Raw genomic sequence first — 56169 nt, 5'->3', positions numbered from 1 at the left:
CGGCTCGCACCACTCGGCCCAGAAGTCGATGACGACCGGTACCTCGGTGGAGCGCTGGAGGACGTCCTGCTGAAAACCGGCCTCGTCGACATCGAAGACCAGACGCGTGGGGGCGGGCGCGCCCCCGGTGCGGGCCGCCTCGGCCCGCGCCTTCTCCGCTTTCTGCTTCGCTTCCCCGGCCGCCTTCACCGCGGCGAGGTCGACCACTCCACTCATGGACATGTTCCGTGGCTGCATGGTCCTATCCTCCCCTCTTCCCGCGGTGAATGGAAAAGCGCGTCGACCGGCCCCCGACCGGCCCGCCGGCTCCCCAACCGGCGCTCATGGTCATCGCTCTTACGCTACGACTCGTAGCGTAATCGGCGTGAGCCGCCGCGTCACCCCCGCCCCCCGTCATCCGGCCATAGATCCCTGGTGATCTCTCTCACCAGGTCTTCCTTCGTCACCAATGGGTAAGGTCGCCGACATGAGCACGCCCGCACGCCGTACCGGGCGCCCCCGCAGCGCCGAGGCCGATCGCGCGATCCTCGGGGCCACCCGGGCCGCGCTGGTCGAGCTCGGCTGGGGCAAGCTGACGATGGGCGATGTGGCGGCGCGCGCCGGGGTGGCCAAGACCACGCTCTACCGGCGCTGGGCGGGGAAGAACGAACTGGTCGTGGACGCGGTGGCGGCGGTCTTCGACGAACAGCTCGAAGTGGCCGACCACGGCAGTCTGCGGGCCGATATCGAGGACGTGGTGGTGCGGTTCGCCACCCTGCTGGAGCGCCCCGAGACCAAGACCGCGCTGATGGCCGTGGTCTCCGAGGCCACCCATGACGAGGCGCTGGGCGCACGGGTGCGGTCGGCCATCGTGGACCGGCAGAAGCGGCTGGTGCTGATCGGGCGGCAGCGGGCCCAGCTCCGCGGGGAACTGCCGGGCGAGGAGGATGCCGCCGCGGCCGCCCGCAACGCGGACCTGATCTTCGATGTGATCGCGGGCTCGGTGGTGCACCGGCTGCTGGTCAGCGCCGAACCGGTGGACCGGGAGTGGGCCTGTTCCTTCGCCACCCTGCTGCTGCACGGACTGGCGGCGGCGGGCTCCGGCGCGGGGATCGCCCCGGCGCCGGAACCCGCCCGCGGGCACGATCAGAAGCCGGCCGGCTCCGTGTAGACGCCCCACTCGTCGCGGAGCGCATCGCAGATCTCCCCGAGGGTGGCCTCGGCGCGCACCGCCTCCATCATGGGCGCGATCATGTTGCCGCCGTCCCGTGCGGCGGCCAGCATCGCCTTGAGTCCCGCGGCGACCTTGGCCTCGTCCCGCCCGGCCTTGCGGCCGCCGAGCACCCGCACCTGCTCGCGCTCGACCTCATGGCTGACCCGCAGGATCTCCAGGTCGCCGGTGACCGAGCCATGGGCGCAGTTGACGCCGACGACCTTCTTGTCGCCCTTCTCCAGCGCCCGCTGGTACTGGAAGGCGGACTCGGCGATCTCGCCGGTGAACCAGCCGTCCTCGATCCCGCGCAGAATGCCCGAGGTGATCGGCCCGATCGGATGCTGTCCGTCCGGCACCGCCCGGCGGCCGCGCTCCTTGATCTGCTCGAAGATCTTCTCGGCGTCGGCCTCGATCCGGTCGGTCAGCGCCTCGACGTACCAGGAACCGCCCAGCGGGTCGGCCACGTTGAGGACGCCGGTCTCCTCCATCAGCACCTGCTGGGTGCGCAGCGCGATCTCGGCCGCCTGCTCACTGGGGAGCGCGAGGGTCTCGTCCAGTGCGTTGGTGTGCAGCGAGTTGGTGCCGCCGAGCACCGCGGACAGCGCCTCCACGGCGGTGCGCACCACGTTGTTGTACGGCTGCTGCGCGGTGAGCGAGACCCCGGCGGTCTGGGTGTGGAACCGCAGCCACTGCGCCTTCTCCGAGGTCGCGCCGTAGACGTCGCGCATCCAGCGGGCCCAGATCCGGCGGGCGGCGCGGAACTTGGCGATCTCCTCGAAGAAGTCGACGTGGGCGTCGAAGAAGAAGGAGAGACCGGGTGCGAAGACATTCACATCGAGCCCGCGGGAGAGCCCCAGCTCCACGTAGCCGAAACCGTCGGCGAGGGTGTACGCCAGCTCCTGGGCGGCCGTGGCCCCGGCCTCGCGGATGTGGTAGCCGGAGACGGAGAGCGGCTTGTAGGCGGGGATGCCGTCGGAGCAGTACTCCATCAGGTCGCCGATCAGGCGCAGATGGGGCTCGGGCGGGAAGAGCCACTCCTTCTGGGCGATGTACTCCTTGAAGATGTCCGTCTGGAGCGTGCCGTTGAGCCGCGAGGTGTCCACACCCTGGCGCTCGGCGGCCACCAGATACATACAGAAGACCGGGACGGCCGGGCCGCTGATCGTCATCGAGGTGGTGACATCGCCGAGCGGGATGTCCTTGAAGAGGATCTCCATATCGGCCGCGGAGTCGATGGCGACCCCGCAGTGGCCGACCTCGCCGAGCGAGCGCGGGTCGTCGGAGTCCCGGCCCATCAGGGTGGGCATGTCGAAGGCGACCGACAGCCCGCCGCCGCCCGCCTCCAGGATCATCTTGTAGCGCTCATTGGTCTGCTCGGCGTTGCCGAACCCGGCGAACTGGCGGATGGTCCACGCCCGGCCGCGGTAGCCGGTGGGATACAGGCCGCGGGTGTACGGGAACTCCCCGGGCCATCCGATCCGCTCGAACCCCTCCACGGTGTCGCCCGGAGCGGGTCCGTAGACCGGCTCGACGGGGTCCCCGGAGAGCGTGGTGAAGTCGGCATCGCGCTTGCGTGCCGCGTCGTACCTGGCCTGCCAGCGACGGCGGCCTGCCTCAATGCCTTCGGCGTCCATGGCTCAAATTTACTAGGACGTCCAAGTAATTGTCGACGGCTGACCGGTCACAGCAGGCCGATCGAGTGGTCTGCCGGACCGTCCTCGCAGGTCAGCGGCCCGGCACAAACATCCCCACAGATGCCCCGGCGGACCGGGGCGTGCTCCCGCGCGCGGGGGCTCACACCTGGGCGGGCTCCGGGCGGCCGTCGACGACCAGCGGCGCGACCTCGCGGTACACCGAGCGCTCGACGAAGAAGACCGCGGTGGGCACGGTGCCCGCCAGCAGCACCCAGGCCAGCTTGCCGAACGGCCACTTCGCCTTGGAGCCCAGGTCGAAGGCGAAGACCAGGTACAGGACGTAGAGCCAGCCGTGGGCGAAACCGACCATGGTCACGAAGCTGTCGGCACCGTCGACGTCCAGCAGGTACTTGGCGACCATGCCGATCGTCAGCAGGATCAGCAGCACGCCGGTGACATAGGCCATCACCCGGTAGCGGGTCAGGACGCTCTTCTTCATGGCCCGAGCGTAGCCGTGCGTTCCGGGGCGATCTTCGCCGCCCCCGGCCGACTAGAGCTCGCCCTCGGTCGCGTCCGCGGCCTCGTCGTCGAAGTCGTCCGCCGCGACCCGCAGCGGACGCAGCAGCGCGAAGATCCGGCCGCACTCCTCGGCGTCGTAGACCCCGAGCCCGAAGTCCATCGCCATCAGGTCACGGGTGGCCGACTCGACCACCTCGCGCCCCCGGTCGGTGATCGAGGCCAGGGTGCCGCGGCCGTCGTTGGGGTTGGGGCGCTTGGCCACCAGACCGGACCTGACCAGCCGGTCCACCGTGTTGGTGACCGAGGTCGGGTGGACCATCAGCCGCTCACCGATCTTCGACATCGGCAGCTCACCGGCCTGGGAGAAGGTGAGCAGCACCAGGGCCTCATAGCGGGCGAAGGTCAGTCCGTACGGTTTGACGGCCGCGTCGACCTGGCCGAGCAGGATCTGCTGGGCGCGCATGATCGAGGTGATGGCGGCCATGGAGGGCACGGACCCCCATCGCTGCTTCCAGAGTTCGTCGGCGCGGGCGATCGGGTCGAACGGCAGGCTGAGCGGCTTCGGCACAACCCCGACAGTACCGGCCGGTCATATCGTGGTCAGCTCCATCTCACAGTTCGGTCCGCTTCGTCCCGGCCCCGCCGGCACTCGTTCCCCGGGCGCCGCGCCGCACCTCCAGCGCCACCAGTCCCGAGCAGAGCGCTCCCGCTCCGCCCGACACCGCGGCGACCGTGGGCACGGGCGCGAACTCGGCCACCGCCCCGGCGACCGCCATGCCCAGGCCCTGCGACGTCATCAGCCCGGCGGTCAGCACCGTCATCGCCCGGCCCCGCAGCTCCTCGGGTACGGCGGCGAAGAACCACTGGTCCAGGCCCAGGCTGTAGGCGATACCGAAGCCGGTCAGCACCTGGAGGGCCAGGGCCCAGCCGAACGAGGGGTGGGCCGCGTACCCGAGGGCGGGCAGCGACGCGGCCACCCCCACCGGCAGTGTCAGCCGGGCCCGTGCCCGCGGCCCCAGCAGCGAGCCCACCAGCACCTCGCTGACGATCGCGCCGACCGGCATCCCGCACATCAGCAGCCCCAGTCCCACCGGGCTCAGACCCAGCCCATCGGAGTACGGCGTCAGCAGGACTTCCGGCATCACCACGAACATCGGCGGCACCCAGGCGAGCAGCAGCAGCCAGCGGATCCGGCGGTCGGCGAACAGCCGCCGGACCCCGCGCAGCGAATCGCCCAGCAGCGCCCCGCCGTCCCCGTCCGCCCGCAGCCGGGCCGGGCGGCGGCGGGTGCCGAACCGGAGGATCAGCGCCGAGCAGACCAGGGCGGCGGCGGTGAGCACGAGGACGGCCCGCGGCGAGACCGCGGCCAGCAGCAGCCCGCCCACCGCGAACCCGGCGAGCTGGGCGCTCTGTGCGGTGATCCGGATCACCGAGCGGCCCAGGACGAAGGTGTCGCCCTCACCGAGGATGTCGCCGAGCGTGGCCGAGCGGGTCCCGCTGAAGACCGGCGAGACGGTGGCCGTCACACAGCGCAGGACCAGCAGCGCGGCCACCGGCATACCGGGGATGACCATCGCGGCCACGCACCCGGCGTTCACCAGGTCGCACACCACCAGCACCCGGCGGGGCGGCAGCCGGTCGGCGACGGAGGAGAGCAGGGTGCCGCCGATGACGTACGGCAGCATCGCCGTCGCGAAGGTCAGCGCGCTCAGCAGCGGGGAGTCGGTCAGCCGGTAGACCAGAACGGACAGCGCGATCCCGCAGACCACCTCGCCCAGCATGGAGATCAGATGGGCCGCGAACACCGCGCGGAACTCACCGACCGCGAAGACGGCGCGGTAGCCGACGCTCCCCGGACCCGGTCCGGACTCCTCGCCGCCGCCGGGCGCGAGCTCGGGTCGGGAGGCATGCGCCGCGGTGGGCGACGATTCGAGGGGGCCGGTGGTGCCGGGCCCGGGAGGCGTTGACATGGCGTCAGCGTGCCGCGGGCCGCGGGCAGCCTCTAGTGTTTCGTCCCGAGCCGAATCACGGGGGTGAAGCGTGCCGCTGCATATGCTTTTCGGACCGGAGGACCTGCTGCGCTGCCGGTTCGCCATCTCGCCGCTGGGCCAGACCCACGAGGCGGTGCGCACGCTGCGGCGGCGCGAACGGCACGGCTATCACCTGCCGTGGCTGCGGCGGATCGGCCGGGCGGCGGAGGGGCTGGACCTGACGGAGCTGTTGCTGCTGATGCCCCGGCACGGCGGCTACACCCCGGACTTCCTCGGGCCCCCGCCGGCGGTGCCGGACGCCTCGTTCGAGGACGAGCTGGCCCGGCTGCGGGCCACCGATCCGGCCATGGCCCGCCATGAGCTGACCCTGTCGCTGGCCTGTACCCCGGGCGCGGTCGACAGCCCGCTGGGGCGGGCCATGCTGGACGATCCGGCCGCCACGGTGCGGCGGCTGGCCGAGATCACCGAACGTGCCTGGCGGGCGCTGATCAAAGAGGACTGGCCCCGGCTGCGCACCCTGCTGGAGGCGGACATCGCCTACCGCTCGCGGCAACTGGCCGAGGGCGGTCTGGAGCGGCTCTTCGAGGATCTGCGCCCCCGGATGTCCTGGGCCGACCGCACCCTCACGGTCCAGGCCCCGCACGTCTCCGCCCGGACCCAACACCAGACCCTGGACGGCCGGGGCGTCCTGCTCATGCCCAGTGTCTTCGTCTGGCCGGATGTGGTGAGCGGATTCATCCCGCCCTGGCAGCCGACGGTGATCTACCCGGCGCGGGGGGTCGGCGGGCTGTGGCGCGAACCGGACGCCGCGGCACCGGACGCCCTGGTCCGGCTGCTCGGCGCCAACCGGGCGGCGATCCTGGCCGATCTGGAGGAACCCGCCTCGACGAGCGTGCTGGCCCGGCGCCACCGGCTGGCCCCGTCCACGGTCTCGGCCCACCTCGCGGTGTTGCGCGCGGCCGGGCTCCTGGTCTCGCGCCGCCGGGGCCATGAGGTGCGCTACGAACGCACCCCGCTGGCCCTCGCCCTGCTGGCGGGCGGCTGAGGCACGGAGCGCGGAACAGCGGAACCCCGCCCCGGGAGAGGGGCGGGGTTCCAGCGGGATCCGGTTCCGTCAGGCGGACAGATGGCGCTCGACCGTCTCCACCTTCGAGGTCAGTCCGTCGGTGACACCCGGCCGGATATCGGCCTTGAGGACCAGCGAGACCCGTGGGGCCCTGGCCTCCACCGCCGCGACCGCACGCCGCACCACATCCATGACCTGGTCCCACTCGCCCTCGATCGAGGTGAACATCGCGTCCGTGCGGTGCGGCAGCCCCGATTCCCGGACCACCCGCACGGCGTCGGCGACATACTCCCCGACGTCCTCCCCGACCCCGAGCGGGGTCACGGAAAAGGCGACGATCATACGTTGACCACGCCCTCACGGCGGGCACGGGCGGCGATCACACCGGCCTCGGCCTCCCGCTTCAGCTTGCGCTCGGCGAAGAAGCCGCCGGTGGGCAGGACGGCGAGGATGAAGTAGAGGGCGGCGGTCTGCCACGTCCACTTGGCGCGGTTCCAGGCGTCGGCCCAGAAGACCAGATAGAGGATGAAGAGCACGGCGTGCACCCAGCCCATCACCGGCACCGCGTTGAATTCCGTCGTCCGCTTGAGGACCGAGCAGATCATCAGCAGCAGGAAGGACACGGCCTCGGGCGCGGAGACCAGGCGGAGCCTGCGCAGCGCGGTGGCGGTCTTGAAGTCCACGGGAGCACCTTCGCGTGAGGAGGACACGACAGCGGCTTGTGAACCCATGCACAAGCCCGGCCCCCATTGTGGCAGCCGCGGCGGCGATCACCGTTCCCGGGGCACCGATCGCCCCGGTTGCTCCCTGTCCGCCGGTGCGGGGGACCGATAACGTCGGCTCGTGGCTCAGTTTCGGCTCCAGGGAAGCAAGGTGCTCGCCGTCGATATGACGGGCGACACCGTCAAGGCCAAGAACGGCGCGATGGTCGCGTACGAGGGGGAGATGACCTTCAAGAAGAAGTCAGGCGGCGGGGAGGGGCTGCGCGGGATGGTGACCCGGCGGCTCACCGGTGAGCAGATGGCCGTCATGGAGGTGAAGGGGCAGGGCACGTGCTACTTCGCCGACCGGGCGCGCGAGATCAACCTGGTCTCGCTGCACGGCGAGAAGCTCTGCGTCGAATCCGGGAACCTGCTGTGCACGGACGGCGGGCTGCGCACCGGGACGACCTTCACCGGACTGCGCGGCTCGGCCCAGGGCAACGGGCTGTTCACCACGACCGTGGAGGGCACCGGCCAGGCCGCGATCCTCTCCGACGGAACGGCGATCGTGCTGCGGGTCAACCCGCAGACCCCGCTCCAGGTCGACCCGGGCGCGTACATAGCCCACACCGGCAACCTCCAGCAGCACTTCCAGACGGGCGTGAACTTCCGCGCGCTGATAGGTGAGAGCGGGGGCGAGTCCTTCCAGATCCGCTTCGAGGGCGAGGGTCTGGTCTATGTGCAGCCGAGCGAGCGCACCACGGTCGGGGGTGATCTCTGATGCCGTTCACCACGCTCACCCCGCGGATGGTGCAGGCCGAGGTGGCGCCCGGCCGGACCCTGTTCAGCCAGCGCGGCGCGATGCTCGCCTACCGGGGGGACGTACGGTTCACGCCCAGCATCACCGGTGGCCAGGGCGGGGTGATGAGCATGATCGGCCGCCGGGTCGCGGGCGAGGCCACCCCGCTGATGACGGTCGAGGGCCAGGGCACCGTGATGTTCGGGCACGGCGGTCACCATGTGGAGGTGATCGACCTGGCCGGGGACACCCTCTATGTGGAGTCGGACCGGCTGCTGGCCTTCGACGGCTCACTGCGCCAGGGCACGATGTTCATGGGTTCCCAGGGCGGGGTGATGGGCATGGTGCGCGGCCAGGTCACCGGCCAGGGACTGTTCACCACGACCCTGGAGGGGCACGGCTCCGCGGCGGTCATGGCGCACGGCGGGGTGATCCAGCTCCCGATCACCGCCGGGCGGCCGGTCCACGTCGACCCACAGGCGTATGTCGCCCACCGGGGTGATGTCCGCAATAAGCTCTCGACGGCCCTCGGCTGGCGCGACATGGTGGGCCGCGGATCGGGCGAGGCGTTCCAGCTCGAACTGTCCGGCAACGGCACGGTCTACGTCCAGGCATCGGAGGAGAAGCTGTGAACGGCCCCGTCATCCATGACGCCCACACCCTCCCCGCCGACGACAACATCAACCCCTACGCCTTCAGCGTGGACCTCGACGGCCAGTGGTTCCTGCAGAAGGGGAAGATGGTCGCCTACTACGGGAAGATCGACTTCCAGGGCATCGGGCTGGGCCGCCTCGACCGGCTGATAGCGGGCAGCTTCCACTCCCCGCTGCACGCCGCGGACTGGGTGGTGGCCGAGGGCCGGGGGAAGATGGTGCTCGCGGACCGGGCGTTCGACGTCAACTCCTATGACCTGGACAACGGGAACCTCACCATCCGCTCCGGCAACCTCCTCGCCTTCCAGCCCTCGCTGGCGCTGAAGCAGTCGATCGTGCCGGGCTTCCTCACCCTCATCGGCACCGGGAAGTTCGTGGCCGCGTCCAACGGTCCGGTGGTCTTCATGGAACCGCCGCTGCGGGTGGATCCGGAGGCGCTGGTGGGCTGGGCCGACTGCCCCTCCCCCTGCCACCACTACGACCACGCCTATCTGCGGGGCGTGATGGGCGGCATCCGGGCCCACACCGGTCTGGGCGGAACCTCCGGCGAGGAGCACCAGTTCGAGTTCGTGGGAGCGGGGACGGTACTGCTCCAGTCCACCGAGCGGATGATGGAGGCGATAGCCACCGGAGAGACGGGGGGTACCGGTTCGTGAGCGCAAGCGTGCGGAGTGTAACGTCGAACAGGTGACCCCTAGCCCGATACATCCATTGGTTCGGAATTCAACTTCTATAGGTAGAATACATTCCATGGAGACCGAAAACGGCACGCGCTGGCTCAGCGATGACGAGCAGCGCGCCTGGCGCACCCACCTGGACGTCAGCCGGCTGCTGACCTACCAGCTCGAACGAGACCTCCAGCCGTTCGGCCTGACCATGAACGACTACGAGATCCTGGTCAACCTCTCGGAGTCGGAGGACCACCGGATGCGGATGAGCGATCTGGCGTCCGCGACCCTCCAGTCCAAGAGCCGTCTCTCCCACCAGATCACCCGGATGGAGAACGCCGGGCTGGTCCGCCGGGAGAACTGCGAGTCGGACCGCCGCGGGCTCTACGCGGTCCTGACCGAGCACGGCTGGGACACCATGCGCAAGGTCGCGCCCCACCACGTCGACTCCGTGCGCAAGCACTTCATCGACCTGCTCAGCGCCGATGACCTCGACGCGCTGTACGGCTCGCTGGTGCCCGTCGCCGAGCATCTGCGCGCCCAGCGCGGCCGGGTCTAGGTCGCGTCCGCCGCCCGGCCCGGATCCGCGACCCGGTCCCGGCCCAGCGGCAGCCGCAGTTCGAACAGGGCGCCACCGCCGGGCCCCGGACCCACGGTCAGCGTGCCGCCGTGGCGCTCCGCCACGTCCCGCGCGATGGCGAGGCCGAGCCCGGCCCCGCCATCGTCGCGGCTGCGGGCGTCGTCGAGCCGGACGAACCGCTCGAAGATCCGCTCCCGTTCGCCCTCCGGCACCCCGTCACCGTCGTCGGCGACCGCCAGGACGGCCCGGCCGCCCTCGGTACGCACCGACACCCGCACCTCGCCCCGCGCATGCCGCTGCGCGTTGTCGACCAGGTTCCCCAGCACCCGGGAGAGCTGACCGCGCGAACCGGCCACCTCCGCCGGGGACAGTTCGGTGACCACCGGCAGCCGGTCCCCGGTGCGCTGGGACAGTTCCTCGCGCACCATGCCGTCCAGCGCGACCCGTGCGGTCAGGGCGGGCCGCTCGCCGGCGTCCAGCCGGGCCAGCAGCAGCAGATCGGCGGCCAGCCGCTGGAGCCGCACCACGTCCTCCACCGCGCCGTCCAGATCCAGCAGTTCCGGATGGGCGGCGCCCACCTCGAGCTGGGTGCGGAGCGAGGCCACCGGGGAGCGCAGCTCGTGGGAGGCGTCCGCGACGAACGCCCGCTGCCGCTCGACCGACGCCTCCAGCGCCGCCAGCGTCTCGTTGGTGGTCCGGGCCAGCGCCGCCACCTCGTCGTGCGAGGAGGGTTCCGGCACCCGCCGGGACAGATCGGTGCTGGCGGTGATGGCGGCCATCTCCCGGCGGATGCCCTCCACCGGCCGCAGCGCGCGCCGGGTCACCAGCCAGGTCACCCCGGCCACGACCACCAGCAGCAGCGGCAGTCCGATGAGCATCGCGTCCCGGACGGTGCCCACCGCGCCCTGTTCGGTGGCCAGCGGGGCGCCCGCGTAGACGGTGACATCCTCGCCGCGGGCGTCGGTGACCTCCACGGCCGCCCAGCGGTACTCCGCGGTGCTGCCGTCGATCCGGGCCGTGCCGCCGCTGTACTCCGGGGTCGAGGAGACCTCCCCCGCGCCGCCGTCGTCATCGTCGTCATCGCCCTCGCCGGGCGGCGCCGGAACGGGCCGCACCGAGGGGCTGCCGGTGCCGGTGACCGCCTCGAGGTCGTCGCTGACCGCCCGGACCCGGTGGTCCTCGTCCACGATCTGCACCGGGGTGTCGTCCCCGAGGTCCAGCTCCCGGTACGCCACCCCGCCGGCCACCTTCGACGCGACCGCACGCGCGGCGGCCCCGGCGTCGACCTCGGCCCGGTCCGCCAGATTGCTCCGCAGCACCGCCAGGACCGCGATCCCCGCGGCCACCAGCGCCACCGCGACCACCACGGTCGCGCCCAGCGCCGCCCGCGACCGTACGGAGCCGAAGACCCTACCCACGGAGCCGGTACCCCGCTCCCCGTACGGTCTCGATCAGCCCGGCACCCAGCTTCCGGCGCAGGGCGCTGATGTAGACCTCGACGATGTTGGGGTCGCCGTCGTACGCGAAGTCCCAGACGTGTTCGAGGATCTCGGCCTTGGAGATCACATCCCCCGGCCGCAGCGCCAGGTGCTCCAGTACGGAGAACTCCTTGGCGGTCAGCGCGATCTCGCCCCCGTCCCGCTCCACCCGCCGGGCGCCGCGGTCCACCGACAGCTCGCCGATCCGCACCACCGGTGAGGCGGCGGGCCCGCGGCGGCGCAGCAGCGCGCGCACCCGGGCCACCAGCACCACGTACGAGAACGGCTTGGTCAGATAGTCGTCGGCGCCGGTGTCGAGCCCCTCGGCCTCGTCGTACTCGCCGTCCTTGGCGGTGAGCATCAGGATCGGCACATCGTTCCCGGCCGCGCGGAGCGCCCCGCACACGTGGTAGCCGTTCATCCCCGGCAGCATGATGTCGAGGACGATCAGGTCGTGGACACCCTCCTGCGCGCGGTGCAGCCCTTCGCGCCCGTCGTGCGCCACATCCACGGCGAAGCCCTCCGCTCGCAGCCCCTTGGCCAGCGAGACGGCGAGCCGCCGTTCATCCTCCACGATCAGCAAACGCATGCGACCAGCTTCCCAAAGCCAAGCTGAAGATCTCTTCAGGTGGCTTCAGCTCAGCTTCAGCATCCCTCGGTGATGGTGGTTGACGTCCGAACACGACCCGGGGAGGAACCCTCATGAAGCGCAACATCGTCATCGCCACCGTCGCCGCGGCCGCCCTCATCGGCGGCGGTACGGCCGTCGCCATGGCGGACGGCGGGACGGGCGGCGCGCAGTCCTCGTCCTCCGGCGCGGCCGGGACCACCGGGAAGGTGGCGGCGTACCACTCCGACGACACCGACCGCGACGACGCGGACGACAGGGACGACACCGACCGCGACGACACCGACGGCGCGGACCGCGAGGCCGGGTCGGTCAAGACCGCCCGGGTGACGCTCTCCGACGCCGCGAGCACGGCCCTGAAGGCCGCACCGGGCACACTGGCCTCCATCGATCTGGACGACGACGCCCGCAACGCCGTCTGGGACGCCGAGATCCTGGGCAAGGACGGGAAGTGGCACGAGGTCGGCGTGGACGCGTCCAGCGGCAAGGTGCTGGACCAGCGCGTGGACCGTGACGAGGACGACGACGCCGCCGAGCGCTCCGCCCTGAAGAAGGCCGATGTGAGCGCCGTCGAGGCGGCGCGGAAGGCCGCCGCGGGCGGTGGCACCGTGACCTCCGTCGGCATCGACGACGACCGCGCCGCGGCGTGGGAGGTCGAGGTCGTGAAGAACCACAAGGAGCGCGACCTGACCGTCGACGCGCAGAGCGGCAAGGTCACCCAGAACGTGTCCGACGACGACCGGAACGACGACGAGGCCGACGACCGCGACGACGACTGACCGGCTGACCGGCTGACCGGCCGACCTCTCGACAACCACGCGTACGGCGGGCCCCGGACACCGGGGCCCGCCCCGCGCGTTCCGGCCCACCCCCGCACGACGGCACCGACACCGGCCGTGCCGCGCGGCGGCGTGGCGGCCTCGCGGGTCCGCAAGGGTCCGCCGGGGCGGGCCTACGCCCCTTCGGTGACCCCGGCCACCAGTTCGTCGGCGGCCGTGTACGGGTCCAGCTCACCGGCCACGACCCGCTCCGCCAGCGCGCCCAGCCGCCGGTCGCCGTGCAGATCGCCGATGCGCGCGCGCAGCGCGGTCACCGCGATCGTCTCGACCTCACCGGCCGCCCGCCGCATCCGGCGCTCGGCCAGCACACCGTGCTCCTCCATCCAGGCGCGGTGCTTCTCCAGCGCCTCGACGACCTCGTCGATGCCCTCGGCGCGCGCCGCCACCGTCTTGACGATCGGCGGCCGCCAGTCCCCCGGCCCCCGTGCCTCGCCCAGGCCCAGCATGTGGTTGAGCTCGCGGGCGGTGGCGTCGGCGCCGTCCCGGTCGGCCTTGTTGACCACGTAGACGTCGCCGATCTCCAGGATCCCGGCCTTGGCCGCCTGGATCCCGTCGCCCATCCCCGGCGCCAGCAGCACCACACTGGTGTCGGCCTGGGCGGCGATCTCGACCTCGGACTGGCCGACGCCCACCGTCTCCACCAGCACCACATCGCAGCCGGCCGCGTCCAGCACCCGGATGGCCTGCGGCGCGGCCCAGGCGAGTCCGCCCAGATGGCCGCGGGTGGCCATGGACCGGATGTAGACCCCGGGGTCCGAGGCGTGCTCGGACATCCGGACCCGGTCGCCGAGCAGCGCCCCGCCGGAGAACGGCGAGGAGGGGTCCACCGCGAGGACCCCCACGCGCTTGCCGATCCGGCGGTAGGCGGTGACGAGCGCCGAGGTGGAGGTGGACTTCCCCACCCCGGGGGAGCCGGTCAGACCGACCACATAGGCACCCCCGGCCAGCGGCGCCAGCGCCGCCATGACCTCGCGCAACTGCGGCGAATCGCCCTCGATCAGCGAGATCAGCCGGGCGACGGCCCGCGGCCGCCCCTGCCGGGCCTGCTCCACCAGGGTGGGCACATCACTCATGGGTGCCGCGCTCCTCAACGCTCGTACCGCCGTACCGCCCCGCCGTGTCCGTGGACCGGCGCCGTTCAGAACCTCATCCCGGCGACCGCCGGGATCACGCCTTCTTTCCGGGGACCCGGATGATCAGCGCGTCGCCCTGACCCCCACCGCCGCACAGCGCGGCCGCGCCCGTGCCACCACCGCGCCGCCGCAGCTCCAGCGCCAGATGCAGCACGATGCGCGCGCCGGACATCCCGATCGGATGTCCGAGGGCGATGGCGCCTCCGTTCACATTCACCTTTTCGGAGGAAACGCCCAAATCCTTCATTGACTGCACCGCGACCGCGGCGAACGCCTCGTTGATCTCGATCAGGTCGAGGTCGCCGACGGTCAGCCCCTCCTTGCCCAGCGCATGCGCGATCGCGTTGGACGGCTGCGACTGGAGGGAGTTGTCGGGTCCGGCCACATTGCCGTGGGCGCCGATCTCGGCGATCCACTCCAGGCCCAGCTCCTCGGCCTTCGCCTTGCTCATCACCACGACGGCGGCGGCGCCGTCGGAGATCTGCGAGGAGGTCCCGGCGGTGATGGTGCCGTCCTTCGCGAAGGCCGGGCGCAGCTTGCCCAGGGACTCGGCGGTGGTCTCCCCGCGGATGCCCTCGTCCTTGGCGAAGACGACCGGCTCGCCCTTGCGCTGCGGGATCTCCACGGGGGTGATCTCGGCGTCGAACAGACCGTTCTTCTGGGCGGCGGCGGCCCGCTGGTGGGAGAGGGCGGCGATCTCGTCCTGCTCGGGGCGGGCGATGCCCAGCCGGGTGTTGTGCTTCTCGGTGGACTCGCCCATGGCGATGTTCTCGAAGGCGTCGGTGAGCCCGTCGTGCGCCATCGCGTCGAGCATCTCGATGGCGCCGTACTTGTGGCCCTCCCGCGACTTGGGGAGCAGATGCGGGGCGTTGGTCATGGACTCCTGGCCGCCCGCGACCACGACGTCGAACTCACCCGCGCGGATGAGCTGGTCGGCCAGGGCGATGGCGTCGAGGCCGGAGAGACAGACCTTGTTGATGGTCAGGGCGGGCACGTTCATGGGGATACCGGCCTTCACGGCCGCCTGCCGGGCCGGGATCTGGCCGGCGCCCGCCTGGAGCACCTGCCCCATGATCACGTACTGCACCTGGTCCCCGCCGACCCCGGCGCGGTCCATCGCCGCCTTGATGGCGATGCCCCCCAGGTCGGCACCGGAGAACGAGCGCAGGCTGCCGAGCAGCCGTCCCATGGGCGTGCGGGCACCCGCCACGATCACGGAGGTGGTCTTGGCGTTACCGGTCGATGGTGCGGTCATGTGGTGCGCCCCTTCACGAGAAGAAGGAAGTTAACGAGGGTTATCGTCAATGTACTGACCGGTCACCCGCGCGGTCACCGGCCCATCAGTGTGATCGCGCGCACGTTGCGTAACCACCGCGCAGAGCGGTGCACTGGTCCCATGCTGACGAGAATCGACCACATCGGGATCGCCTGCTTCGACCTCGACAAAACCGTCGAGTTCTACCGTGCCACGTACGGCTTCGAGGTGTTCCACTCCGAGGTCAACGAGGAACAGGGCGTGCGCGAGGCCATGCTCAAGATCAACGAGACCTCCGACGGCGGGGCCTCCTACCTCCAGCTCCTGGAGCCGACCAGGGAGGATTCGGCGGTCGGCAAGTGGCTGGCCAAGAACGGCGAGGGCGTCCACCACATCGCCTTCGGCACCGCCGATGTCGACGGCGACTCCGCCGAGATCCGCGGCAAGGGCGTACGGGTCCTCTACGAGGAGCCCCGCCGCGGCTCGATGGACTCCCGGATCACCTTCCTCCACCCCAAGGACTGCCACGGTGTGCTGACCGAACTGGTCACCGCCGCACCCTCCTCCGAAGCGGACCACTGAAGCGGACCACTGACCTACCCCTTCCCCGGCCGGTAGAGTGCAGGCTCGGCCGGGGTACGGGAATCGGAAGGATCGGGGTCCGGCCCGGGCTTTGCCGATGATCTGACACCATTTCTTCGGAAGGGCCAGCTCCGCACCGTCCGGCACACCTGTCGCCGGGCCGTGACCACGAGGAACCGCGAGGGACCACGAGGTACGGAGCCGGCCGCCGACGCGACCAGGGGACGGATGGGACCGCGCAGTGCGGGGCTACGACCGCTACGAGCCTGACGATCAGCTCTCGAAGTTCGAGGCCGAGATGGAGCGGCTGAAGACCGAGCGGGAGAAGGCCGTCCAGCACGCCGACGACCTCGGCTACCAAGTCGAGGTGCTGCGCGCCAAGCTGCACGAGGCGCGCCGCACTCTGGCGACCCGTCCTGCCTACGACAGCGGCAACCTCGGCTACCAGGCAGAACAGTTGCTGCGCAATGCGCAGATCCAGGCCGACCAGCTCCGCGCCGACGCCGAGCGCGAGCTGCGCGAGACCCGTGCCCAGACCCAGCGGCTGCTCCAGGAACAGGCCGAGCGGCAGGCCCGGCTCGAAGCCGAGCTGCACGCCGAGGCGGTGGGCCGCCGTCAGCGGCTGGACCAGGAGCTCGCCGAGCGCCGCGCCACCGTCGAGTCGCATGTCAACGAGAACGTCGCCTGGGCCGAGCAGTTGCGCGCCCGCAGCGAGGACCAGGCCCGCCGGCTGCTGGACGAGTCCCGCGCCGAGGCCGAGCAGTCACTGTCGGCCGCCCGCGCGGAGGCCCAGCGGCTGGCCGAGCAGGCCCGTCAGCGGCTCGGTTCGGAGACGGAGTCCGCCCGTACCGAGGCCGAGGGGATCCTGCGCCGCGCCCGCGCGGACGCCGAGCGGCTGCTCAACGCGGCCGGGGCACAGGCCCAGGAGGCCACCGACCACGCCGAGCAGCTCCGGGCCGGGGCCACCACCGAGTCGGACGAGGCCCGCCGTCAGGCCGCCGAGCAGACCCGCGCCGCCGAGCAGCGGATGCAGGAGGCGGAGACGGCGCTGCGCGAGGCGCGCGCCGAGGCCGAGAAGCTCCTGAACGAGGCCAAGGACGCGGCCGGAAAGCGGCTTTCGGCCTCCGAGGCCGACAATGAGCAGCGCACCCGTACGGCCCGCGCCGAGGTCGCCCGGCTGGTCGGCGAGGCCACCAAGGAGGCCGAGGCGCTGCGGGCGGAGGCCGAGCAGTTCCGTGACGACGCCCGCGCCGAGGCCGACCGGATGGTCTCGGAGGCCGGGGACGACGCCCGTGCCCGCGCCGCCGAGGACTCCGCGGCCCAGCTCGCCAAGGCGGCCCGCAGCGCCGAGGACGTGCTGACCCGCGCCTCGGAGAAGGCGCAGGCCACCACCAAGGCGGCGGCCGAGGAGGCGGAACGGATCCGGCACGAGGCCGAGTCCGAGGCGGACCGGCTGCGCACCGAGGCCCAGGACACCGTCGAGGAGCTCAAGGGCGCGGCGAAGGACGACACCAAGGAGTACCGCGCCAAGACCGTCGAGCTCCAGGAGGAGGCCCGGCGGCTGCGCGGCGAGGCCGAGCAGCTCCGGTCCGAGGCGGTGGCCGAGGGCGAGCGGATCCGCACCGAGGCCCGCCGGGAGGCGGTCCAGCAGATCGAGGAGGCGGCCAGCACCGCCGAGGAGCTGCTGACCAAGGCCAAGCAGGACGCGGAGGAGACGCGCTCGGGCGCGACCAGCGAGAGCGAGCGGGTCCGCACCGAGGCGATCGAGCGGGCGAACGCGCTGCGCCGCCAGGCCGATGAGCTGCTGAAGCGGGCCCGGGGCGAGGCCGAGGAGCTGGTGACGTCGGCCGAGGAGCGGGCCGAGGAGATCCGTACCGAGGCCGATCGCGCGGCCGAGGAGCTGCGCGAGGAGGCCGAGCGGTCGGCGGAGGACCGGCGGAGCACCGCCGAGGCCGAGCTGACCCGGCTGCACCAGGAGGCCGAGCAGCGGCTGGGCTCCGCCGACGACGCGCTGAGCGAGGCGCGCACGGAGGCCGAGCGGCTGCGCCGGGAGACGGCCGAGGAGATCGAGCGGCAGCGCGGGGAGTCCGCGGAGCGGCTGAACGCGCTGCGCCAGCAGGCCGAGGAGGAGGCCGACCGGCTGCGCGAGGAGGCCGCGGCCGACGCGTCGAACGCGCGCGCCGAGGGCGAGTCGGTGGCGGTGCGGCTGCGTAGCGAGGCCGCCGCGGAGGCCGAGCGGCTGCGCACCGAGGCCCAGGAGATGGCCGACCGGGTGCGTACCGACGCCACGGCCGCCGCCGAGCGGATCGGCGCGGAGGCGGCCGAGGCGCTGGCCGCGGCCCAGGAGGAGGCCGCCCGCCGCCGCCGTGAGGCCGAGGAGCTGCTGACCGACGCCCGTGAGGAGGCCCAGCAGGAGCGCACCCGGGCGCATGAGCAGAGCGAGGAGCTGCTGACCGCGGCCCGCAACCGGGTCGCCGAGGCGCAGACCGAGGCGCAGCGGCTGGTCGAGGAGGCCGAGCAGCGCTCGTCGGACATGGTCACCGCCGCCGAGCAGACCGCCCAGCAGGTGCGCGATGCGGTCGCCGGGCTGCATGAACAGGCCGATGCCGAGATCACCGGGCTGCGTACGGCCGCCGAGCATGCGGCGGAGCGCACCCGTACCGAGGCGCAGGAGGAGGCGGACCGGGTCCGCGCGGACGCCTACGCGGAGCGGGAGCGCGCCTCGCAGGACGCCACCCGGCTGCGGCAGGAGGCGCAGGAGGAGACCGAGGCCGCCAAGTCGCTGGCGGAGCGCACGGTTTCGGAGGCGATCGCCGAGTCGGAGCGGCTGACCTCCGAGGCCCGCGAGGACGCCGGGCGTCGCCGTACGGAGGCGGCCGAGCAGGCCGACCGGCTGCTCGACGAGGCCACCCATGAGTCCGAGCGGCTGCGCACCGAGGCCGATGAGACGCTCGACGAGGCGCGCCGTTCGGCCAACAAGACCCGCACGGAGGCAGCGGAGCAGGCCGACACCCTGGTGAGCGGCGCCACCGACGAGGCGCAGCGGCTGGTGGCCGAGGCCACGGCCCGCTCCCAGGCGATGCGCACCGAGGCGTCGGACGCGCGCGCCACGGCGGAGCAGGACGCGGCGCGCACCCGGGCCCAGGCCCGCGGGGACGCCAACAACATCCGCTCGGAGGCCGCGGCGCAGGCCGACCGGCTGGTGGGCGAGGCCGCGAGCGAGGCGGAGCGGCTGCTGGCGGAGGCCACCGCGGAGGCCGAACGGCTGCGCACCGAGGCGGCGGAGACCGTCGGCTCGGCCCAGCAGCACGCCGAGCGCACCCGGGCCGAGGCGGACCGGATGGGGGCCGACGCGGCGGCGGAGGCCGAGCGGATCCGGGCCGAGGCGCAGGCCGAGGCGGACCGGCTGGTCGACCGGGCCCGCGAGGACGCCAACAAGCGCCGCTCGGACGCGGCGGAGCAGGCGGACCGGCTGGTCACCGAGTCCACCGCGGAGGCCGAGCGGCTCACCGCGGAGGCGCAGGAGACCGCGCTGCGGGCGGCCACCGCGGCCGAGGAGCAGGCGGACACCATGGTGGGCGTGGCCCGCCATGAGGCCGACCGGCTGGTCGCGTCGGCCACCGAGGAGGCCAACGGGCTGGTGGAGAAGGCCCGTACGGACGCGGATGTGATGCTGGGCGAGGCCCGGGGCGACGCGACCGCGATCCGCGAGCGCGCCGAGGAGCTGCGCACCCGGACCGAGTCGGAGGTGGAGGAGCTGCACGAGCGGGCCCGCCGGGAGTCCGCCGAGCAGATGAAGGCCACCGGCGAGCGGGTGGACAAGCTGGTCGCGGCGGCCACCGCGCAGCTGATGAAGGCCGAGGAGAAGGCCAAGTCGCTGGTGTCGGACGCCAACAGCGAGGCCAGCCGGGTGCGGATCGCGGCGGTGAAGAAGGCCGAGGGCCTGCTGAAGGAGGCCGAGCAGCGGAAGGCCGACGCGACGCGGGACGCGGAGCGGATGAGGGCCGAGGCCACCACCGAGGCGACGGCGATCGTCGACGAGGGCAAGCGGGAGCTGGAGTTGCTCAAGCGGCGCCGCGAGGACATCAACTCGGAGATCTCCCGTGTCCAGGACGTACTGGAGGCGTTGGAGTCCTTCGAGACACCCGGATCGGGTGGCGCGGGCGCCAAGGAGAACGGCGGGGTCAAGACCGCGGCGGGAGCGGGTGCGAACAGACCGGGCGGAAAACGTTCCGACGGCTAGCGCCACACGCCGTATCGTGTCCGAATCATCCCGACGAGTGACAAGCGTTGGGCCTTAACGACACTCAAAAGGCTGGACATTCTCCAGATCAAACAGACGTTGACTCGATGACACGCCGCTCGGCCCCCTAGGATTCCCTCTATCACCTCACCGGTCTCTTTCGACAGGAACCCCATGAGCGACACTTCCTCCCCCTTCGGCTTCGAGCTCGTGCGGCGTGGATACGACCGCGGTCAGGTGGACGACCGCATTACCAAGCTCGTCGCCGACCGTGACAGTGCACTGGCCCGTATCACCTCCCTGGAAAAGCGCATCGAGGAGCTGCACCTCGAGACGCAGAACGCTCAGGCCCAGATCAACGACGCGGAGCCGTCCTACGCGGGGCTCGGCGCCCGGGTCGAGAAGATCCTCCGTCTCGCCGAGGAGGAGGCCAAGGATCTGCGCGAGGAGGCCCGCCGGGCCGCCGAACAGCACCGTGAGCTCGCCGAGTCGGCGGCCCAGCAGGTGCGCAACGACGCGGAGACGTTCGCCGCCGAGCGCAAGGCGAAGGCCGAGGACGAGGGCGCGCGTATCGTCGAGAAGGCGAAGGGCGAAGCCTCCACCCTGCGCCAGGAGGCGCAGAAGGACGCCCAGTCCAAGCGCGAGGAGGCGGACTCCCTCTTCGAGGAGACCCGCGCCAAGGCCGCGCAGGCCGCCGCCGACTTCGAGACGAACCTGGCCAAGCGCCGCGAGCAGTCCGAGCGCGACCTGGCCTCCCGTCAGGCCAAGGCCGAGAAGCGGCTCGCGGAGATCGAGCACCGCGCCGAGCAGCTCCGCCTGGAGGCCGAGAAGCTGCGCACCGACGCCGAGCGCCGGGCCCGCCAGACGGTGGAGACCGCGCAGCGCCAGGCCGAGGACATCGTGGCCGACGCCAACGCCAAGGCGGACCGGATCCGCAGCGAGTCCGAGCGCGAGCTGGCGGCCCTCACCAACCGCCGCGACAGCATCAACGCCCAGCTGACCAACGTCCGCGAGATGCTGGCCACGCTGACCGGTGCCGCGGTGGCCGCGGCCGGTACGCCGGAGGACGAGGCGGTCAGCCGTGGCGTCCCCGCCCAGCAGACCCGGTGACACCCGGTCATCCCGGAGCGCTCCCTGCCCCGTGCCGCACCGTGCGGCGCGGGGCAGGCGCGCGTCCGCGGCCGGTACTCCGGCGGGCGGCGGCCCGGTGGCGGGGGTGACGGGCCCCGCTTAGCGTGGCCGCATGATCGAGATCGAGGGGCTGACCAAGGCCTACGGTGACACGCTGGCCGTGGACGGCCTCTCTTTCACCGTACGGCCGGGTGTGGTCACCGGCTTCCTCGGTCCCAACGGGGCGGGCAAGTCCACCACCATGCGGATGGTGCTCGGTCTCGACCACCCGACGTCCGGCCGGGTCCGGATCGGCGGGCAGCCGTACGAGCGGCTGACGGACCCGCTGCGGCACGTGGGCGCCCTCCTCGACGCCAAGGCGGTGCACGGCGGCCGCAGCGCCTTCCACCACCTGCTGTGCCTGGCCCAGAGCAACGGGGTGGCGGACTCCCGGGTCCATGAGGTGCTGGACCTGGTCGGTCTCGGTTCGGTCGCCCGCAAACGCTCCAAGGGTTTTTCCCTGGGAATGAGTCAGCGGCTGGGAATCGCCGCCGCGATGCTGGGTGATCCATCCATTCTGATGTTCGACGAGCCGGTCAACGGACTCGATCCGGAGGGCATCCACTGGATCCGGAATCTGATGCGTGATCTGGCGGGTCAGGGACGGACCGTGTTCGTCTCAAGTCATCTGATGAGCGAAATGGCACTCACTGCCGACCATTTGGTGGTCATCGGTCAGGGACGACTTCTCGCCGACACCTCGATGCCGGATTTCATCACCGAACATTCACGTTCCTATGTGCGGCTGCGCTCCCCCGAACAGCAGCGACTGCGCGATGTCCTGGCCGCGGGCGGATTCACCGCGGTCCCCGGCTCCGACGGCTCGGTCGAGGTGGACGGCGGCGATCCGGTGCGGCTGGGCCAGCTCATGGCGGACCACCGGCTGGTCCTGCATGAGCTGAGCCGGCAGCAGGCGTCCCTGGAGGAGGCGTTCATGCGGCTCACGGCCGGATCGGTGGAGTACCACGCACATCCCGCGGGGGCCGATGAGCCCGCCCCGGCCGCCGTCTGGGGCGCCGACTGGCGGTCCGGGAAGGAGTCCTGACGATGGCGGTGCCGAGCCGGGTGCTGCGCTCCGAATGGACCAAGATCCGTTCGGTGCGCTCGACGGTGTGGACGCTGGGTGTGGCCGCGCTGGTCACGATCGCGCTCGGAGCGCTCATCAGCGCGCTGGTCCGGCATGACTTCACCCGTCTGTCGCCCCATGACAAACAGGTCTTCGACCCGACCTTCGTGAGTTTCGCGGGCACCGGACTCGGTCAGCTCGCGATGATCGTCTTCGGGGTGCTGGTGGTCTCCGGCGAGTACGCCACCGGAATGATCCGCACCTCGCTCGCGGCCGTTCCGCGCCGCGGGGTGCTGTTCACCGCCAAGCTCACCGTGGCGGCGCTGCTCGCCCTCGCGGTGGGCATGCTCACCAGCTTCGCCGCCTTCGCCACCGGCCAGACCCTGCTGGGCCAGTACCGGGCCGCGCTGGGCGACCCGGGGGTGCTGCGGGCGGTGCTCGGCGGCGGGCTCTACATGACGCTCATCACCGTGTTCTCGATGGCCGTCGCGGTGATGCTGCGCAGCCCGCTGCTGTCCCTGGGCGTGCTGATGCCGTTCTTCTTCCTGATCTCGAACATCCTGGCCAACGTGGAAGTGACACGGAAGTTCGGCGCGTATCTGCCGGACCAGGCGGGCCAGCACATCATGCGGGTGGTCCCGGACGGCGACGGCGCCCCGTACGGCCCGTGGGGCGGCTTCGGCATCATGTGCCTGTGGGTGGCGGCCGCCCTGATGACGGGCTACGTCCTGCTCAAGCGCCGCGACGCCTGAGCACTCCGCGGAACGTGCCGCGAAATGCGGTCGTTCGTCCGACGGCGCGAGGGTGTGTGCACGACGGCGCCGTCGTCCGGCCTGCGGAAGCCCGCGGCACGGTCCGGCACCGCATACGGAACCCCGCGCGGGGGACCGCGATCAGCGCCCGGCGCGTACGCTCGCGGGTGTGACCGACCGCAGTCTCGCCGCCCTGGGCTTCGCCGACGTGCCCGCCCGGCAGCCGCTGTGCTACCCCGGCCGTCCCGTCACCTCGCCCGCCCTGCTCACCGGTGGTGAGCTGTGGCCGCTGGAGCCCGCGGAGGGACGGCTGGGCCGCTGGCCGGTCCCCGGCCCGGACGGACACCGGGTACCGCTGGACACCGCGCTGGCCCGGCTCGGGGCGCCGGCGGCCGGTGCGCGCACCCCGGTCGTCGCGGTCGGCTCCAACGCCTCCCCCTCCCAGCTGCATCACAAGCTCTCCCGGCTGGACGACCGGTACGCCGTGCCGATGGTCCCGGTGGACATCACCGGGATCGCGGTCGGCGCTTCCGCGCACATCGGGCGCCACGGTTACGTCGCCTCCGCGCCGTTCACCGCGCCGCGGCAGCGCACCGCGCTGGTGGTGAGCTGGCTGGACGCCGGTCAGCTCGCGGCCGTGGACGCCACCGAGTACCCCAACTACCGGCGGGTGCTGCTGCCCGGCGCGGACTTCCCGATGGTGCTGCCGTCCGGTGAACGGCTGGGCGGCGCCTACCTCTACACCGGGGTGCGCGGGGTGCTGCGGGACCCGGACGGCACGTCGCCGCTGCCCGGCGGCGGCGACCAGAGCGCGCTGCTGACCCACCTGCTGGCCGCCTCGGACCGGCTGCGCACCCTGCTCGGCCCCGATCCGCGCTCCTGGGTCCGGCGGGCGAGCGCCGACCCCGCGGTGCGGGAGGCGGGCACCCGGGCCTTCCGGGACGAGGGCTGGGCGCTGCCGCAGGCGGGGCTCGGGGGCGGTGCCGGGGAGGCCGGGGACGGTGCCGAGGGGCCGCCCGGGGCCTGTGATTACGATGCGCTCTCATTCCTCCGGTGAGGGGAACCGTCAACCCACCGCTATCCTCCTAACCCTCACGGGGGCTCGCGCCCCGGACCCATTTGCACGAGGGGCGGAGAATGATCGAGGCAGTCGGCCTGACGAAGCGCTACGGCGCCAAGACGGCCGTGTACAACCTGTCGTTCCAGGTGAGGCCCGGTGCCGTCACCGGCTTCCTGGGACCCAACGGATCCGGCAAGTCGACGACGATGCGCATGATCCTGGGGCTCGACGAGCCCACCGCCGGGCAGGTCACCGTGGGTGGCTACCCGTTCCGCCGCCTCCCCAACGCACCGCGTCAGGTGGGTGCCCTGCTCGACGCCAAGGCCGTGCACGGGGGCCGCAGCGCGCGCCAGCATCTGATGTGCCTGGCCCAGCTGTCGGGTATCCCGGCCCGCCGGGTGGACGAGGTCCTGGGCGTGGTCGGCCTCCAGAGCGTCGCCGGCAAGCGGTCCAAGGGCTTTTCGCTCGGTATGGGCCAGCGCCTGGGCATCGCCGCCGCCCTGCTCGGCGACCCGCAGGTGCTGCTCTTCGACGAGCCGGTCAACGGTCTGGACCCCGAGGGCATCCTGTGGGTCCGCAACCTGATGAAGCAGCTCGCCTCCGAGGGCCGCACCGTCTTCGTCTCCAGCCACCTCATGAGCGAGATGGCGCTCACCGCGGACCACCTGATCGTCATCGGGCGCGGCCAGCTGCTCGCCGATATGAGCGTCCGGGACTTCATCTCGTACAACTCCGCGGACTTCGCCCGCGTCCGCACCCCCGAGGGCGAGCCCGAGCAGCGCGAGAAGCTCACCTCCGCCCTGAGCGAGGCGGGCGGCCAGGTGCTGCCCGAGCAGGACGGCGCCCTGCGGGTGACCGGACTGCCGCTGCCGCGGATCAGCGATCTGGCGCACGGCGCCGATGTCCGCCTCTGGGAGCTGTCGCCGCACCAGGCATCGCTGGAGGAGGCGTACATGCGGATGACCTCCGGCGCGGTGGACTACCGCTCCACCGCAGACCAGCGTGCCGGGCTGATGGAGCCGGCCCCCGGTATGCCGCCGCAGGGCGGTGCGTACGGCTACGCCCCGGGGGCGCCCGGCCAGCCCATGGGCCCCGGCGGCTTCCCGCCCGGCACCGTGCTGCCGGGATACGCCGAGCCGCCCGCCGCCCCGCAGGGCCACGCACCGGCGCCCTACGGTCAGTCGCAGGGCCACGCACCGGCGGCCGCGCCCGCGGCGCCGCCCGCCGCCCCGCCGGCCGCACCGGCCGCTCCCCCTGCCTCGGCTCCCGACATGACCAAGCGCGACAGCGAGGACGCCCGATGACGACCCCGTACCAGCCCCCGTCGGCGCCCGTCCCGCCGCATACGCCCCCGCACACCCCGCCGGTGCCGCACGGCGCCCCGCAGGCACCGCAGCAGCAGATGCCGCCGCAGCCGGGGCACCCGTACCCGCAGATGGCCGCCCCCGCGGCGCCGCAGCAGCAGCCCGTCCCGCAGCAGATGCCGCAGCCGACGCCGCCGCCCGCCGGGGCCAACCCGTCCCAGCCGTACGCCGCCGTGGGCGGCTACACCTCGCCGATCCCGGTCCGCGGCACCCACCTCGGACACGCCCTCGCCTCCGAGTGGACCAAGATCAAGTCGGTGCGGTCGACGATCTGGACGCTGAGCGTGATGGTCGCGCTGGTGGTCGGGATCGGACTGCTGGTCTCCGCGGGCACCAGCGACGACGAGTACACCAACGCTCCCCCGACCCTGCCCGGCTTCTTCGGCACCCTGCTGGGTCAGCTCTGCCTCGTCACCCTGGGCGTGCTGGTGGTCTCCTCCGAGTACGGCACCGGCATGATCCGCACCACGGTCACGGCCTGCCCGCAGCGCGGGCGCGTGCTGGCCGCCAAGGCGATGGTCTTCTTCACCCTCTCGTTCATCACCACGACCGCGGCACTGGCCCTGGTGGCGTTCGCCGGATCGGGGATGCACAGCGGTCCGGGTGTCATGGAGCCCACCGGTGACCAGATGGTCGGCGCCACCATCGGGGCCGGGCTCTACATGTCGCTGCTCGGGCTGCTCTCCATGGCCGTCGGCTCCATGCTGCGGCACTCCGCGGGCGCCATCACCGCGATGCTCGGTGTGGTGCTGCTGCCGGCGATCCTCCCGGCGTTCCTGATGATGTCCGAGAGCCTCCAGGACCTCGGCGAGACCATGCAGAAGTACTCCTCGCCCAACGCGCTGGCGTCGCTGTTCCAGCTCTCCGACGAACTGGGCAGCGGCTGGTCGCAGCTCGGCGTACTGGCCGGGGTCACCGGCGCGGCGCTGATCGGCGCCTACGTGCTGCTGGAGAAGCGGGACGTCTGAGACATCCCGCTCCGGCCGCCTGCCCCGCGGCCCTCAGTACTTCGGCGCGTTACGGGACCGCTGGAGCTTCGCGCTCCGGCGGTCCCGCGCGTTCCAGCAGGCCTTGTGCCAGTGGCGGCGGTCATCGGCCCCCGAATGCTGCTGCCAGGCGACCACATGCGGCACCCCCGGCGGGATCCCCTGGTCACACCCCGGGCAGCGATAGTGCTTGGTGGCGGCGCCCCCGCTGATCTGCCGCACCACCCACTCCTCGCCCTGCCAGTCCTCGGTGCGCTCGAGTCCGAAGCGGTCGGCACCGTCGCGGCCGACGGGCTGCTCGCCGCCTCTCGGGCGGTTGCGGCGTGGAGACACGATGACACCTCGGGAACTCGAGAGCTGGGCGACTCAGGCCCGCTGAGGGCTACGGGCTGTGACCACAGTACGCGTTACGGTCACGCTTCCGGAAAGCCGTCGTCCACCCCCACTCTCCGATCATCATGAAAACTTCTTGCCAAGCCGTGCCCTTGGCACGTGTCAGGCGTTAATGCCTTCGAGGGGGTGCGCCCGCGTCCGCGGACGTTCCGCGACAAGGAGGCAGATGGCGATGCATGTGGGGGCTTTCATCCTGGCCGCTCAATTCCCGGGCCAGGGACATCAGGAGGCGCTGCACCGGGCGGTGCGGTCGGCCGAACTGGCCGAGGTGTCGGGGCTGGACGCGGTCTGGCTCGCCGAGCACCATTTCGTTCCGTACGGGGTCTGTCCGTCCGCGGTCACCCTCGCCGCCCATCTGCTGGGCCGCACCCGGACGCTCGGGGTCGGCACGGCGGTGAGCGTGCTGCCGACGGCACATCCCGTCGCGCTGGGTGAGCAGGCGGCGTTGCTGCACCAGGTCTCCGGCGGCCGGTTCACCCTGGGGGTCGGCCGCGGCGGGCCGTGGGTGGACCTGGAGGTCTTCGGCGCCGGTCTGGAGGCGTTCGAGCACGGCTTCCCCGAATCGCTCGATCTGCTGCTCCGCTGGCTCCGCGAGCCCCGGGTCGGGGCGGACGGCGAGCGGTTCACCTTCCGTGAGGTGCCGGTGGTGCCGCGCTGCGAGGATCCGCTCGGCGCGCGGGGCGCGGTCTCCCCTCCGGTGGTCGTGGCCTGTACCTCGCCCGGCAGTGTGCGGCTGGCCGCCGAGCGCGGGCTGCCCATGCTGCTCGGTATGCACTGCGGTGACGAGGAGAAGGCCGAGGCGGTCGCGCTCTGGCGGAGCTCCGCGCTCGCCGCGGGCCGTTCGCCCGATGAGGTCGAGGCGGCGGAGCATGTCTCGGCGGGGGTGGTGCAGATCGCGGACGCGCGCCCGGAGGCCGCGGAGATCCTGACCAAGGCGATGCCCGGCTGGTTACGGCAGGGGCTCGATGCCCATGTCACGGTCGACGGGCGGCAGCGCCGGATGCGCGATCCGGTGGCCTATGCGGAGTTGCTCTGCGAGCTGCATCCGGTCGGCCCGCCGCGGCTGTGCGCGGACCGGCTGGCGGCCACCGCGGAGCGCACCGGGATCCGCCGGTTCGCGCTGCTGGTCGAGGGGTCGGGCGATCTGGCGACCACGGAGGAGAATGTGCGCAGGCTCGGTGGTGAAGTGCTGCCGCTCCTGTGCTGATACACCTCCCCCAGAGGGAGCGGCAGCGGTCATCGCGTCAGCAGTCGCGCAGTTCGGGCGACTGGTTCAGCAACTGCCCCCGAACCGAGGTGAAGCGCGCGAGGCGCTCATCCGCCGACGCGTCCAACGGGAAGACGGCCACCCGGTGACAGTTCTGGAAGGCCAGCCGGACCCCGAAATGGCGCTGGAGCGCGCCGCGTATCGCGTCACTCGCCAGTGCGCGCAGCAGTTGACCGCGTGCCTGCTCGTCCGGCGGCGGCGTCTGGTTGTCGGCGAACTCTCCGCCGTCCACCTTGAGCTGGGCCACCAGCGAGCTGATCATCTCCCATGCGTACGGTAGGGAGTTCCGGACGCAGTCGACGAATTCCGCTTCGTCGACCTCGCCTCGCTCGGCCTGTTCGAGAAGGGCCGGTGAGACGTCGAGCGACATGGGTTCTCCTCTCGCGACCCCGGGGTGCGGGGTCTCAGGGATGGGATGGGCGGACGGCGACGGAGCGTACCCGTCCGGCGACCGCCCGCTTCAACGGTAATTCGGCCACTGCCCCCGCACCAGGAGAACGGGCACACAACCAGCCATCACCGAACGGGTCCATCGCCGGACGAATCGCGTGGAGCCACCGGCGTCGAGTAGCGTTGCCGACCATGCGTCTCGTCATCGCCCGGTGCTCCGTGGACTACGCCGGCCGTCTCACCGCCCACCTCCCCTCGGCACCCCGTCTGATCCTCGTCAAGGCCGACGGCAGTGTGTCCATCCACGCGGACGACAGGGCCTATAAACCCCTCAACTGGATGTCTCCCCCGTGCACCCTCAAAGAGGGCGATGACGATGTGTGGACGGTCGTGAACAAAGCGGGGGAAAAGCTCATCATCACCATGGAGGAAGTCCTCCATGACTCGTCGCATGAACTCGGCGTCGACCCGGGCCTGATCAAGGACGGGGTGGAGGCCCATCTCCAGGAGCTGCTGGCCGATCGGATCGAGACACTCGGCGATGGCTGGACGCTTATTCGGCGTGAATACCCCACCGCCATTGGCCCCGTGGACATTCTCTGCCGGGACGCGGACGGCGCCACCGTGGCGGTGGAGATCAAGCGGCGGGGGGAGATCGACGGAGTCGAGCAGCTCACCCGCTATCTGGAGCTGCTCAACCGGGATCCCCACCTCGCCCCGGTGAAGGGTGTGTTCGCCGCCCAGGAGATCAAGCCGCAGGCGCGGGTGCTGGCCACCGACCGCGGAATCGGCTGTGCGGTCCTCGACTACGACGCGCTGCGCGGTATCGAGGACGACAAGCTGCGCCTCTTCTGACGGGCCCGGCCGCCACACCCCTCACTTCCCGCCACCCGACCGCATCCGCGCCCGGCGCGATGCGGTCGTCGGCTTTCCGTACGGCCGGCTAGGCCGAGGCCGACGAGGACGGGGCGGTGGAGGTGCTCGGCGCGCTGGCCGTGGTGGAGGTGTGACCCGAGGGCGTCGGCGCCGTGGTGGACGGCGAGGTCGTCGGGCTCGGCTCGTCCGTGGGGTCGTCCGGGGTCGTCGGGGTGCTGCTCGGCGTCCGGGTCGGCCGGTGGGTGGGGCGCTGGGTCGTGGGGTCCGGCGAGGGCGACGAGGGCTTGCCGGTCTCCGAAGGCGTACCGCTGGTCGACGGGTCGTCGTCCGGGGAGGTCGGAGTGCCGGGCGTCGCATCGGCCGGAGTGCTGGGCGAGGTGGACGACTGCGGCACCCCGGTGGACCCCGGCCGGGGGTCCTGGCCGGGGTCGCCGGTCGGCTCGTCCGCGGTGAGATCGGCGTCGTCGTCCTGCTGGGACGCCGTCCGGTCGGGCTTGACGCGGTCGCCGGGCTGGTCCTTGTCGTCGGAGGTCATCCCCAGGGTCACCACGGTGCCGAGGACCGCCACCAGGAGCGCGCCCGAGGCCACCGCTATCACGTTGCGCCGGGCACCGGCCGCCGTGAGGCGGCGCAGCCCGCGCGGACGGCCGCCGGGGGCCGCGGCACCCGCCTTCGCCGTCGGACCCGTCGAGCCCGGTGCGCCCGTCGAGCCCGGTGCGCCGGTCGCGTTCCGCGCCGTCACCGCGGGGAGGGCGCTCGTCCCGGCCGCCGCGGCCGTACCGAGGGAGGTGAGCGGACTGGTCGCCGCCACCTTCGGGGTGACGACGGTGATCTCGGTATCGGGGTTCTGCGCCCCCGGAGCACCCGGAACCCCCGGCGCACCGGCCCCGTCCCGGGCCCCCGGAGCGCCCGGCGCGGAGGCCGACTCCTCGTGCCGGGCCGCCGGGACCTCCTCGCCCGCGGCCGACCGGCCGCCCCCCGCGGTGCCGAACGCACCCGCCATCGACGATCCGGCCGTACGGTCGCTGACCAGGGCCAGTGCCCGCCGCCCCGCGACCGTGCCGCGCTTGTCGGCGAGGACGCCGCGCAGTCCGATGGACGCTTCCAGCTCCGCGCGGGCCCGGTCGAGATTGCCGGTGCACAGCGCGAGGACGCCCAGCTCATGGTGGAAGTACGCCTCGTCGGAGACCTGTCCGGCCAGCCGGGCGGCCTCCTGGCCGTGGCGCACCGCGCGCTCCCAGGCACCCCAGTGCAGCGCGGCGGCGAAGGCGGGGGCGGCGGCGCGGGCCAGGGCCACGGCGGCGTCGGCGTGGCCCGCCTCGCGGCTGGCGACCAGGGTGGTCATGGCGCCGAGAACGGCGTCCGCCTCGGCGGCCACCCGGTCGGGGGCGACCGAGGGGTGTCCGGCCCACCAGGCGTAGTGCTGGGCGACGGTGTGCGCCCGCCCGGCGGACTCCGCGGCGTCCCCGGCGAAGCCCTCGTCGGTGAGCTGGGCGGCCACACCGGCGGCCAGCCGGTAGTGCGATCCGGCGGTGGTGATCAGCCCGCAGCCCAGCAGCTCGGCCAGGGCGGCGTCCGCCTGGGTGTCCTCGGTGAGCGCGGGCAGATGGGCCTGGTGCGGCAGTTCGCCGCCGAGCGCGAGCGCGAACCGCAGGGCGTCCCGGGCCGCCTCACCGAGCTCCCCGGCGAGCAGCCCGGCGGGGGTGGCGGCCTCCGCGCGGCTGGGCAGCGGTCCGCCACCGCGCTCCTCGCGCCGCCGCAGCAGCGCGCCCGCCTGGACGAAGCGCAGCGGCAGCCCCTCGGCCGCGAACCACAGGTCCGCGGCCCAGCCCGCCTCCTCCTCCGTCAGCGGCCGGCGTACGGCGCGCTCCAGCAGCTCCAGACCGGCGGTGCGGCTGAGGCCGGAGAGGAAGACCTCTTCGAGGTGCGAGTCGGCGGAGGGCGCGGCGATCCCGGGGGTGGCGGAGATCAGGAAGGCGCATTCGGGGGTCGCGTCGAGGAACTCGTCCAGCGCGGCGCCGCCGAAGTCGATGTCGTCGAGGACGACCACGGCGCCGATCTCCTGGACCGCCGCCAGCAGTCCGGCGCGGTCGGGGCGGTGGAGCGGTGCGCGGTAGACGGCGGCGTAGAGGTCATGGAGGAGATCGGTGGGGGTGCGGCGGTAGCCGGAAAGCCGGACCACACCGTCCGGGGCGAGCCGCTCGCAGTCGGCGGCCACGGCCTCCAGCAGGACGCTGCGCCCGGCGCCGGAGGGACCGGTGACCCGCACCGAGCGGCCGCGAGCCAGCAGCCGGGACAGCCGCTCCCGCTCCTCCTCGCGCTCCAGCACGGGCAGCTCGGGCACGACGGTGCCGGAGGGGCGCGGCGGGGCGGCGGCCCGGCGCAGCTCGGCACGCTCCTCGGCGCTGCGCCGCCCGGGCCGGTCGGGCCGCTCGCCGGGCGGACAGGGTTCTATCTCGCTGCCGTCGACGGGGTTGACGGTCAGCAGGTGGTCGCCGGAGACGATCCGGGCGGTACGGGCGGGGGCCGGAGCGTCGCTGTCCAGATGGGGCAGGAGCGGATCGCCCGGCGGTGGGGCGGGCAGGGCCGACGGACCCTGGCCGTCCGCCGGGCGCGAGGACTCGGCCGGACGGGAAGCGGCCTCGTCGCGGCCGTGTTCCTCCGGTCCGCGGTTCATCGGCTCCATGGTGATGGCCCCCAGTGCGTGGCGTGCTGTGTGGCTCCCCGGCCCGCCGTCGCCTCTGGTCGGTGCCGCCGTGGGGAAAGGGCCCGGCGGTACCGAACCCTAGACCTTCTCACAGTATCCACTCCCCGGCAGGGAGGGCACGCCACCCCGGTGCCGCCCGGCCTCTCGGAGCCCGCGCCATGGCGGGATCCGAGAGGCCGGGCGTCCGCGGGTGCTTCAGACGCGCGGCAGGGATTCGGCCTCGAGGCCGCCCTCGATGGCCAGGATGCGGTGCAGCCGGGTGGCCACCAGCAGCCGCTGCATCTGGGGCGGGACTCCGCGCAGGACCAGCCTGCGCCCCGCCCGGCCGGCCCGCCGGTGCGCCCCCATGATGACGCCGAGTCCGGTGGCGTCCCAGGAATCCAGCTCGGTGAGGTCCAGCACCAGATCCCCACCGCCGGAGTCGACAGCGGTGTGCAGGGCCGTCCGGGCGTCCGCCGCGCTTCGGACATCCAGTCGGCCCCCGACGACCAGCTCGGTGTGGTCGCCCCTGATGTGCATATGCACTCCCCACTTCGGTGCGTCGTGTGTCGTCAATAAGCCATTCTGTCTACAGAACTGACTGCCCCTCACGCGACGAAGTTGCCGCTTGTAAGCGAACCGATACCGAATTCACCCGCGAGGGTGAGTCCCAAGCCTGGCGCGGTAACCGGGCCCGTCAGTAGCGGTAGAAGCCCTCGCCGCTCTTGCGGCCGATGTCCCCCGCGTCGACCATGCGGCGCATGCTCTCCGGCGGTGCGAACTTCTCGTCCTGGGACTCGGTGTAGATGTTCTCGGTGGCGTGCATCAGGATGTCCACGCCGGTGAGGTCGGCCGTGGCGAGGGGTCCCATCGCGTGGCCGAAGCCCAGCTTGCAGGCGATGTCGATGTCCTCGGCCGAGGCCACTCCGGATTCGTGGAGCTTGGCCGCCTCGACGACGAGGGCGGCGATCAGACGTGTGGTGACGAAGCCCGCGACATCACGGTTGACGACGATACAGGTCTTGCCGATGCCCTCCGCGAACTCCCGTGCGCGGGCGAGGGTTTCGTCACTGGTCTTGTAGCCGCGCACCAGCTCGCAGAGCTGCATCATCGGCACCGGGGAGAAGAAGTGGGTACCGACCACCCGCTCCGGGCTCCCGGTGGCCGCCGCGATCTTGGTGATCGGGATCGCGGAGGTGTTGGAGGCGAGGATGGTGTCGTCCTTGACCAGCCCATCGAGGGTCCGGAAGATCTCCCGCTTGACCTCGACCTTCTCGAAGACGGCCTCGACCACGACATCCGCGTCGGCGGCGGCGTCGAGGTCGGTGGTGGTGGTGATCCGGGCGAGGGCCTGCTCGGCCGCCTCGGCCTCCAGCTTGCCCTTGGAGACGAACTTCTCGTACGAGGCCCGGATGCCGTCCGTACCGCGCCGCAGCGCCTCGTCGGTCACATCGCGCAGCACGACGTCCCAGCCCGCCTGTGCCGAGACCTGCGCGATGCCGGACCCCATGAGTCCGGCTCCGATGACCACGAGCTTCCTGGCCACGACACACACCCTTCGATCGACGTTGATGTGCCGGACCTTAACGCCCGTTCACCCTCCGTGGCAGCCCTTAGTAAGGCGCGTCACGGTGTGTTCTTCGCCGCATAGTTGAGCGTGCGCTCCCCGAGGAGGGAGGTGACCAACTCCAGGCGGCCCAGTACCTCGCGCGCCACGTCCGCCGGTTCGCCCCCGGCCGCGATCAGCCGCTGGACGCTGTTGAACAGCACGCTGTTCACCCAGGCGAGCTGGCTGGCGACCAGCATCGGTTCGGGGTCACCGGGGTCCGCGCCGGTCTCCTCGCACAGGGTGTCGCCGATGGCGTGGCAGGTCCGCTCGTGCATCGACATGATCCGCAGACTCAGGGCCGGTGAGTCCTGGATGACGGCCATGAAACGCGCGAATCCCGGGCTGAGCGGGGCGTAGCTGCCGTCCTCGAGGGAGGTGCGCAGCTCCCGCAGGACGGCGACGGCAGCGGACTCGCCCACCGCACGCTCCTCGATCCAGCGCGACAGCCGTCCCACCGTCTCCTCCTCCCGGTCGAAGAAGAGGTCCTCCTTGGCCGGGAAGTAGTTGTAGACCGTGTTCACGGACACCTCGGCGGCCTCCGCGATCTCGGCGATGGTGACCGCCTCGAACCCGCGCTCCAGGAACAGCCCGGTCGCCACGTCCGAGATGTACTGCCGGGTCTGCCGCTTCTTCCGCTCCCTGAGCCCTTCCGCCATGGACCCATCCTAGCTTCGCTGGTGCCGCTTAATTTTTGGAGTCATTGCAATTTTGGGGTGGCCCTGGTTTTCTGTGGGGCATGGCAGTCCTCATCACCAGCGGGCTCGCCCGCACCTTCCGGACCAAGCGCGGCCCCGTCGAGGCCGTACGGGGCATCGATCTGACCGTCGAAGCGGGGGAGATCCTCGGCTTCCTGGGACCCAACGGCGCGGGCAAGACCACCACGCTGCGCATGCTCACCACCCTGCTCCCGCCCACCGGCGGCACCGCGACCGTCGCCGGGCACGATCTGACCCACGACCCCGCCGGGGTGCGCCGCCGCATCGGCTACGTCGCCCAGACCGGCGGCGTCGACCCGACCGTCTCCGTACGGGAGGAACTGGTCACCCAGGGCAGGCTGTACCGGCTCACCCGGCAGCGGGCCACCGCCCGCGCGGCCGAACTGGCCGGGGACCTGGACCTCACCGCGCTGATGGACCGCCCCTGCGGCGCGCTCTCCGGCGGTCAGCGGCGACGTCTGGACATCGCCCTGGGCCTGGTCCACCGGCCCGGGATCCTCTTCCTCGACGAACCGACCACCGGCCTCGACCCCGGCAGCCGCGCCGAGCTGTGGGACCTGGTCCGCCGACTGCGCGACGAGCACGGCACCACGGTGTTCCTGACCACCCACTACCTCGACGAGGCCGATGCGCTCGCCGACCGGCTGGTCATCGTCGACCAGGGGCGGATCGCCGCCGAGGGCACCTCGGCGGCGCTCAAGGCCCGGTACGGGGGCTCACCGGAGGCGACCCTCCAGGACACCTTCATCGCCATCACCGGACACGGCACCCCACGGCGTGACACCGCCCCGCTCACCGTCTGAACCCCGCATCACCCCCGCGCACCCCGCCCAGCCGTCCACAGCGGTCAACCCGCCCTCCCGGAAGGGGAATCCGTGCCCCACGTCCTGTCCGACACCGTCCTGGTCTTCGGCCGGTACGCCCGTCAGACCCTGCGCTCCACCCCCGCCCTGGTCTTCGGACTGGTCCAGCCGCTGCTCTTCCTGGTCTTCTTCGGACCGCTGCTGGAGGATCTGCCGCTGAGCGGCGACGGTGACTCCTGGCAGCTCGTCGTCCCCGGCATCCTCATCCAACTCGGCCTGTTCAGCGCCTCGTTCACGGGCATCGGCCTGGTGCTGGAGAAGCGCCTCGCGATCGTCGAGCGGATGCGGGTCACCCCGGTCAGCCGGCTGGCGCTGCTCATGGGCCGGGTGCTCAAGGACGTCGTCCAGCTTCTGGTGCAGTCCCTGGTGCTGGTGGCCGTCGCCGTGGTGATGGGGCTGCGGGCGCCCGTGCTGGGGGTGGTGATCGGCTTCGTCTTCGTCGCCGTGCTCACCGTCTCGCTCGCCTCGCTGTCGTACGCGCTGGCCATGCGGGTGGCCACCCCGCAGGAGTTCGCCCCCGTCATCAACGCCGTCACCATGCCCGCGATGCTGCTGTCCGGTGTGCTGCTGCCGATGTCGCTCGCACCGGACTGGCTGGACGCGGTCTCCCACGCCGTGCCGTTCCGCTACCTCGTGGACGGCGTACGGGCCGCCTTCGCCGGGGAGTACGGGGACGGCAGGATCGCGGTGGCCGCGCTGGTCGCCACCGGTCTCGCGGTGGTGGCGGTGACCCTCGGCGCCCGGCTCTTCCGGCAGGCGGGGGCGTAGCCACGGCGCGTAGTCTCGGGCCCATGGTCAATCTCACCCGCATCTACACGCGCACCGGGGACTCGGGCACCACCGCCCTCGGCGATATGAGCCGCACCGCCAAGACCGATCTGCGGATCTCCGCCTACGCCGACGCCAACGAGGCGAACGCCGCGATCGGGGTGGCCATCGCGCTGGGCGGGCTGCCCGAGGAGCTCACCACCGTCCTGGTCCGCGTCCAGAACGACCTGTTCGACGTGGGCGCGGACCTGTGCACCCCGGTGGTGGAGAACCCGGAGCATCCGCCGCTGCGCGTCGAGCAGAGCTACATCGACAAGCTGGAGGCGGACTGCGACCGCTTCCTGGAGGGGCTGGAGAAGCTGCGCAGCTTCATCCTCCCCGGCGGCACCCCCGGCGCCGCGCTGCTGCACCAGGCGTGCACGGTGGTCCGCCGCGCCGAACGGTCCACCTGGGCGGCGCTGGAGACCCACGCGGACGCCATGAACCCGCTCACCGCCACCTATCTCAACCGGCTGTCGGACCTGTTGTTCATCCTGGCCCGCTCGGCCAACAAGGAGGTCGGCGACGTGCTGTGGGTGCCCGGCGAGAACCGCTGACACCAAGCGGCCCGCACACCGCGAACGGGGCCGGAACCGGGCGCTCCCCGGTTCCGGCCCCCGCCGCGACGGCCCTCACTCCGGGAGCGAGGAGCGGACCCGCTCCGGCGCCCGCTTCGGCTCCGGCTCCCGCTTCGGCCACAGCGTGTAGCTCATCGCGATGACCGCGTTGATGCCGATGACGAACAGCATCCGGGTCTGCCACTCCCGCAGCGAGCCGATCTCCCCGTCGTCCCCGACGTACCAGACCGCACCCTGCAGCAGCACGATCGCGATCACCGAGGCCAGCATCCAGCGCAGCGCGGTCTTCCACTCGTGCACCGCGCGCGCCGTCCCGTACTTCGGCGGCTTCACCGGCGGCGGACCGCCGAAGAAGCGGTGGGCCACCCGGGCGTCCACCCACGAGATCGTCTGATGGCCCAGCGCCACCGAGAAGCCGATGTAGACGGCGGCGAGCCCGTGCTTGAAGTCCGGTTCCGCACCGTTCTTGAGGTCGATCGCGGTCGCCACGAAGAGCACCAGTTCCAGCAGCGGCTCGCACAACAGCACCGCGACGCTCGCCTTCGGCATCTTCGCCAGGTACCGCAGGCCCAGCCCGATGGCCAGCAGTACCCAGAACCCGACCTCACAGGCGATGATCAGCGCGACAATCACGGATGGCTCCTCTCGCTCTCCCCCTCCACGCTCCCGTGCGATCCGGGCCGCCGCGTCGTCGCGGGCGATGAGAACCGACTGCATCCTTCGATGTACTCCCCCTCGTCCCGGCCCCGCCCGCGAGCGGAGGATCACCCGCCGTCGCCCGTGATGGGATGGGCGTCATGCCGTCCCGCCCGCGTCTGCTCCAGCGTCCGCACCGCGACGATGTGCTGATCAGCCTCGCCGGACTGGTCGGCGGAGTCGTCCTGTGGTCGCTCGGGCTGGTGGGCGGGGATTCGTTCCCCCGGGAACCGGAGGCGCTCACCCTGGTCCCGCTGGTGGTGATGGCAGGGGCCGAACTGCTGCGCAGGACCGCCCCCGCGGTCGCGCTGTGCGTGGCGGTGCCCGCCCTCGCCGCCGACCAGTTCGCGGGCTCGCTGATCGCCACCATCGTGATGTTCACCGATGTGCTCTACGGGGCGGTGGTGTACGGAACCCCCGCGATGGCCCGCAAGATCCCGCTGGCCACGGTCTATCTGACGGTCGTGGCCACGGTCGTGCCGATCGCGGTCTACCGCACCCCGGCATCCCTGCTCGTCGGCGTGGTGGTCGGCCTGGTGGTGCTGACGCCCGCCTGGACCGGCTGGGCCATCCGCGAGCACCGGGAGGCCGCCGCCGCGGAGCGGCTGCGCGCCGAACAGACCGCGCTCCTGGCCGAGCTGGACCGCCGCGAGGCGGTCACCGCGGAACGCGCCCGGATGGCCCGGGAGCTCCACGACATGGTGGCCAACCACCTGTCCGCCATCGCCATCCACTCCACCGCCGCGCTCTCCCTCAAGGACGCCACCGCCACCGAACGGGCCCTCGGGGTCATCCGGGAGAACAGCGTGCACGGCCTCGCCGAGATGCGCCGGCTGATCGGTCTGCTGCGCGACGCCGGGGACGGGGGCGCACCCGCGCCCGCGCCCACCCTGGACGCCCTGGACACCCTGCTGGACCAGGCGCGCGCCACCGCCGCGGCGGGCTCCGGCGGCCAGGAGTTCGTCCTGCGCGACGACCGCCCCGGGGGCACCGCCCCACTGCCCGCGCCGGTCGGGCTGGCCGCCTACCGCATCGTCCAGGAGTCCCTGACCAACGCGCTGAAGCACGCCGGACCCGGCCGGGTGGAGGTCACCCTCGACCGTCTCCCGGACGGCCCGCTGGAGGTCGGTGTCACCAGCCCGTACGACGAGGACCGCGCGGCGCCCCGGGCGCCCGGCTCCGGCAGCGGGCTGATCGGGATGCGGGAGCGGGTCTCGCTGCTCGACGGCACCCTGGAGACCGGACCGGCGGACGGCCCCTCGGGCCGGATCTGGCGGGTCCGGGCCACCCTGCCGCTCACCTCGGGATACGCCCCCGAGACCGTCCACTCCCCCACCGACCAGGAGCCGCAGTGACCCAGCCGACCACCCCGCCGCGGACCGTCCGCGTGCTCGTCGCCGAGGACCAGGCGGCGGTGCGCTCCGGGCTCGTCCTCATCCTGGGCTCGGCGCCCGGGATCGAGGTGGTCGGCGAGGCCACCGACGGCCTCCAGGCGGTGGACATGGCCCGGTCGCTCCGCCCCGATCTGGTGCTGATGGATGTGCAGATGCCGCGTCTGGACGGGGTATCGGCCACCCGGGAGGTGGTCGCGGAGGGGCTCGCCGATGTACTGGTGCTGACCACCTTCGACCTCGACGAGTATGTCTTCGGGGCGCTGCGCGCGGGCGCCGCGGGCTTTCTGCTCAAAGACAGTGACGCGGCGACGCTGATCGAGGCGGTCCGTACGGTCGCCCGCGGCGAGGGGCTGATCGCCCCGGCGGTGACCCGCCGGCTGATCGCCGAGTTCGGCAGGGCGGGCGCTGTGCCCTCCCCGGGCGGCGCCGACGCGGCGGCACTCGGCGCGCTCACCCCGCGCGAGCGGGAGGTGCTGGGCGCTCTGGGGCAGGGGCTGTCGAACGCGCAGATCGCGGCACGGCTGACCATGGCGGAGGCCACGGTGAAGACCCATGTCAGCAGGGTGCTGGCCAAACTGGACCTGCGCAGCCGGGTACAGGCCGCGGTCCTGGCCCAGGAACTGGGAGTGGAGGGCCCTAGGCCACGTTGACCCGACGGCCGGGCGGGGCCGCCTCCAGCCAGGCGAGAAAGCCGGTCAGGGCGTCCTCGCTCATCGCCAGCTCCAGCCGGGTGCCGTGGTGCAGACAGGCGAGCACCACCGCGTCGGAGAGCAGCGCGAGCTCCTCCTCGCCCTTGGGCGTACGGCGCTCCAGCACCTCGATGGCGTCGCGCTCCAGGAGCTGGCGGGGGCGGAAGGCATAGGAGAAGACCCGGAACCACTCGACGCGGTCGCCGTTGTAGCGGGCGACCCCGTACACCCATCCCTTGCCGTTGGCATCGGACCGGCCCTCGCCGTCCGCGCTCCAGCGCAGTGAACAGTCGAAGGTTCCGCCGGAGCGCTGGATCAGCCGCCGCCGCAGACCGAAGACGAAGAGTCCCACCACCACCAGCGCGACGACCACGCCGCTCACGAGCAGAGCGAGGACCATCTTCACCGACCTCCTCGCGTCATCCGGAAAACCGCACCTGCATTACCTCAGCCGCGGACCGCTGAAGCAAAATTCCAGCGAGGTCCGCGGCTGAGGTTCTCGACCGTACGTGACAGGCTCAGTGCACTCCCGCCACCGCGCGCAGCCGGACATCGGCGCGCCGCTCGGCGGCGGCGTCCGCCTCTGCCTTGGCACGCTCCAACGCCCGCTCCGCGCGCTTGACATCGATCTCGTCGGACAGCTCCGCGACCTCGGCCAGCAGCGAGAGCTTGTCGTCCGCGAAGGAAATGAACCCGCCGTGCACCGCGGCGAGGACGGTTCCGCCATCGCTCGTACGGATGGTCACCGGACCGGACTCCAGGACACCGAGCAGCGGCTGGTGGCCGGGCATCACGCCGATGTCACCCGATGTGGTGCGCGCGATGACCAAGGAGGCCGTGCCGGACCAGACACTACGGTCCGCCGCGACCAGCTCGACATGCAGCTCAGCAGCCAACGTGGCTCCTCGGGTCTACCTGCCGGGTACGACAGGGCTTTCGTCACAGAATAACGGGCGTTCGGAGAGGGGCGGGACCGGGCCCACCCCTCTCTCAGAGCTACGGGGCTCAGGAGACGCCCAGCTCCTTGGCCTTGGCCTTGAGGTCGTCCAGGCCACCGCACATGAAGAACGCCTGCTCCGGGAAGTGGTCGAACTCACCGTCGGCGATCGCGTTGAACGCGGCGATGGACTCGTCCAGCGGAACGTCCGATCCGTCGAGACCGGTGAACTGCTTCGCCGCGTGGGTGTTCTGCGACAGGAAGCGCTCGATACGGCGGGCGCGGAAGACGGTGAGCTTGTCCTCTTCGCCGAGCTCGTCGATACCCAGGATGTTGATGATGTCCTGGAGGTCCTTGTACTTCTGCAGGATCGACTTCACGCGCGAGGCGCAGTCGTAGTGGTCCTGCGAGATGTAGCGCGGGTCCAGGATCCGGGAGTTCGAGTCCAGCGGGTCCACCGCCGGGTAGATGCCCTTCTCCGAGATCGGCCGGGAGAGCACCGTCGTCGCGTCGAGGTGCGCGAAGGTGGTCGCCGGAGCCGGGTCGGTGAGGTCGTCCGCGGGGACGTAGATCGCCTGCATGGAGGTGATCGAGTGACCACGGGTCGAGGTGATGCGCTCCTGGAGGATGCCCATCTCGTCGGCCAGGTTCGGCTGGTAGCCCACCGCGGAGGGCATACGGCCGAGCAGGGTCGAGACCTCGGAACCGGCCTGGGTGAAGCGGAAGATGTTGTCGATGAAGAACAGCACGTCCTGCTTCTGCACATCGCGGAAGTACTCCGCCATGGTCAGACCGGCCAGCGCGACCCGCAGACGGGTGCCCGGGGGCTCGTCCATCTGGCCGAAGACCAGCGCGGTCTGCGGGAGAACGCCGGACTCGGCCATCTCCTCGATCAGGTCGTTGCCCTCACGGGTGCGCTCACCGACACCGGCGAACACGGAAACGCCCTCGTGCAGCTTGGCCACACGCATGATCATTTCCTGGATGAGGACGGTCTTGCCGACGCCCGCGCCGCCGAACAGACCGATCTTGCCGCCCTTGACGTACGGGGTCAGCAGGTCGACGACCTTCAGACCGGTCTCGAACATCTCGGTCTTGGACTCGAGCTGGTCGAAGGCCGGGGCCTTGCGGTGGATGGACCAGCGCTCGGTGACCTCGGACTCGGCCTCGGGCTCGTTGAGGATCTTGCCGAGGGTGTTGAACACCCGGCCCTTGGTGACGTCACCGACCGGCACCGTGATGCCGTCGCCGGTGTCGGTCACCGCGGCCTGGCGGACCAGACCGTCGGTGGGCTCCATGGAGATGGCGCGGACCACGCCCTCGCCGAGGTGCTGGGCAACCTCAAGGGTCAGCGTCTTGGTCGCGCCCTCGGTGGAGGGGTCGGCGACCTGGACGGTCAGCGCGTTGTAGATGTCCGGCATCGCGTCGACGGGGAACTCCACGTCGACGACCGGGCCGATGACCCGCGCGACGCGGCCCGTCGCCGTGGCCGTCTCAACAGTGGTGGTCATAGTTGTCAGTCACTCCCCGCAGAGGCGTCGGCCAGAGCGCTCGCGCCACCGACGATCTCGCTGATTTCCTGGGTGATGTCGGCCTGGCGGGCCGCGTTGGCAAGCCGCGTGAGCGACTTGATCAGTTCTTCGGCATTGTCGGTCGCCGACTTCATCGCCCGCCGGGTGGCCGCGTGCTTGGAGGCGGCGGCCTGGAGGAGAGCGTTGTAGATACGCGACTCGACGTACCGCGGCAGCAGGGCGTCGAGGACGTCCTCCGCCGACGGCTCGAAGTCGAACAGCGGGAGGATCTCGCCCTTCTTGGCCGACTCCTCCGCCGTGTCCTCGAGGCTGAGCGGCAGCAGCCGGCTGTCGACCGGCGACTGCGTCAGCATCGACACGAACTCGGTGTACACGATGTGGAGCTCGTCCACACCGCCCTCGGCCGTCTGCTGGAGCACGGCCTCGATCAGGGGACCCGCGATCTTCTTGGCGTCCGCGTAGGTCGGGTTGTCGGTGAAGCCGGTCCACGACTCCGCGATCTTGCGCTCGCGGAAGCCGTAGTAGGCGACACCCTTGCGGCCGACGATGTAGGTGTCGACCTCCTTGCCCTGCGCGGTGAGCCGCTGGGTGAGCTGCTCGGCTGCCTTGATGACGTTGGAGGAGTAACCGCCGGCCAGACCCCGGTCGCTCGTGATGAGCAGCACGGCGGCCCGCGCCGGGTTGTCGGTCTCCGTCGTCAGCGGGTGCCGGGTGTTGGAGCCGGTGGCGACCGCGGTCACCGCCCGGGTGAGCTCCCCGGCGTACGGAGTCGAGGCCGCCACCCGGCGCTGCGCCTTGACGACGCGCGAGGCGGCGATCATCTCCATCGCCTTGGTGATCTTCTTGGTCGCGGAGACGGACTTGATCCGCCTCTTGTAGACCCGGAGCTGGGCACCCATGCTCAGCCCTCGCCCAGCAGCTTGCCGTCCGAGGTCTCGAACTGCCGCTTGAAGGTGTCCACCGTCTCGCCGAGCGACGCGATGGTGTCGTCGGACATCTTGCCGCCCTCGACGATGCTCGTCAGCAGACCCTTGTGCTCACGGTGCAGGTAGTCCAGCAGCTCGCGCTCGAAGCGGCGGATGTCCTCGACCGGGACATCGTCCATCTTGCCGTTGGTGCCGGCCCAGACGGAGACGACCTGGTCCTCGGTGGAGAACGGGGCGTACTGCGTCTGCTTCAGCAGCTCGACCATGCGCGCACCGCGCTCCAGCGACGCCTTCGAGGCCGCGTCCAGGTCGGAACCGAAGGCGGCGAACGCCTCCAGCTCGCGGTACTGGGCGAGGTCCACACGGAGGCGGCCGGAGACCTGGCGCATCGCCTTGTGCTGGGCGGAGCCACCGACTCGGGAGACCGAGATACCGACGTTCAGCGCGGGGCGCTGCCCGGCGTTGAACAGGTCCGACTCCAGGAAGCACTGGCCGTCGGTGATGGAGATGACGTTGGTCGGAATGAACGCCGACACGTCGTTGGCCTTGGTCTCGACGATCGGCAGACCGGTCATCGAACCGGAGCCCATCTCGTCGGAGAGCTTGGCGCAACGCTCCAGCAGCCGCGAGTGCAGGTAGAAGACGTCACCCGGGTAGGCCTCACGGCCCGGCGGGCGGCGCAGCAGCAGCGAGACGGCGCGGTAGGCGTCGGCCTGCTTGGACAGGTCGTCGAAGACGATCAGGACGTGCTTGCCCTGGTACATCCAGTGCTGACCGATGGCCGAGCCGGTGTAGGGGGCCAGGTACTTGAAGCCCGCCGGGTCGGACGCCGGGGCGGCGACGATGGTGGTGTACTCCAGCGCACCGGCCTCCTCCAGCGCGGCGCGCACGCCGGCGATGGTGGAGCCCTTCTGGCCGATGGCGACGTAGATGCAGCGGACCTGCTTCTTCGGGTCGCCGGAGCGCCAGTTGTCGCGCTGGTTGATGATCGTGTCGACGGCCAGCGCGGTCTTGCCGGTCTGACGGTCACCGATGATCAGCTGACGCTGGCCGCGGCCGATCGGGGTCATGGCGTCGACGGCCTTGTAGCCGGTCTCCATCGGCTCGTGCACCGACTTGCGGTCCATGACCGTGGGGGCCTGCAGCTCAAGGGCGCGGCGGCCATCGGTCTCGATCTCGCCGAGGCCGTCGATCGGGGCACCCAGCGGGTCGACGACGCGGCCGAGGTAGCCCTCGCCGACGGCGACCGAGAGAACCTCGCCGGTGCGCTGCACCTGCTGGCCCTCCTCGATCCCGCTGAACTCACCGAGGACGACCGCACCGATCTCGCGCTCCTCGAGGTTGAGGGCGAGACCGAGGGTGCCGTCCTCGAACTTCAGCAGTTCGTTCGCCATGGCCGAGGGAAGTCCCTCGACCTTCGCGATGCCGTCGCCGGCAACGCTGACCGTACCGACCTCCTCGCGCGAGGCCGCGTCCGGCTTGTACGCCTGGACAAAGTTCTCCAGCGCGTCCCGGATCTCCTCCGGCCGGATCGTGAGCTCCGCCATCTGGGTTCCCTGCTCTCCTTGTTGGGCCCGAAGTATCTGACTACGGCCCAACTCGGGCCGCTTACATGCTTGTTGAGTTGGTGGCTGTGTCAGCCGGCCATCCGCCGGGCCGCCTCGTCGAGACGGTCCGCGATGGTCCCGTTGATGACCTCGTCGCCGATGCGCACCGCGATCCCGCCGAGGACCTCCGGGTCCACGTCGAGGTTGAGGTGGACCTGGCGGCCGTACAGCTGGGCCAGAGCCGCGCCGAGGCGCTGCTTCTGCTGATCGCTGAGCGGTACCGCCGAGGTCACGACCGCTACCGTCCGGTCGCGGCGTGCCGCGGCCAGCTTGGTGAGCTCGTCGAGACCCGCTTCCAGGCTACGTCCGCGCGGCTGGGTGACCAGACGCACCACGAGGCGCTCGGTCACCCCCTCGGCCCGGCCGCCGAGCAGCCGGCGCACCAGGTCGGCCTTGGCCGTGGTGCTCGCGTTCCGGTCGGACAGCGCGCTGCGCAGCTCCGGCGAGGAGGAGACGATCCGGCTGAACCGGAACAGCTCGTCCTCGACGTTGTCGAGAGTGCCGGCCCGCTGGGCCGCCACGAGGTCGGCGGCGGCCGCCAGCTCCTCGACCGCGTCCGCGAGGTCGCGCGGACGCGACCAGCGGGTGCGGACCATGCCGGAGACCAGGTCGACGGTCTCGCCGCCGACCTGCTCGCCCAGCAGGCGTCCGGCCAGCTCGGCCTTGGCCTCGCCGGGCTGCGCCGGGTCGGTGAGGACCCGACGCAGGGAGACCTCGCGGTCGAGCAGCGCGGTGACGGCGGCCAGCTCATCGGCGAGCTTCGTCGCGTCGACGGACGTGTTGTCCGTCAGCGCGTTGAAGCGCTCACGCGCGGCTGCCAGTGCCTCCCTGCTCGCTCCGTTCATCGGCCGGCCTCGGCCTTCGAACCGTCCGCGGCCTTCGCCTCGAGGTCGTCGAGGAACCGGTCGATGGTGCGGCTCTGCCGGGCCACGTCCTCGACCGACTCGCCGACGATCTTGCCGGCCAGGTCGGTGGCGAGCTTGCCCACGTCCTGGCGCAGTGCCTGAGCGGCCTGCTTGCGGTCGGCCTCGATCTGGGCGTGGCCGGCAGCGATGATCTCCTCACGCTGCCGCTGGCCCTCCGCGCGCATCTCGGCGATGAGCGCGGCACCCTGCTCCTGCGCCTCCTGGCGCAGGCGAGCGGCCTCGTGACGGGCGTCCGCGAGCTGGGCGCGGTAGTCCTCGAGGACCTGCTGGGCCTCGGCCTGGGTGGCCTCGGCCTTCTCCATCCCGCCCTCGATGGCCGCGCGACGCTCCTCCAGAACACGGTTGATGTTCGGGAGGAGCTTCTTCGCGAGGAATACGAAGACGATGGCAAAGGCGATCAGGCCGATGACCAGCTCCGGGATCGGCGGGATGAGGGGGTTCTCCTCCTCAGCCGCCACCTGTACCAGGGCGTTCATCTCAATGCCTTTCGTCTGTGGTGGTCAACGCGGTGCGTCAGGACTTGAAGAGGAAGCCCATGACGATACCGATCAGCGCGAGCGCCTCACAGAAGGCGAAGCCCATGATCTGGTTGGCGCGGATCAGGCCGGCCGCCTCGGGCTGACGGGCCAGGGCCTGGGTGCCGTTACCGAAGATGATGCCGACGCCGACGCCGGGGCCGATGGCGGCGAGACCGTAACCGATCGAACCGAGGTTGCCGGTGACGCCGTCGGCGGCGAGGGTCTGGAGAGCGGACATGCCGGTTCTTCCTTCTGTTTCATGGACCGGTGGGGGTTGGCCACCGGACGTCTGATGGACGAGGAGTGGGCTGCTCAGTGGCCTTTGGCGAGCGCGCCCTGAACGTAGTTGCAGGCCAAGAGCACGAAGACGTACGCCTGGACAGCCTGGATGAAGAGCTCGAACGCGGTCAGCAGGATCGTCATGACGAACGAGGCGCCCGCGTAGGCGATCCCGATGCCGTTCAGCAGGTACCAGGTGCCGATGGTGAACATCAGGAGCAGCAGGTGACCCGCGAACATGTTGGCGAAGAGCCGGACGGCGTGGGTGAAGGGCCGGATGATCACGTTCGAGAAGAACTCGATGACGACGATCAGCGGAAGGATCCCGCCGAGCTCCTTGTCATAGCCGGTGATGTTCTTCCAGCCGCCGACGAAGCCGTGGTTCTTGAACGTCAGGTACATCCACATGATGTAGACGATCAAGGCGAGACCGGCCGGGTAGGCGATGATCGACGTCACCGGGAACTGCGCGACCGGGATGATCGACCACAGGTTCATGATCCACACGAAGAAGAACAGCGAGACCATGAAGGGGACGTACTTCTCGCCCTCCTTCTTCCCGAGCGCTTCGTAGACCAGCCCGCGGCGCACGAAGTCGTACCCCGCCTCGCCGACCATCTGGAGCTTGCCCGGGACCACCTTGGCGCGGCCGAAGGCCGCCCAGAAGAACCAGATGACAATGCCGGTGCCCAGCAGGGCCAGCAGCATCGTCTTGTTGAACTCGAACCCGCCCACCGTGAAGAGCGGCTCGAACTTGAACGAATGGAGTCCGGGTGCCGGGAAGCCGCACCCAGAGAAGATGTGGCAGTTCGTCTCGAAGGCGAGCGTCTGGTCAGCACTCACCGCGAGCTCCTTCAGCGTGGCGCATGGGTACGGCAACCTCGTTGTGTCGGCGCGGCACACGGCCACGGAACGGCACTGGACTGGTCTTACGGATGTGGGGGCGGCTGATCGGCGGGGAGCCGAATGCTGTGTCGGGCATCAGCTGCATGGGCCGCCGATTCCATCCCGCGGAATACGGGGGTTCGGCTACCTGCGCCCGCTGTGCCTCAGATGGCACCGGACGATAGCAGGTGAGCGGACGTGCCTTTATACCGGCCCTACCGATCACGATGCGGACCCCGCGGGAGCGGACTTCTTCGCCCCCCCGGGCTTACGTTCGTCCTCGGCTTCGGGCTGCACGTAAAGGATCTTGGCCTTCATGTGGGCGCGGGTCTGTGCGGCGATCCACACCAGCACCGCGACGAGCAGTGCGACACCGAACGCCTTGGTGGAGAACAGGGTGGTGTCCCTGAACACCGCGAGCGCCACCGCGACCAGCAGGAACTGGGCCATGTAGAGCACCAGTCCCATCATCTGGAAGAGCTGCGGGAGGTGCTTGGCGGTGCGCTCCAGCACGATCAGACCGGTGGCCATCACCGCGGCGCCCAGGAGCGCCCCGAAGGTGGCTCCGAGTGCGCCCTTCCCACCGGCGACCACAGCGCTGACAGCGACGGCGACCACCCCGGCAACGGCCGTGGGCGCGGCGCAACTCAGAAGCGTTCGGGCGTCGTTGGACTGCATGAAGGGTTCTCCGGCAAGAGTCGGAAGCAGCGTTTCGTCGTGGACGAGCGTATCCCCGGGTATGAGGGAAACCTCGCGACGAAGAACCGTCGCACTACGGTCCCTCGGCTCTGGCACCGGGTTTAGTGAACGGTATCACAAACTATTTGATGAGGTCTTTACCTGCCAAGTGTGCTGCCCGTCACACACAGGAGTTATGGACTCTACATCGTGCTGACGCCGCGGCGTTCCCTTTTGTGGAGATCAGCACCCCTGCGCGGAGATCACGAGAGAGATCACGAGGGGGACCGCCACGGAGATCTCGAGGGAGATCACCAGGGAGTTCACTGCGGAGTGCCGATCCTCCTGCGGTGGGTGAACCGGGAGCGGTCGCCGATCGCGGTCGCGCCGTTGATCCCGGCCGGCACCGGCTGCGGCGCCGACTCCTCGGCCGCCTGCCCGGCCGCGGCGCCGTCCTCGGCCCCGCCCTCCGCGACGGCACCGGCGTCCGCCGCCGCCTCCGCCGCCTCCCGGTTCCCGCGGCGGTAGCGCGGCGGTACGAACCCCTCGGCCCAGCGCGGCACCCGCGGGGTGAACCGCGGCAACAGCAACAGCACCAGACCCACACCGCTCAGCGCCACGATCGCCATCACGAACCAGGTGCCGACGCTGTTCACGGAGTACGCCACGGCGCCGAAGGCGATCAGCGCGGACCAGAAGTACATGATCAACACGGCCCGGCTGTGCGAGTGTCCGATCTCCAGCAGCCGGTGGTGCAGATGGCCGCGGTCGGCGGCGAACGGCGACTGGCCCCGCCAGGTGCGCCGCACGATGGCCAGCACCAGATCGGCGAAGGGCACCGCGATGACGGTCAGCGGCAGCAGCAGCGGGATGTAGACGGGCACGGTGGCGTGCACCGCGGCCGTCTCGGACCCGGCGAACAGCTTCATCGCGTCCGGGTCCACCTGACCGGTGATGGAGATGGCACCCGCGGCCAGCACCAGACCGATCAGCATCGAGCCCGAGTCGCCCATGAAGATCCGCGCGGGGTGGATGTTGTGCGGCAGGAAGCCCAGGCACATGCCCATCAGCACGGCCGCGAACAGCGTCGCGGGAGCGGCCGACTCCAGACCGTAGCCGTACCAGATCCGGTAGGCGTACATGAAGAACGCGGCGGCGGCGATGCACACCATGCCGGAGGCCAACCCGTCCAGCCCGTCGACGAAGTTGACCGCGTTGATGGTGATGACGACCAGCGCCACCGTCAGCAGGGTGCCCTGCCAGGGCGTGAGCGAGACCGGTCCCACACCGGGCACCGGCAGCCACAGGATGGTCAGACCCTGGAGCACCATCACACCCGCGGCGATCATCTGGCCGCCGAGCTTGATCAGCGCGTCCACGCCCCACTTGTCGTCCAGCACACCGAGCAGCCAGATCAGCCCGGCGCCGGACAGCAGCGCCCGCGGCTCGTTGGACAGCTCGAAGACGTCCTTGAGGTTGGTGAGGTGCGCGGCGACCAGCAGCCCCGCGCACAGCCCGCCGAACATGGCGATGCCACCCAGCCGTGGGGTGGGCTCGCGGTGCACATCACGGGCGCGGATCTCGGGCATCGCACCGGCCGCGATGGCGAATTTCCGCACCGGCCCGGTCAGCAGGTACGTGACCGCGGCCGTGATGCACAGAGTCAGCAGGTATTCACGCACAGGCTGCCCCAGAGGTATCGCTGGCCATCACAGCCACACACCCTATGCGTGTCGGACCGCAACCGGTGAACGTACTTACAGACGGCCTACACCTTCGGATGGTTGCACGAGTCGGCCCTCGTCCGGATAGGGCGGAAATCTGCCGGCCAGTTCCGCCACCTTCTCCCGTACGACGCGCTCGTCCCGGAGCGCGGTTCCGATCAGCGCCGCTATGCGCTCCATCTCGGGCGCTCCCATGCCCTGGGTGGTCACCGCCGCGGTACCCAGCCGCAGCCCCTTGACGCACCCTCCGGGCTCCGTCGCGGAGGCCAGCGCACAGGTGTCCAGCACGATCCCGGAGGCGGCACAGCGGCCGCGCGCGGTACGTCCGTCCAGGCCCAGCGGGGCCGTGTCCGCGGTGATCATGTGGGTGTCGGTACCGCCCGTGGTGACCGCGAGACCCTCCGCGACCAGTGCGTCCGCCAGCACCCGGGCATTGGCGACCACCCGCTGCGCATAGGCGGTGAAGGAGGGCGCCGCGGCCTCGCCGAACGCCACGGCCTTGGCCGCCACGGTGTGCATCTGGGCGCCGCCCTGGGTGAACGGGAACACCGCCCGGTCGACCCGCTCGGCCAGCTCCGCACCGCACAGCAGCATCCCCCCGCGCGGTCCGCGCAGCACCTTGTGTGTCGTTGCGCACACCACGTCGGCGTACGGCACCGGACTGGGCGCCGCCTTGCCCGCGACCAGCCCGATGGGGTGCGCGGCGTCGGCGATCAGATAGGCCCCGACCTCGTCCGCGACATCCCGGAAGGCGGCGTAGTCGGGGTGGCGGGGGTAGGAGATCGACCCGCACACGATGGCCTTCGGCCGGTGGGTCCGCGCGAGCCCCCGCAACTGGTCGTAGTCGATGAGCCCGGTGGCCGGGTCGACGCCGTAGCCGACGAAGTCGAACCAGCGGCCGGAGAAGTTCGCGGGCGACCCGTGGGTGAGATGGCCGCCGTGCGGCAGCGCCATCGCCAGCACGGTGTCGCCGGGGCGCAGCAGCGCGGCGTACGCGGCCAGCACGGCCGAGGAGCCCGAATGGGGCTGCACATTGGCGTGCTCGGCGCCGAACAGGGCCTTGGCGCGGTCCTGGGCCACCCGCTCGGCGATGTCGACCAGTTCACAGCCGCCGTGGTGGCGGGCGCCGGGGTAGCCCTCGGCGTACTTGTTGGCCAGCGGTGAGGCCAGGGCGGCGAGGACGGCGGGTGAGGTGAAGTTCTCCGCGGCGATGAGCTGGAGGCCACTGGAGACCCGGTCCAGTTCGCTCAGGATGATCCCGGCGAGTTCGGGGTCCTGGCGGGCGAGGGCGTCGAAGTCGGGGCCCCAGGGGGTACGGACCGGGGCACCGGCGGGATCGGCGGCAGTGCCGCCCCGGGTCCCTGCGGGGGTGACGGCCATCGCTGCTCACAGCCTCGGGAGGGTCGGTCGGGCGTCACCCCCAAATGTAGGCCGGGCGGGCCGTCCGTGCGCGCCGTGCGGCGGCCGCGGGCGCGGTCCCCGGCCGCCCCCGGCGGCCGGTCAGGCCGCGGTGGGGACCCCCGTCAGGGCCGTGACGACCGGGTCCAGGGCCTGGTGGATCTCATCGCCGATGGAACGGAAGAAGGTGATGGGCGCGCCGTACGGATCGTGCACCTCGTCCGCATCCTCGTTGGGGGCCAGCAGCCAGCCGCGCAGCGCGGCCGCCGCCTGCACCAGCGCACGCGCGCGCTCGACCACCCCGCCGCTCCCCTCCGGATCGGGGAGCGTGGCCGGGTCTATGGCCCGTACCAGCCGGGTGAACTCCTTGAGGGTGAAGGTGCGCAGCCCCGCCGAATGCCCCATCGAGATGACCTGGGCACGGTGGTCACGGGTCGCGGTGAGCACCAGATCGGCCCGGATGACGTGTTCGTCGAGCAGCTCGCGGCCGAGGAAGCCGGCCGGGTCGGCGCCGAAGTCGGTCAGGACGGTCGCGGCGTGCGCCTCCATGGGGGCGCCCTCGTGCCCCCAGGTGCCCGCACTCTCCACGATCAGGCCGCTGGTGCGGGCGCTGCCGAGGCGGTCGGTGAGGGCATGGCGGGTCAGCCGCTCGGTGATCGGCGAGCGGCAGACGTTGCCGGTGCTGACGTGGAGGATGCGGAAGGAGGTCTCGGCGTGCTTCGCCCGGCGTTCCGCTATGCCACGCCCCGTCTCAGGGGCTGTCAATTGGCCACCTCGAGGTCGGGGACGACCTCGCGGAGCTGCTCCGCGGTGAGCGCGCCCGCGCGGAGCAGCACCGGCACCTTGCCGGTGACGTCGACGATGGAGGACGGGACGGCGGCGGGGGTGGGCCCGCCGTCGAGGTAGACCGAGACGGAGTCGCCGAGCATCTCCTGGGCGGCGTCGCAGTCCTGCGGGGACGGATGTCCGGTGAGGTTGGCGCTGGAGACGGCCATCGGGCCGAAGTCGGTGAGCAGCTCGATGGCGACCGGGTGCAGCGGCATCCGGATCGCGACGGTGCCCCGGGTCTCCCCCAGGTCCCAGGTGAGCGACGGCTGGTGCCGGGCGACCAGGGTGAGCGCGCCCGGCCAGAAGGCGTCGACCAGCTCCCACGCCTGCTCGGAGAAGTCGGTGACCAGTCCGTGCAGGGTGTTCGGGGAGCCGACGAGGACGGGCGTGGGCATATTGCGGCCCCGGCCCTTGGCCTCCAGCAGGTCGCCGACGGCCTCGGCGCTGAAGGCGTCCGCACCGATCCCGTACACGGTGTCGGTGGGCAGCACGACCAGTTCGCCGCGGCGGACCGCGGACGCGGCCTCGCGCAGGCCGGTCTTGCGATCCGTGGCGTCCCCGCAGTCGTAGCGCCGTGCCATCTAACGGACCTCCTCGTAACGGGCCAGGGTGGGGTGCGGTGCCGTCGTCACGGCATGGCCTTCCGCGCGGTGGCGAACCGGGGCCGGTTGTTCAGGTCGGGGTGGTCGGCGGCGTCCGCCCAGCCACGCTCCTCCGTGAAGATCCATGGCACCTGGCCGCCCTGGGTGTCTGCGTGCTCGATGACGACGACGCCTCCCGGGCGCAGCAGCCGGTGGGCCGTGCGCTCCAGGCCGCGGATCACATCGAGGCCGTCCTCACCGGAGAACAGCGCGAGCTGGGGGTCGTGGTCGCGGGCTTCCGGCGCGACGTACTCCCACTCGGTCAGCGGGATGTACGGCGGATTGCTGATGACGAGGTCCACCTGCCCGTCGAGCTCGGGCAGGGCCGTCAACGCGTCTCCGTGCTGGAGAACGACGCGGGACCCCTCGACGTTCTTGCGGGCCCACCGCAGGGCGCCCTCGTCCAGCTCCACGGCGTGCACCCGGGACCGCGGCACCTCCTGGGCCAGGGCCAGCGCGATGGCGCCGGAGCCGGTACACAGGTCCACGATGAGCGGTTCGACCACGTCCATGGCCCGGACCGCGTCTATGGCCCAGCCGACCACCGACTCGGTCTCCGGGCGGGGGACGAAGACCCCCGGCCCCACCTGGAGCTCCAGATAGCGGAAGAAGGTCCGGCCGGTGATGTGCTGGAGTGGCTCACGGGCCTCCCGGCGGGCGACCGCCTCCCAGTAGCGGGCGTCGAAGTCGGCGTCGGCGACACCGTGCAGTTCACCCCGCTTGACGCCGTGCACAAAGGCGGCGAGCTCCTCCGCGTCGAAGCGCGGAGAGGGCACGCCCGCGTCGGCCAGCCGCTGGGTGGCCTGCGCCACCTCCGCGAGCAGCACGTTCACTGAATTCCTCCAGCCGATCCGGACAAGGGCACGGGGACGTCCCGGTGGGTGCTTACTGCGCCGCGGCCAGCTTGGCGGCCGCGTCGGCGTCGACACACGCCTGGATCACCGGGTCGAGTTCACCGTCGAGCACCTGGTCCAAGTTGTACGCCTTGAAGCCGACCCGGTGGTCCGAGATCCGGTTTTCCGGGAAGTTGTACGTACGGATGCGCTCGGAGCGGTCGACGGTGCGGACCTGGCTGCGGCGGGCGTCGGACGCCTCCTTCTCCGCCTCCTCCTGGGCCGCGGCCAGCAGCCGCGAACGCAGGATGCGCAGGGCCTGCTCCTTGTTCTGGAGCTGGCTCTTCTCGTTCTGGCAGGAGACGACGATGCCGGTGGGCAGGTGGGTGATGCGCACCGCGGAGTCGGTGGTGTTGACCGACTGGCCGCCGGGGCCGGAGGAGCGGTAGACATCGATCCGCAGATCATTGGGGCCGATCTCGACCTCGACCTCCTCGGCTTCCGGGGTGACCAGCACACCGGCGGCGGAGGTGTGGATACGGCCCTGCGACTCGGTGGCGGGCACCCGCTGCACGCGGTGCACCCCGCCCTCGTACTTCAGCCGGGCCCAGACGCCCTGGCCGGCCTCGGCCGAGCCCTTGGTCTTCACCGCGACCTGGACGTCCTTGTAGCCGCCGAGGTCGGACTCGTTGGATTCGAGGATCTCGGTCTTCCAGCCCACGCGCTCGGCGTAGCGCAGATACATCCGCAGCAGGTCACCCGCGAACAGGGCGGACTCCTCGCCGCCCTCGCCCGCCTTGACCTCCAGGATCACGTCCTTGTCGTCACTGGGGTCACGGGGCACCAGCAGCAGCCGCAGCCGCTCGGTGAGCTCCTCGCGCCGCAGCTCCAGCTCCTTGACCTCGTCGGCGAAGTCCGGATCGTCCTGGGCCAGCTCCTGGGCCGTGCCGATGTCGTCGCCCGCCCGCTTCCACTCGCGGTAGACGGCGAGGATCGGGGTCAGCTCGGCGTAGCGCTTGTTGAGCCGCATCGCCTCGCGCTGGTCGGAGTGGACCGCGGGGTCGGCGAGCCGCGTCTCGAGGTCGGCGTGTTCGCCGATGAGTTCCTCGACCGCCTCGAACATCGGGGGCTCCCTGGGTGGTCTGCGTACGGGCTTTCGGAAGAAGAGCCGGGAAGGCCGGTGACGACAAAACGCCGGTCCGGTCGCCCCAGGACTGGGGCGACCGAAGACCGGCGCCGTACGGGTCGCTACTTCTTGTTGGACCCGGCGTTCTTGCCGAAGCGGGCCTCGAACCGCGCCACACGGCCACCGGTGTCGAGGATCTTCTGCTTGCCCGTGTAGAACGGGTGGCACTCGGAGCAGATGTCGGCGCGGACGGTGCCGCCGGTCATCGTGCTACGGGTGGTGAACGAGGCGCCACAGGTGCAGCTGACCTGGGTCTCGACGTACTCCGGGTGGATGTCGCGCTTCAAGGGATTCTCCTAGGTTCGGGAGGGCGCCGGGTCGACGGGCGGATTGCCTGTCGTGAACCGGGACCGACGGTCCAGTCTGCCAGCACTGGCCGTATCCCCCAAAACCGGGGGTGGGGCCCGGATATTCCCGGGCCCCGGCCGTGCCGCCCGGGGCGGCGCGGACCCGTGCTACTTGACGACCTTGCCCGCGCTGGTGGCCTCACCGGCCGAGCCCTTGGTGGCGGACGCCGGGATCGGCCGGTCCGCCCGCAGGGCCTGCCACATCAGGGCGGACTTGCGCTCCATGGGCAGCACCCGGGCGGGGTCGTCGGGGTCGTACATGACGGGCAGCGTGGTCATCTTCATATCGCCCGAACCGATGCCCTTGACGCTCTGCGCGAAGCCCTTCAGCTTGTTCACCGAACCCAGCTCGGAGTCGGTGGTGAGGGCCTTGGTGGAGGTGTCGGCGAGGTCGTAGAGCTTCTTCGGGTTGCCGAACAGGTCGACCTGCTTGATCTGGTCCAGCAGCGCCTTGACGAACGCCTGCTGGAGCTTGATCCGGCCGAGGTCACTGCCGTCGCCCACCCCGTGGCGGGTGCGGACCAGGCCCAGGGACTGCTCACCGTCGAGGTTGTGCGGGCCGGGCTCGAGGTCCAGATGGCTCTGCTTGTCGTGGATCGGCGCGGTGGTGGTGATGTCCACGCCGCCCAGATCGTTGATCAGCTGCTTGAAACCGGAGAAGTCGACTTCGAGGTAGTGATCCATGCGTATGTGGGTCAGGGACTCGACGGTCTTGACCGCACAGGCCGGGCCGCCGACCTCATAGGCGCTGTTGAACATGGCCAGCCGCGCCGCCGGGGTCTCCTTGCCATCCTTCACACACGAGGGACGCTTGACCATGGTGTCCCGCGGGATGCTGACCACGCTGGCCTTCTGGCGGCCCTGGTGGACATGGACGATCATCGCGGTGTCGGAGCGGGAAGTGCCCTCGTCCTTACCGTACTTGGCGTTCTTCCCGGCCCGGGAGTCGGAGCCGAGGACGAGGATGTCCATCGAGCCGTTGTCCACGTTCTTGGGGCGGTCGGAGCCGAGGGCCGCGTTGATGTCGACGCTGGTGAGATTGCCGTTGAGCCGGTAGTAGAGGTACCCGAGCCCGGCACCTCCGAGGACCAGCACGGCGGCCAGCGTCCATATCGTGTAGTGCACGGCACGGCGGCGGGTGCTGGGCCGTTTACGGCGGCGGCCTCCGGCTCCGCGCGCTCGTGGTTGGCCCGGGTTCACCGGCGTACTGCTGCTGTCGTCAGCCATGTGCTCCTCAGTCCTCGTCTCCCGGTTACCCCCTGCCGTGACGGTCAGGCCTGACGTCGCGGTCCGGATCGGTGTCGCCCAGACAGACGAAAGGCCGAGCGCCAGGGTTGCATATGTTGTTTTCGGGATTTTTGGCTGTGTGACAGCCGGTACCGTTCGCCCCCTTCGTCCTTCTCGCCGCCCTGGCCTGCGCTTTTGTCGTCCAGAACGACGTCGCGGCCGGTCCCTGGGGGACTCGGTCGCTGTGGTTCAGATCTCAACGACAATTTCGGCGACGATCTCCGCCGCCGTTCACCGGCGCTCCAGTACGACGGAGGGGCCCCCTCCCCCCCCGCGCCCCCGGGCCCCCCGCGGCGCCGGGCGGCGGACTGGAC

General features: G+C 71.3%; 58 protein-coding genes (1 of these 58 only partly in view). 22 read left to right on the top strand and 36 right to left on the bottom strand.

Annotated elements, in window-relative coordinates:
- A protein-coding gene (locus tag NMK44_RS05155; RefSeq protein WP_254738631.1) for a tetratricopeptide repeat protein crosses the window boundary here: on the bottom strand, nt 1-237 show its 5' end (the start). 735 nt of this gene lie to the left of the window's left edge; the window shows 237 of its 972 coding nt (coding positions 1-237); its start codon is at nt 235-237; its stop codon lies off the left edge, out of view.
- Nucleotides 238-466: 229 nt separating this feature from the next.
- Between NMK44_RS05155 and NMK44_RS05150 the strand changes: the two genes are divergently transcribed.
- On the top strand, nt 467-1150 hold the full coding sequence (locus NMK44_RS05150; RefSeq protein WP_254738629.1) for a TetR/AcrR family transcriptional regulator: 684 nt from the start codon (nt 467-469) through the stop codon (nt 1148-1150).
- Here NMK44_RS05150 and icmA read toward each other — a convergent pair.
- The 4 genes from icmA to NMK44_RS05130 all read right to left on the bottom strand — a co-directional run bounded on the left by icmA (nt 1126) and on the right by NMK44_RS05130 (nt 5315).
- Complete coding sequence (icmA, locus tag NMK44_RS05145; protein WP_254738627.1) at nt 1126-2826, bottom strand: coenzyme B12-dependent isobutyryl-CoA mutase large subunit; 1701 nt, start codon at nt 2824-2826, stop codon at nt 1126-1128. The genes NMK44_RS05150 and icmA overlap by 25 nt on opposite strands.
- A gap of 160 nt (nt 2827-2986) precedes the next feature.
- On the bottom strand, nt 2987-3325 hold the full coding sequence (locus NMK44_RS05140; protein ID WP_254738625.1) for a DUF3817 domain-containing protein: 339 nt from the start codon (nt 3323-3325) through the stop codon (nt 2987-2989).
- A 51-nt stretch (nt 3326-3376) separates the two neighbouring features.
- On the bottom strand, nt 3377-3913 hold the full coding sequence (locus tag NMK44_RS05135; protein WP_254738623.1) for a MarR family winged helix-turn-helix transcriptional regulator: 537 nt from the start codon (nt 3911-3913) through the stop codon (nt 3377-3379).
- Nucleotides 3914-3956: 43 nt separating this feature from the next.
- Nucleotides 3957-5315, bottom strand: coding sequence for an MFS transporter (locus NMK44_RS05130; RefSeq protein WP_254738621.1), 1359 nt, complete (start codon nt 5313-5315; stop codon nt 3957-3959).
- Between the two features lie 70 nt (nt 5316-5385).
- Between NMK44_RS05130 and NMK44_RS05125 the strand changes: the two genes are divergently transcribed.
- The gene (locus NMK44_RS05125) at nt 5386-6381 is read left to right on the top strand and encodes an ArsR/SmtB family transcription factor (RefSeq protein ID WP_254738619.1); all 996 of its coding nucleotides are present in this window, start codon (nt 5386-5388) and stop codon (nt 6379-6381) included.
- Nucleotides 6382-6450: 69 nt separating this feature from the next.
- Here the strand turns inward: NMK44_RS05125 and NMK44_RS05120 are convergent, their stop codons facing one another.
- On the bottom strand, nt 6451-6744 hold the full coding sequence (locus tag NMK44_RS05120; protein WP_254738617.1) for an MTH1187 family thiamine-binding protein: 294 nt from the start codon (nt 6742-6744) through the stop codon (nt 6451-6453).
- Entirely contained in the window at nt 6741-7085 is a 345-nt protein-coding gene (locus NMK44_RS05115) for a DUF3817 domain-containing protein (protein WP_254738615.1), read from the bottom strand. Before NMK44_RS05115 ends, NMK44_RS05120 begins: the two co-directional genes overlap by 4 nt.
- Before the next feature lie 160 nt (nt 7086-7245).
- Here NMK44_RS05115 and NMK44_RS05110 point away from each other — a divergent pair, with 160 nt between their 5' ends.
- The 4 genes from NMK44_RS05110 (at nt 7246) to NMK44_RS05095 (ending at nt 9782) form a co-directional block, all read left to right on the top strand.
- Complete coding sequence (locus tag NMK44_RS05110; protein WP_308358305.1) at nt 7246-7884, top strand: AIM24 family protein; 639 nt, start codon at nt 7246-7248, stop codon at nt 7882-7884.
- On the top strand, nt 7884-8534 hold the full coding sequence (locus NMK44_RS05105) for an AIM24 family protein (RefSeq protein WP_254738613.1): 651 nt from the start codon (nt 7884-7886) through the stop codon (nt 8532-8534). Before NMK44_RS05110 ends, NMK44_RS05105 begins: the two co-directional genes overlap by 1 nt.
- Nucleotides 8531-9211: an AIM24 family protein gene (locus NMK44_RS05100; protein WP_254738612.1), complete on the top strand. Its 681-nt coding sequence runs from the start codon at nt 8531-8533 to the stop codon at nt 9209-9211. Before NMK44_RS05105 ends, NMK44_RS05100 begins: the two co-directional genes overlap by 4 nt.
- Nucleotides 9212-9305: 94 nt before the next feature.
- Nucleotides 9306-9782, top strand: coding sequence for a MarR family winged helix-turn-helix transcriptional regulator (locus NMK44_RS05095; protein WP_254738610.1), 477 nt, complete (start codon nt 9306-9308; stop codon nt 9780-9782).
- Here the strand turns inward: NMK44_RS05095 and NMK44_RS05090 are convergent.
- Together NMK44_RS05090 and NMK44_RS05085 are read right to left on the bottom strand one after the other, a co-directional pair.
- Nucleotides 9779-11221 carry a sensor histidine kinase gene (locus NMK44_RS05090; RefSeq protein ID WP_254738608.1) on the bottom strand — a complete coding sequence of 481 codons (1443 nt, stop codon included), beginning with the start codon at nt 11219-11221 and terminating at the stop codon, nt 9779-9781. The two genes, NMK44_RS05095 and NMK44_RS05090, sit on opposite strands and share 4 nt — an antisense overlap.
- On the bottom strand, nt 11214-11870 hold the full coding sequence (locus NMK44_RS05085) for a response regulator transcription factor (RefSeq protein WP_254738606.1): 657 nt from the start codon (nt 11868-11870) through the stop codon (nt 11214-11216). Before NMK44_RS05085 ends, NMK44_RS05090 begins: the two co-directional genes overlap by 8 nt.
- 113 nt (nt 11871-11983) lie before the next feature.
- Here NMK44_RS05085 and NMK44_RS05080 point away from each other — a divergent pair, with 113 nt between their 5' ends.
- Complete coding sequence (locus NMK44_RS05080) at nt 11984-12688, top strand: PepSY domain-containing protein (protein WP_254738604.1); 705 nt, start codon at nt 11984-11986, stop codon at nt 12686-12688.
- A 173-nt stretch (nt 12689-12861) separates the two neighbouring features.
- Here NMK44_RS05080 and meaB read toward each other — a convergent pair whose 3' ends face one another.
- The gene (meaB, locus tag NMK44_RS05075; protein ID WP_254738602.1) at nt 12862-13821 is read right to left on the bottom strand and encodes a methylmalonyl Co-A mutase-associated GTPase MeaB; all 960 of its coding nucleotides are present in this window, start codon (nt 13819-13821) and stop codon (nt 12862-12864) included.
- A 94-nt stretch (nt 13822-13915) separates the two neighbouring features.
- Nucleotides 13916-15136, bottom strand: coding sequence for an acetyl-CoA C-acetyltransferase (locus NMK44_RS05070; RefSeq protein ID WP_254738600.1), 1221 nt, complete (start codon nt 15134-15136; stop codon nt 13916-13918).
- Between the two features lie 141 nt (nt 15137-15277).
- On the opposite strand from NMK44_RS05070, the gene mce reads away from it, so the two are divergent.
- From mce to NMK44_RS05030, 8 genes are all read left to right on the top strand, one after another.
- Nucleotides 15278-15718, top strand: a complete 441-nt coding sequence (gene mce / locus NMK44_RS05065; protein WP_254738598.1) for a methylmalonyl-CoA epimerase — start codon at nt 15278-15280, stop codon at nt 15716-15718.
- Nucleotides 15719-15959: 241 nt separating this feature from the next.
- Entirely contained in the window at nt 15960-19961 is a 4002-nt protein-coding gene (gene scy / locus NMK44_RS05060; protein WP_308358303.1) for a polarized growth protein Scy, read from the top strand.
- Nucleotides 19962-20135: 174 nt separating this feature from the next.
- Complete coding sequence (locus NMK44_RS05055; protein WP_254738596.1) at nt 20136-21071, top strand: coiled-coil domain-containing protein; 936 nt, start codon at nt 20136-20138, stop codon at nt 21069-21071.
- Between the two features lie 133 nt (nt 21072-21204).
- A complete protein-coding gene (locus NMK44_RS05050) occupies nt 21205-22176 on the top strand; it encodes an ABC transporter ATP-binding protein (protein WP_254738594.1) in 972 nt (323 codons plus the stop codon).
- Between the two features lie 2 nt (nt 22177-22178).
- On the top strand, nt 22179-22949 hold the full coding sequence (locus NMK44_RS05045) for an ABC transporter permease (RefSeq protein WP_254738592.1): 771 nt from the start codon (nt 22179-22181) through the stop codon (nt 22947-22949).
- A 169-nt stretch (nt 22950-23118) separates the two neighbouring features.
- Complete coding sequence (locus NMK44_RS05040; protein ID WP_254738590.1) at nt 23119-24006, top strand: hypothetical protein; 888 nt, start codon at nt 23119-23121, stop codon at nt 24004-24006.
- An 80-nt stretch (nt 24007-24086) separates the two neighbouring features.
- Nucleotides 24087-25313, top strand: a complete 1227-nt coding sequence (locus tag NMK44_RS05035; protein WP_254738588.1) for an ABC transporter ATP-binding protein — start codon at nt 24087-24089, stop codon at nt 25311-25313.
- The gene (locus tag NMK44_RS05030) at nt 25310-26341 is read left to right on the top strand and encodes an ABC-2 transporter permease (RefSeq protein ID WP_254738586.1); all 1032 of its coding nucleotides are present in this window, start codon (nt 25310-25312) and stop codon (nt 26339-26341) included. The genes NMK44_RS05035 and NMK44_RS05030 overlap by 4 nt, the downstream gene beginning before the upstream one ends.
- A 33-nt stretch (nt 26342-26374) precedes the next feature.
- On the opposite strand, the gene NMK44_RS05025 is transcribed toward NMK44_RS05030, so the two are convergent.
- Nucleotides 26375-26692 carry an Rv1322 family protein gene (locus NMK44_RS05025; protein WP_254738584.1) on the bottom strand — a complete coding sequence of 106 codons (318 nt, stop codon included), beginning with the start codon at nt 26690-26692 and terminating at the stop codon, nt 26375-26377.
- Between the two features lie 232 nt (nt 26693-26924).
- Here NMK44_RS05025 and NMK44_RS05020 point away from each other — a divergent pair, with 232 nt between their 5' ends.
- Entirely contained in the window at nt 26925-27959 is a 1035-nt protein-coding gene (locus NMK44_RS05020) for an LLM class flavin-dependent oxidoreductase (RefSeq protein ID WP_254738757.1), read from the top strand.
- 37 nt (nt 27960-27996) lie between these two features.
- Here the strand turns inward: NMK44_RS05020 and NMK44_RS05015 are convergent, their stop codons facing one another.
- Nucleotides 27997-28389, bottom strand: a complete 393-nt coding sequence (locus NMK44_RS05015) for an SCO5389 family protein (RefSeq protein WP_254738582.1) — start codon at nt 28387-28389, stop codon at nt 27997-27999.
- A 212-nt stretch (nt 28390-28601) separates the two neighbouring features.
- Here NMK44_RS05015 and nucS point away from each other — a divergent pair, with 212 nt between their 5' ends.
- Complete coding sequence (nucS, locus tag NMK44_RS05010; protein WP_037951157.1) at nt 28602-29264, top strand: endonuclease NucS; 663 nt, start codon at nt 28602-28604, stop codon at nt 29262-29264.
- A gap of 88 nt (nt 29265-29352) precedes the next feature.
- On the opposite strand, the gene NMK44_RS05005 is transcribed toward nucS, so the two are convergent.
- From NMK44_RS05005 to NMK44_RS04990, 4 genes are all read right to left on the bottom strand, one after another.
- On the bottom strand, nt 29353-31971 hold the full coding sequence (locus NMK44_RS05005; protein WP_254738580.1) for an ATP-binding protein: 2619 nt from the start codon (nt 31969-31971) through the stop codon (nt 29353-29355).
- 216 nt (nt 31972-32187) lie between these two features.
- Nucleotides 32188-32511: an STAS domain-containing protein gene (locus NMK44_RS05000; RefSeq protein ID WP_254738755.1), complete on the bottom strand. Its 324-nt coding sequence runs from the start codon at nt 32509-32511 to the stop codon at nt 32188-32190.
- Nucleotides 32512-32668: 157 nt separating this feature from the next.
- Complete coding sequence (locus NMK44_RS04995; RefSeq protein WP_254738578.1) at nt 32669-33517, bottom strand: 3-hydroxyacyl-CoA dehydrogenase family protein; 849 nt, start codon at nt 33515-33517, stop codon at nt 32669-32671.
- An 80-nt stretch (nt 33518-33597) separates the two neighbouring features.
- The gene (locus NMK44_RS04990; protein ID WP_254738576.1) at nt 33598-34236 is read right to left on the bottom strand and encodes a TetR/AcrR family transcriptional regulator; all 639 of its coding nucleotides are present in this window, start codon (nt 34234-34236) and stop codon (nt 33598-33600) included.
- 80 nt (nt 34237-34316) lie between these two features.
- Between NMK44_RS04990 and NMK44_RS04985 the strand changes: the two genes are divergently transcribed.
- The 3 genes from NMK44_RS04985 (at nt 34317) to NMK44_RS04975 (ending at nt 36523) form a co-directional block, all read left to right on the top strand.
- A complete protein-coding gene (locus NMK44_RS04985) occupies nt 34317-35099 on the top strand; it encodes an ABC transporter ATP-binding protein (protein ID WP_254738574.1) in 783 nt (260 codons plus the stop codon).
- A gap of 72 nt (nt 35100-35171) precedes the next feature.
- Nucleotides 35172-35927: an ABC transporter permease gene (locus NMK44_RS04980; RefSeq protein WP_254738572.1), complete on the top strand. Its 756-nt coding sequence runs from the start codon at nt 35172-35174 to the stop codon at nt 35925-35927.
- A 23-nt stretch (nt 35928-35950) separates the two neighbouring features.
- Entirely contained in the window at nt 35951-36523 is a 573-nt protein-coding gene (locus NMK44_RS04975) for a cob(I)yrinic acid a,c-diamide adenosyltransferase (protein ID WP_254738570.1), read from the top strand.
- A gap of 75 nt (nt 36524-36598) precedes the next feature.
- Here the strand turns inward: NMK44_RS04975 and NMK44_RS04970 are convergent, their stop codons facing one another.
- Nucleotides 36599-37177: a hypothetical protein gene (locus NMK44_RS04970; RefSeq protein WP_254738568.1), complete on the bottom strand. Its 579-nt coding sequence runs from the start codon at nt 37175-37177 to the stop codon at nt 36599-36601.
- A 164-nt stretch (nt 37178-37341) separates the two neighbouring features.
- Here NMK44_RS04970 and NMK44_RS04965 point away from each other — a divergent pair, with 164 nt between their 5' ends.
- On the top strand, nt 37342-38595 hold the full coding sequence (locus NMK44_RS04965) for a sensor histidine kinase (protein WP_254738566.1): 1254 nt from the start codon (nt 37342-37344) through the stop codon (nt 38593-38595).
- Complete coding sequence (locus NMK44_RS04960; protein WP_254738564.1) at nt 38592-39284, top strand: response regulator; 693 nt, start codon at nt 38592-38594, stop codon at nt 39282-39284. Before NMK44_RS04965 ends, NMK44_RS04960 begins: the two co-directional genes overlap by 4 nt.
- Here NMK44_RS04960 and NMK44_RS04955 read toward each other — a convergent pair.
- The 18 genes from NMK44_RS04955 to NMK44_RS04870 form a co-directional block, all read right to left on the bottom strand.
- Nucleotides 39271-39723 (bottom strand): DUF2550 domain-containing protein, encoded by a 453-nt coding sequence (locus NMK44_RS04955; protein WP_254738562.1) that lies wholly within the window; start codon nt 39721-39723, stop codon nt 39271-39273. The two genes, NMK44_RS04960 and NMK44_RS04955, sit on opposite strands and share 14 nt — an antisense overlap.
- Nucleotides 39724-39841: 118 nt before the next feature.
- Entirely contained in the window at nt 39842-40219 is a 378-nt protein-coding gene (locus NMK44_RS04950) for a F0F1 ATP synthase subunit epsilon (RefSeq protein ID WP_254738560.1), read from the bottom strand.
- 109 nt (nt 40220-40328) lie between these two features.
- Nucleotides 40329-41771 (bottom strand): F0F1 ATP synthase subunit beta, encoded by a 1443-nt coding sequence (gene atpD, locus NMK44_RS04945; protein ID WP_254738558.1) that lies wholly within the window; start codon nt 41769-41771, stop codon nt 40329-40331.
- Between the two features lie 5 nt (nt 41772-41776).
- Nucleotides 41777-42691, bottom strand: coding sequence for a F0F1 ATP synthase subunit gamma (locus NMK44_RS04940; protein WP_254738556.1), 915 nt, complete (start codon nt 42689-42691; stop codon nt 41777-41779).
- A 2-nt stretch (nt 42692-42693) separates the two neighbouring features.
- Nucleotides 42694-44265: a F0F1 ATP synthase subunit alpha gene (atpA, locus tag NMK44_RS04935; protein ID WP_254738554.1), complete on the bottom strand. Its 1572-nt coding sequence runs from the start codon at nt 44263-44265 to the stop codon at nt 42694-42696.
- A gap of 89 nt (nt 44266-44354) precedes the next feature.
- Nucleotides 44355-45170: a F0F1 ATP synthase subunit delta gene (locus NMK44_RS04930; RefSeq protein WP_254738552.1), complete on the bottom strand. Its 816-nt coding sequence runs from the start codon at nt 45168-45170 to the stop codon at nt 44355-44357.
- Nucleotides 45167-45727, bottom strand: a complete 561-nt coding sequence (locus tag NMK44_RS04925; protein ID WP_254738550.1) for a F0F1 ATP synthase subunit B — start codon at nt 45725-45727, stop codon at nt 45167-45169. The genes NMK44_RS04930 and NMK44_RS04925 overlap by 4 nt, the downstream gene beginning before the upstream one ends.
- 37 nt (nt 45728-45764) lie before the next feature.
- Complete coding sequence (gene atpE, locus NMK44_RS04920; RefSeq protein ID WP_020868408.1) at nt 45765-46007, bottom strand: ATP synthase F0 subunit C; 243 nt, start codon at nt 46005-46007, stop codon at nt 45765-45767.
- A gap of 74 nt (nt 46008-46081) precedes the next feature.
- Nucleotides 46082-46891 carry a F0F1 ATP synthase subunit A gene (gene atpB / locus NMK44_RS04915; protein ID WP_254738548.1) on the bottom strand — a complete coding sequence of 270 codons (810 nt, stop codon included), beginning with the start codon at nt 46889-46891 and terminating at the stop codon, nt 46082-46084.
- A gap of 264 nt (nt 46892-47155) precedes the next feature.
- Nucleotides 47156-47611, bottom strand: a complete 456-nt coding sequence (locus NMK44_RS04910) for a Cg1360 family ATP-synthase-associated protein (RefSeq protein WP_254738546.1) — start codon at nt 47609-47611, stop codon at nt 47156-47158.
- Between the two features lie 323 nt (nt 47612-47934).
- Entirely contained in the window at nt 47935-49305 is a 1371-nt protein-coding gene (locus NMK44_RS04905; protein WP_254738753.1) for an MraY family glycosyltransferase, read from the bottom strand.
- Between the two features lie 63 nt (nt 49306-49368).
- The gene (gene glyA, locus NMK44_RS04900) at nt 49369-50715 is read right to left on the bottom strand and encodes a serine hydroxymethyltransferase (RefSeq protein ID WP_254738544.1); all 1347 of its coding nucleotides are present in this window, start codon (nt 50713-50715) and stop codon (nt 49369-49371) included.
- A 120-nt stretch (nt 50716-50835) separates the two neighbouring features.
- On the bottom strand, nt 50836-51498 hold the full coding sequence (locus tag NMK44_RS04895) for an arsenate reductase/protein-tyrosine-phosphatase family protein (RefSeq protein WP_254738542.1): 663 nt from the start codon (nt 51496-51498) through the stop codon (nt 50836-50838).
- Nucleotides 51495-52142: an L-threonylcarbamoyladenylate synthase gene (locus NMK44_RS04890; RefSeq protein ID WP_254738540.1), complete on the bottom strand. Its 648-nt coding sequence runs from the start codon at nt 52140-52142 to the stop codon at nt 51495-51497. Before NMK44_RS04890 ends, NMK44_RS04895 begins: the two co-directional genes overlap by 4 nt.
- A 47-nt stretch (nt 52143-52189) precedes the next feature.
- Nucleotides 52190-53035, bottom strand: a complete 846-nt coding sequence (prmC, locus tag NMK44_RS04885) for a peptide chain release factor N(5)-glutamine methyltransferase (RefSeq protein ID WP_254738538.1) — start codon at nt 53033-53035, stop codon at nt 52190-52192.
- Nucleotides 53036-53087: 52 nt separating this feature from the next.
- Nucleotides 53088-54158 (bottom strand): peptide chain release factor 1, encoded by a 1071-nt coding sequence (gene prfA, locus NMK44_RS04880; protein ID WP_254738536.1) that lies wholly within the window; start codon nt 54156-54158, stop codon nt 53088-53090.
- A 125-nt stretch (nt 54159-54283) separates the two neighbouring features.
- The gene (rpmE, locus tag NMK44_RS04875) at nt 54284-54508 is read right to left on the bottom strand and encodes a 50S ribosomal protein L31 (RefSeq protein ID WP_254738534.1); all 225 of its coding nucleotides are present in this window, start codon (nt 54506-54508) and stop codon (nt 54284-54286) included.
- 168 nt (nt 54509-54676) lie between these two features.
- Entirely contained in the window at nt 54677-55795 is a 1119-nt protein-coding gene (locus tag NMK44_RS04870) for an LCP family protein (protein ID WP_254738532.1), read from the bottom strand.
- Nucleotides 55796-56169 lie beyond the last annotated feature (374 nt).

Origin of the sequence: Streptomyces cucumeris (genome assembly GCF_024295805.1) — a bacterium.
Classification (GTDB): Bacteria; Actinomycetota; Actinomycetes; order Streptomycetales; family Streptomycetaceae; genus Streptomyces; species Streptomyces cucumeris.
The sequence above is the reverse complement of the archived record's forward strand: the minus strand, read 5'-3'. Positions and strand labels throughout refer to the sequence as shown.

What these genes read in the sequence shown, in the direction of transcription:
- NMK44_RS05120 (WP_254738617.1), bottom strand. Translation starts at nt 6,744, where the DNA reads ATGATCGTCGCCTTTTCCGTGACCCCGCTCGGGGTCGGGGAGGACGTC.
- NMK44_RS04925 (WP_254738550.1), bottom strand. Translation starts at nt 45,727, where the DNA reads ATGAACGCCCTGGTACAGGTGGCGGCTGAGGAGGAGAACCCCCTCATC.
- atpA (WP_254738554.1), bottom strand. Translation starts at nt 44,265, where the DNA reads ATGGCGGAGCTCACGATCCGGCCGGAGGAGATCCGGGACGCGCTGGAG.
- NMK44_RS05055 (WP_254738596.1), top strand. Translation starts at nt 20,136, where the DNA reads ATGAGCGACACTTCCTCCCCCTTCGGCTTCGAGCTCGTGCGGCGTGGA.
- NMK44_RS04965 (WP_254738566.1), top strand. Translation starts at nt 37,342, where the DNA reads ATGCCGTCCCGCCCGCGTCTGCTCCAGCGTCCGCACCGCGACGATGTG.
- NMK44_RS04930 (WP_254738552.1), bottom strand. Translation starts at nt 45,170, where the DNA reads ATGAACGGAGCGAGCAGGGAGGCACTGGCAGCCGCGCGTGAGCGCTTC.
- glyA (WP_254738544.1), bottom strand. Translation starts at nt 50,715, where the DNA reads ATGGCCGTCACCCCCGCAGGGACCCGGGGCGGCACTGCCGCCGATCCC.
- NMK44_RS05130 (WP_254738621.1), bottom strand. Translation starts at nt 5,315, where the DNA reads ATGTCAACGCCTCCCGGGCCCGGCACCACCGGCCCCCTCGAATCGTCG.
- NMK44_RS05020 (WP_254738757.1), top strand. Translation starts at nt 26,925, where the DNA reads ATGCATGTGGGGGCTTTCATCCTGGCCGCTCAATTCCCGGGCCAGGGA.
- prfA (WP_254738536.1), bottom strand. Translation starts at nt 54,158, where the DNA reads ATGTTCGAGGCGGTCGAGGAACTCATCGGCGAACACGCCGACCTCGAG.
- NMK44_RS04955 (WP_254738562.1), bottom strand. Translation starts at nt 39,723, where the DNA reads ATGGTCCTCGCTCTGCTCGTGAGCGGCGTGGTCGTCGCGCTGGTGGTG.
- NMK44_RS04870 (WP_254738532.1), bottom strand. Translation starts at nt 55,795, where the DNA reads ATGGCTGACGACAGCAGCAGTACGCCGGTGAACCCGGGCCAACCACGA.
- NMK44_RS05080 (WP_254738604.1), top strand. Translation starts at nt 11,984, where the DNA reads ATGAAGCGCAACATCGTCATCGCCACCGTCGCCGCGGCCGCCCTCATC.
- NMK44_RS05085 (WP_254738606.1), bottom strand. Translation starts at nt 11,870, where the DNA reads ATGCGTTTGCTGATCGTGGAGGATGAACGGCGGCTCGCCGTCTCGCTG.
- NMK44_RS05070 (WP_254738600.1), bottom strand. Translation starts at nt 15,136, where the DNA reads ATGACCGCACCATCGACCGGTAACGCCAAGACCACCTCCGTGATCGTG.
- NMK44_RS05045 (WP_254738592.1), top strand. Translation starts at nt 22,179, where the DNA reads ATGGCGGTGCCGAGCCGGGTGCTGCGCTCCGAATGGACCAAGATCCGT.
- NMK44_RS05050 (WP_254738594.1), top strand. Translation starts at nt 21,205, where the DNA reads ATGATCGAGATCGAGGGGCTGACCAAGGCCTACGGTGACACGCTGGCC.
- NMK44_RS05035 (WP_254738588.1), top strand. Translation starts at nt 24,087, where the DNA reads ATGATCGAGGCAGTCGGCCTGACGAAGCGCTACGGCGCCAAGACGGCC.
- NMK44_RS05150 (WP_254738629.1), top strand. Translation starts at nt 467, where the DNA reads ATGAGCACGCCCGCACGCCGTACCGGGCGCCCCCGCAGCGCCGAGGCC.
- NMK44_RS05000 (WP_254738755.1), bottom strand. Translation starts at nt 32,511, where the DNA reads ATGCACATCAGGGGCGACCACACCGAGCTGGTCGTCGGGGGCCGACTG.
- nucS (WP_037951157.1), top strand. Translation starts at nt 28,602, where the DNA reads ATGCGTCTCGTCATCGCCCGGTGCTCCGTGGACTACGCCGGCCGTCTC.
- NMK44_RS05005 (WP_254738580.1), bottom strand. Translation starts at nt 31,971, where the DNA reads ATGGAGCCGATGAACCGCGGACCGGAGGAACACGGCCGCGACGAGGCC.
- atpE (WP_020868408.1), bottom strand. Translation starts at nt 46,007, where the DNA reads ATGTCCGCTCTCCAGACCCTCGCCGCCGACGGCGTCACCGGCAACCTC.
- NMK44_RS05095 (WP_254738610.1), top strand. Translation starts at nt 9,306, where the DNA reads ATGGAGACCGAAAACGGCACGCGCTGGCTCAGCGATGACGAGCAGCGC.
- NMK44_RS04990 (WP_254738576.1), bottom strand. Translation starts at nt 34,236, where the DNA reads ATGGCGGAAGGGCTCAGGGAGCGGAAGAAGCGGCAGACCCGGCAGTAC.
- NMK44_RS04975 (WP_254738570.1), top strand. Translation starts at nt 35,951, where the DNA reads ATGGTCAATCTCACCCGCATCTACACGCGCACCGGGGACTCGGGCACC.
- NMK44_RS05015 (WP_254738582.1), bottom strand. Translation starts at nt 28,389, where the DNA reads ATGTCGCTCGACGTCTCACCGGCCCTTCTCGAACAGGCCGAGCGAGGC.
- NMK44_RS05140 (WP_254738625.1), bottom strand. Translation starts at nt 3,325, where the DNA reads ATGAAGAAGAGCGTCCTGACCCGCTACCGGGTGATGGCCTATGTCACC.
- NMK44_RS05105 (WP_254738613.1), top strand. Translation starts at nt 7,884, where the DNA reads ATGCCGTTCACCACGCTCACCCCGCGGATGGTGCAGGCCGAGGTGGCG.
- atpD (WP_254738558.1), bottom strand. Translation starts at nt 41,771, where the DNA reads ATGACCACCACTGTTGAGACGGCCACGGCGACGGGCCGCGTCGCGCGG.
- NMK44_RS04985 (WP_254738574.1), top strand. Translation starts at nt 34,317, where the DNA reads ATGGCAGTCCTCATCACCAGCGGGCTCGCCCGCACCTTCCGGACCAAG.
- icmA (WP_254738627.1), bottom strand. Translation starts at nt 2,826, where the DNA reads ATGGACGCCGAAGGCATTGAGGCAGGCCGCCGTCGCTGGCAGGCCAGG.
- mce (WP_254738598.1), top strand. Translation starts at nt 15,278, where the DNA reads ATGCTGACGAGAATCGACCACATCGGGATCGCCTGCTTCGACCTCGAC.
- NMK44_RS04910 (WP_254738546.1), bottom strand. Translation starts at nt 47,611, where the DNA reads ATGCAGTCCAACGACGCCCGAACGCTTCTGAGTTGCGCCGCGCCCACG.
- NMK44_RS05030 (WP_254738586.1), top strand. Translation starts at nt 25,310, where the DNA reads ATGACGACCCCGTACCAGCCCCCGTCGGCGCCCGTCCCGCCGCATACG.
- NMK44_RS04940 (WP_254738556.1), bottom strand. Translation starts at nt 42,691, where the DNA reads ATGGGTGCCCAGCTCCGGGTCTACAAGAGGCGGATCAAGTCCGTCTCC.
- meaB (WP_254738602.1), bottom strand. Translation starts at nt 13,821, where the DNA reads ATGAGTGATGTGCCCACCCTGGTGGAGCAGGCCCGGCAGGGGCGGCCG.
- NMK44_RS04890 (WP_254738540.1), bottom strand. Translation starts at nt 52,142, where the DNA reads ATGGCACGGCGCTACGACTGCGGGGACGCCACGGATCGCAAGACCGGC.